The organism is Limnohabitans sp. (assembly GCF_017848645.1).
Classification (GTDB): domain Bacteria; phylum Pseudomonadota; class Gammaproteobacteria; order Burkholderiales; family Burkholderiaceae_C; genus Limnohabitans_A.
In genome coordinates, this window is record NZ_JAFEIF010000018.1 from 1 (window position 1) to 56,952 (window position 56,952).

The 56,952-nt window shown below is 59.4% G+C and carries 52 protein-coding genes and 2 pseudogenes (1 of these 54 only partly in view); 43 read left to right on the forward strand and 11 right to left on the reverse strand.

The features are described from left to right. The 9 genes and pseudogenes from QZ190_RS04475 to greA form a co-directional block, all read left to right on the forward strand. Positions 1-208, forward strand: a pseudogene (locus QZ190_RS04475) (UDP-3-O-(3-hydroxymyristoyl)glucosamine N-acyltransferase); the annotation flags it as partial. 2 nt (positions 209-210) lie between these two features. Next, positions 211-657: a 3-hydroxyacyl-ACP dehydratase FabZ gene (fabZ, locus tag QZ190_RS04480; protein ID WP_062407802.1), complete on the forward strand. Its 447-nt coding sequence runs from the start codon at positions 211-213 to the stop codon at positions 655-657. 5 nt (positions 658-662) lie between these two features. Further along, the gene (gene lpxA, locus QZ190_RS04485; protein WP_291913970.1) at positions 663-1,457 is read left to right on the forward strand and encodes an acyl-ACP--UDP-N-acetylglucosamine O-acyltransferase; all 795 of its coding nucleotides are present in this window, start codon (positions 663-665) and stop codon (positions 1,455-1,457) included. A gap of 56 nt (positions 1,458-1,513) precedes the next feature. Continuing rightward, entirely contained in the window at positions 1,514-2,632 is a 1,119-nt protein-coding gene (gene lpxB / locus QZ190_RS04490) for a lipid-A-disaccharide synthase (protein WP_291914139.1), read from the forward strand. Next, positions 2,604-3,221: a ribonuclease HII gene (gene rnhB, locus QZ190_RS04495; RefSeq protein ID WP_291913972.1), complete on the forward strand. Its 618-nt coding sequence runs from the start codon at positions 2,604-2,606 to the stop codon at positions 3,219-3,221. Before lpxB ends, rnhB begins: the two co-directional genes overlap by 29 nt. Further along, positions 3,218-3,991, forward strand: a complete 774-nt coding sequence (locus QZ190_RS04500; protein ID WP_291913974.1) for an RNA methyltransferase — start codon at positions 3,218-3,220, stop codon at positions 3,989-3,991. The genes rnhB and QZ190_RS04500 overlap by 4 nt, the downstream gene beginning before the upstream one ends. Positions 3,992-4,189: 198 nt before the next feature. Further along, positions 4,190-5,353 carry a glutamine-hydrolyzing carbamoyl-phosphate synthase small subunit gene (carA, locus tag QZ190_RS04505; RefSeq protein WP_291913976.1) on the forward strand — a complete coding sequence of 388 codons (1,164 nt, stop codon included), beginning with the start codon at positions 4,190-4,192 and terminating at the stop codon, positions 5,351-5,353. A 1-nt stretch (position 5,354) separates the two neighbouring features. After that, positions 5,355-8,615: a carbamoyl-phosphate synthase large subunit gene (carB, locus tag QZ190_RS04510; RefSeq protein ID WP_291913978.1), complete on the forward strand. Its 3,261-nt coding sequence runs from the start codon at positions 5,355-5,357 to the stop codon at positions 8,613-8,615. A gap of 102 nt (positions 8,616-8,717) precedes the next feature. Next, entirely contained in the window at positions 8,718-9,194 is a 477-nt protein-coding gene (greA, locus tag QZ190_RS04515; protein ID WP_053176598.1) for a transcription elongation factor GreA, read from the forward strand. A gap of 82 nt (positions 9,195-9,276) precedes the next feature. Here the strand turns inward: greA and QZ190_RS04520 are convergent, their stop codons facing one another. After that, positions 9,277-9,750, reverse strand: a complete 474-nt coding sequence (locus QZ190_RS04520; protein ID WP_291913984.1) for a YhbY family RNA-binding protein — start codon at positions 9,748-9,750, stop codon at positions 9,277-9,279. A 31-nt stretch (positions 9,751-9,781) separates the two neighbouring features. Here QZ190_RS04520 and QZ190_RS04525 point away from each other — a divergent pair, with 31 nt between their 5' ends. From QZ190_RS04525 to glmM, 4 genes are all read left to right on the forward strand, one after another. Further along, complete coding sequence (locus QZ190_RS04525) at positions 9,782-10,444, forward strand: RlmE family RNA methyltransferase (protein WP_291913987.1); 663 nt, start codon at positions 9,782-9,784, stop codon at positions 10,442-10,444. A gap of 106 nt (positions 10,445-10,550) precedes the next feature. Continuing rightward, positions 10,551-12,467 (forward strand): ATP-dependent zinc metalloprotease FtsH, encoded by a 1,917-nt coding sequence (gene ftsH, locus QZ190_RS04530; protein ID WP_291913990.1) that lies wholly within the window; start codon positions 10,551-10,553, stop codon positions 12,465-12,467. 92 nt (positions 12,468-12,559) lie between these two features. Next, positions 12,560-13,414: a dihydropteroate synthase gene (gene folP, locus QZ190_RS04535; protein WP_291913993.1), complete on the forward strand. Its 855-nt coding sequence runs from the start codon at positions 12,560-12,562 to the stop codon at positions 13,412-13,414. An 84-nt stretch (positions 13,415-13,498) separates the two neighbouring features. Beyond that, positions 13,499-14,827, forward strand: coding sequence for a phosphoglucosamine mutase (glmM, locus tag QZ190_RS04540; protein WP_291913995.1), 1,329 nt, complete (start codon positions 13,499-13,501; stop codon positions 14,825-14,827). Between the two features lie 78 nt (positions 14,828-14,905). Here glmM and QZ190_RS04545 read toward each other — a convergent pair whose 3' ends face one another. Further along, positions 14,906-15,727: a pyruvate, water dikinase regulatory protein gene (locus QZ190_RS04545; RefSeq protein ID WP_291913998.1), complete on the reverse strand. Its 822-nt coding sequence runs from the start codon at positions 15,725-15,727 to the stop codon at positions 14,906-14,908. A 145-nt stretch (positions 15,728-15,872) separates the two neighbouring features. Between QZ190_RS04545 and ppsA the strand changes: the two genes are divergently transcribed. From ppsA to dnaB, 7 genes are all read left to right on the forward strand, one after another. Next, positions 15,873-18,263, forward strand: coding sequence for a phosphoenolpyruvate synthase (ppsA, locus tag QZ190_RS04550; protein ID WP_291914001.1), 2,391 nt, complete (start codon positions 15,873-15,875; stop codon positions 18,261-18,263). A 32-nt stretch (positions 18,264-18,295) separates the two neighbouring features. Beyond that, positions 18,296-20,422, forward strand: a complete 2,127-nt coding sequence (locus QZ190_RS04555; RefSeq protein ID WP_291914004.1) for a VC_2705 family sodium/solute symporter — start codon at positions 18,296-18,298, stop codon at positions 20,420-20,422. Between the two features lie 95 nt (positions 20,423-20,517). Next, a complete protein-coding gene (rpsF, locus tag QZ190_RS04560) occupies positions 20,518-20,883 on the forward strand; it encodes a 30S ribosomal protein S6 (protein ID WP_108362834.1) in 366 nt (121 codons plus the stop codon). A gap of 17 nt (positions 20,884-20,900) precedes the next feature. After that, on the forward strand, positions 20,901-21,188 hold the full coding sequence (gene priB, locus QZ190_RS04565; RefSeq protein ID WP_291914009.1) for a primosomal replication protein N: 288 nt from the start codon (positions 20,901-20,903) through the stop codon (positions 21,186-21,188). Positions 21,189-21,202: 14 nt separating this feature from the next. Further along, positions 21,203-21,484, forward strand: a complete 282-nt coding sequence (rpsR, locus tag QZ190_RS04570) for a 30S ribosomal protein S18 (protein WP_019427495.1) — start codon at positions 21,203-21,205, stop codon at positions 21,482-21,484. 11 nt (positions 21,485-21,495) lie between these two features. Continuing rightward, positions 21,496-21,948, forward strand: a complete 453-nt coding sequence (gene rplI, locus QZ190_RS04575) for a 50S ribosomal protein L9 (protein ID WP_291914024.1) — start codon at positions 21,496-21,498, stop codon at positions 21,946-21,948. 175 nt (positions 21,949-22,123) lie between these two features. Continuing rightward, complete coding sequence (dnaB, locus tag QZ190_RS04580; RefSeq protein ID WP_108362837.1) at positions 22,124-23,542, forward strand: replicative DNA helicase; 1,419 nt, start codon at positions 22,124-22,126, stop codon at positions 23,540-23,542. Positions 23,543-23,559: 17 nt separating this feature from the next. Here dnaB and QZ190_RS04585 read toward each other — a convergent pair whose 3' ends face one another. Continuing rightward, positions 23,560-25,086 carry a PhoH family protein gene (locus tag QZ190_RS04585; RefSeq protein ID WP_291914028.1) on the reverse strand — a complete coding sequence of 509 codons (1,527 nt, stop codon included), beginning with the start codon at positions 25,084-25,086 and terminating at the stop codon, positions 23,560-23,562. Between QZ190_RS04585 and QZ190_RS04590 the strand changes: the two genes are divergently transcribed. Continuing rightward, entirely contained in the window at positions 25,085-25,360 is a 276-nt protein-coding gene (locus QZ190_RS04590; protein ID WP_291914030.1) for a hypothetical protein, read from the forward strand. The two genes, QZ190_RS04585 and QZ190_RS04590, sit on opposite strands and share 2 nt — an antisense overlap. An 80-nt stretch (positions 25,361-25,440) precedes the next feature. Here the strand turns inward: QZ190_RS04590 and QZ190_RS04595 are convergent, their stop codons facing one another. Together QZ190_RS04595 and QZ190_RS04600 are read right to left on the reverse strand one after the other, a co-directional pair. Then, complete coding sequence (locus tag QZ190_RS04595; protein WP_291914032.1) at positions 25,441-25,926, reverse strand: peroxiredoxin; 486 nt, start codon at positions 25,924-25,926, stop codon at positions 25,441-25,443. A gap of 159 nt (positions 25,927-26,085) precedes the next feature. Beyond that, positions 26,086-26,463: an Mth938-like domain-containing protein gene (locus QZ190_RS04600; RefSeq protein ID WP_291914033.1), complete on the reverse strand. Its 378-nt coding sequence runs from the start codon at positions 26,461-26,463 to the stop codon at positions 26,086-26,088. A gap of 123 nt (positions 26,464-26,586) precedes the next feature. Here QZ190_RS04600 and QZ190_RS04605 point away from each other — a divergent pair, with 123 nt between their 5' ends. From QZ190_RS04605 to QZ190_RS04630, 6 genes are read left to right on the forward strand one after another with little or no spacing between them, the layout of a single operon-like run. After that, positions 26,587-27,828, forward strand: a complete 1,242-nt coding sequence (locus tag QZ190_RS04605) for a pyridoxal phosphate-dependent aminotransferase (RefSeq protein WP_291914036.1) — start codon at positions 26,587-26,589, stop codon at positions 27,826-27,828. Positions 27,829-27,880: 52 nt separating this feature from the next. Continuing rightward, positions 27,881-29,203: a homoserine dehydrogenase gene (locus tag QZ190_RS04610; protein WP_291914039.1), complete on the forward strand. Its 1,323-nt coding sequence runs from the start codon at positions 27,881-27,883 to the stop codon at positions 29,201-29,203. Beyond that, positions 29,203-30,648, forward strand: coding sequence for a threonine synthase (gene thrC / locus QZ190_RS04615; protein ID WP_291914041.1), 1,446 nt, complete (start codon positions 29,203-29,205; stop codon positions 30,646-30,648). The genes QZ190_RS04610 and thrC overlap by 1 nt, the downstream gene beginning before the upstream one ends. Positions 30,649-30,654: 6 nt before the next feature. Next, the gene (glp, locus tag QZ190_RS04620; RefSeq protein WP_291914044.1) at positions 30,655-31,911 is read left to right on the forward strand and encodes a gephyrin-like molybdotransferase Glp; all 1,257 of its coding nucleotides are present in this window, start codon (positions 30,655-30,657) and stop codon (positions 31,909-31,911) included. Continuing rightward, positions 31,908-32,159: a molybdopterin converting factor subunit 1 gene (moaD, locus tag QZ190_RS04625; RefSeq protein WP_291914046.1), complete on the forward strand. Its 252-nt coding sequence runs from the start codon at positions 31,908-31,910 to the stop codon at positions 32,157-32,159. Before glp ends, moaD begins: the two co-directional genes overlap by 4 nt. A 4-nt stretch (positions 32,160-32,163) precedes the next feature. Further along, positions 32,164-32,652: a molybdenum cofactor biosynthesis protein MoaE gene (locus QZ190_RS04630; protein WP_291914048.1), complete on the forward strand. Its 489-nt coding sequence runs from the start codon at positions 32,164-32,166 to the stop codon at positions 32,650-32,652. 29 nt (positions 32,653-32,681) lie between these two features. On the opposite strand, the gene QZ190_RS04635 is transcribed toward QZ190_RS04630, so the two are convergent. Beyond that, a complete protein-coding gene (locus tag QZ190_RS04635; RefSeq protein ID WP_291914050.1) occupies positions 32,682-33,233 on the reverse strand; it encodes a hypothetical protein in 552 nt (183 codons plus the stop codon). Between the two features lie 87 nt (positions 33,234-33,320). On the opposite strand from QZ190_RS04635, the gene clpB reads away from it, so the two are divergent. Both clpB and QZ190_RS04645 read left to right on the forward strand, forming a co-directional pair. Further along, the gene (clpB, locus tag QZ190_RS04640) at positions 33,321-35,927 is read left to right on the forward strand and encodes an ATP-dependent chaperone ClpB (protein WP_291914052.1); all 2,607 of its coding nucleotides are present in this window, start codon (positions 33,321-33,323) and stop codon (positions 35,925-35,927) included. A gap of 71 nt (positions 35,928-35,998) precedes the next feature. Then, on the forward strand, positions 35,999-37,699 hold the full coding sequence (locus tag QZ190_RS04645) for a thiamine pyrophosphate-binding protein (protein ID WP_291914054.1): 1,701 nt from the start codon (positions 35,999-36,001) through the stop codon (positions 37,697-37,699). Positions 37,700-37,822: 123 nt separating this feature from the next. Here QZ190_RS04645 and QZ190_RS04650 read toward each other — a convergent pair whose 3' ends face one another. Then, a complete protein-coding gene (locus tag QZ190_RS04650) occupies positions 37,823-38,227 on the reverse strand; it encodes an SWIB/MDM2 domain-containing protein (RefSeq protein WP_291914056.1) in 405 nt (134 codons plus the stop codon). Between QZ190_RS04650 and QZ190_RS04655 the strand changes: the two genes are divergently transcribed. Together QZ190_RS04655 and aceA are read left to right on the forward strand one after the other, a co-directional pair. Further along, entirely contained in the window at positions 38,226-38,462 is a 237-nt protein-coding gene (locus QZ190_RS04655; RefSeq protein ID WP_291914058.1) for a hypothetical protein, read from the forward strand. The genes QZ190_RS04650 and QZ190_RS04655 overlap by 2 nt on opposite strands. A gap of 277 nt (positions 38,463-38,739) precedes the next feature. Continuing rightward, positions 38,740-40,071 (forward strand): isocitrate lyase, encoded by a 1,332-nt coding sequence (aceA, locus tag QZ190_RS04660; protein ID WP_291914060.1) that lies wholly within the window; start codon positions 38,740-38,742, stop codon positions 40,069-40,071. Between the two features lie 274 nt (positions 40,072-40,345). On the opposite strand, the gene QZ190_RS04665 is transcribed toward aceA, so the two are convergent. Beyond that, positions 40,346-42,580: an NADP-dependent isocitrate dehydrogenase gene (locus QZ190_RS04665; RefSeq protein WP_291914141.1), complete on the reverse strand. Its 2,235-nt coding sequence runs from the start codon at positions 42,578-42,580 to the stop codon at positions 40,346-40,348. A 259-nt stretch (positions 42,581-42,839) separates the two neighbouring features. Here QZ190_RS04665 and thrS point away from each other — a divergent pair, with 259 nt between their 5' ends. The 8 genes from thrS to QZ190_RS04705 all read left to right on the forward strand — a co-directional run bounded on the left by thrS (position 42,840) and on the right by QZ190_RS04705 (position 50,518). Continuing rightward, positions 42,840-44,759 carry a threonine--tRNA ligase gene (thrS, locus tag QZ190_RS04670; RefSeq protein ID WP_291914144.1) on the forward strand — a complete coding sequence of 640 codons (1,920 nt, stop codon included), beginning with the start codon at positions 42,840-42,842 and terminating at the stop codon, positions 44,757-44,759. A gap of 86 nt (positions 44,760-44,845) precedes the next feature. Next, the gene (gene infC / locus QZ190_RS04675) at positions 44,846-45,445 is read left to right on the forward strand and encodes a translation initiation factor IF-3 (protein ID WP_291914147.1); all 600 of its coding nucleotides are present in this window, start codon (positions 44,846-44,848) and stop codon (positions 45,443-45,445) included. Positions 45,446-45,581: 136 nt separating this feature from the next. Beyond that, positions 45,582-45,785 carry a 50S ribosomal protein L35 gene (gene rpmI / locus QZ190_RS04680; protein ID WP_026039701.1) on the forward strand — a complete coding sequence of 68 codons (204 nt, stop codon included), beginning with the start codon at positions 45,582-45,584 and terminating at the stop codon, positions 45,783-45,785. A 25-nt stretch (positions 45,786-45,810) separates the two neighbouring features. Then, complete coding sequence (gene rplT, locus QZ190_RS04685; RefSeq protein WP_108411932.1) at positions 45,811-46,173, forward strand: 50S ribosomal protein L20; 363 nt, start codon at positions 45,811-45,813, stop codon at positions 46,171-46,173. Positions 46,174-46,293: 120 nt separating this feature from the next. Beyond that, positions 46,294-47,331 carry a phenylalanine--tRNA ligase subunit alpha gene (gene pheS / locus QZ190_RS04690; RefSeq protein WP_090138921.1) on the forward strand — a complete coding sequence of 346 codons (1,038 nt, stop codon included), beginning with the start codon at positions 46,294-46,296 and terminating at the stop codon, positions 47,329-47,331. Between the two features lie 27 nt (positions 47,332-47,358). Continuing rightward, on the forward strand, positions 47,359-49,788 hold the full coding sequence (gene pheT / locus QZ190_RS04695) for a phenylalanine--tRNA ligase subunit beta (protein WP_291914072.1): 2,430 nt from the start codon (positions 47,359-47,361) through the stop codon (positions 49,786-49,788). Positions 49,789-49,797: 9 nt separating this feature from the next. Continuing rightward, positions 49,798-50,148, forward strand: coding sequence for an integration host factor subunit alpha (locus QZ190_RS04700; protein ID WP_090046653.1), 351 nt, complete (start codon positions 49,798-49,800; stop codon positions 50,146-50,148). A 22-nt stretch (positions 50,149-50,170) separates the two neighbouring features. After that, positions 50,171-50,518, forward strand: a complete 348-nt coding sequence (locus QZ190_RS04705; RefSeq protein WP_291914077.1) for a DUF1840 domain-containing protein — start codon at positions 50,171-50,173, stop codon at positions 50,516-50,518. A gap of 3 nt (positions 50,519-50,521) precedes the next feature. Here QZ190_RS04705 and QZ190_RS04710 read toward each other — a convergent pair whose 3' ends face one another. Next, positions 50,522-51,046: a DUF192 domain-containing protein gene (locus QZ190_RS04710; protein WP_291914080.1), complete on the reverse strand. Its 525-nt coding sequence runs from the start codon at positions 51,044-51,046 to the stop codon at positions 50,522-50,524. A gap of 324 nt (positions 51,047-51,370) precedes the next feature. Next, positions 51,371-51,571 (reverse strand): annotated as a pseudogene (locus QZ190_RS04715) (cold-shock protein); the annotation flags it as partial. Positions 51,572-51,730: 159 nt separating this feature from the next. Here QZ190_RS04715 and clpS point away from each other — a divergent pair. Together clpS and clpA are read left to right on the forward strand one after the other, a co-directional pair. Then, positions 51,731-52,090, forward strand: coding sequence for an ATP-dependent Clp protease adapter ClpS (gene clpS, locus QZ190_RS04720; protein WP_062404940.1), 360 nt, complete (start codon positions 51,731-51,733; stop codon positions 52,088-52,090). Between the two features lie 60 nt (positions 52,091-52,150). Next, complete coding sequence (gene clpA, locus QZ190_RS04725) at positions 52,151-54,484, forward strand: ATP-dependent Clp protease ATP-binding subunit ClpA (protein WP_291914083.1); 2,334 nt, start codon at positions 52,151-52,153, stop codon at positions 54,482-54,484. 94 nt (positions 54,485-54,578) lie between these two features. Here the strand turns inward: clpA and QZ190_RS04730 are convergent, their stop codons facing one another. Next, positions 54,579-56,108: a helicase HerA-like C-terminal domain-containing protein gene (locus QZ190_RS04730; protein WP_291914084.1), complete on the reverse strand. Its 1,530-nt coding sequence runs from the start codon at positions 56,106-56,108 to the stop codon at positions 54,579-54,581. Between the two features lie 71 nt (positions 56,109-56,179). On the opposite strand from QZ190_RS04730, the gene QZ190_RS04735 reads away from it, so the two are divergent. Together QZ190_RS04735 and purD are read left to right on the forward strand one after the other, a co-directional pair. Then, positions 56,180-56,905 carry a YebC/PmpR family DNA-binding transcriptional regulator gene (locus QZ190_RS04735; protein ID WP_291914086.1) on the forward strand — a complete coding sequence of 242 codons (726 nt, stop codon included), beginning with the start codon at positions 56,180-56,182 and terminating at the stop codon, positions 56,903-56,905. 9 nt (positions 56,906-56,914) lie between these two features. Continuing rightward, positions 56,915-56,952, forward strand: the beginning of a protein-coding gene (gene purD / locus QZ190_RS04740) for a phosphoribosylamine--glycine ligase (RefSeq protein WP_291914088.1). 1,243 nt of this gene lie beyond the right edge of the window; the window shows 38 of its 1,281 coding nt (coding positions 1-38); it begins with the start codon at positions 56,915-56,917; its stop codon lies beyond the right edge, outside the window.

The following is a 56,952-nucleotide window of genomic DNA, read 5'->3' on the forward strand; positions in this document are numbered from 1 at the left end:
GCACTTGACGCTGGCCGACCATGTGCACATTTCAGCGGCCTCTGTGGTGACCCGGTCCATATTGCAGCCGGGGCAATACACCGGCATGTTCCCTTTGGACAGCAATGCCAACTGGGAAAAGAACGCCGCCAGCCTCAAACAACTTTCCCGCTTGCGTGAACGCATCAAGGCGCTGGAGAGCGAGATTCAAAATAACAAGGAAACATGACCATGATGGACATCCACAAAATTCTCAAACAGCTGCCGCACCGCTACCCCATCTTGCTGGTGGACCGCGTGCTTGAACTCGAAAAAGGCGTCCGCATCAAGGCGCTGAAAAACGTGTCCATCAACGAGCCGCACTTTCAGGGGCACTTTCCGCACCGCCCGGTGATGCCGGGGGTGCTGATGCTCGAAGCCCTGGCCCAGGCGGCTGCTTTGCTGGCTTTCGACACCTTGGGTGAGACACCCGATGATCAGACCGTGTATTACTTTGCGGGCATCGATGGTGCACGCTTCAAGCGCCCGGTGGAGCCTGGCGATCAGCTGATCCTGGAGGTGGAGCTCGACCGCATGAAGGCCGGCATCTTCAAGTTCAAGGCACGCGCCAAGGTGGGCGACGAGATTGCCACCGAAGCCGAGTTGATGTGCACCATGCGGAAAATTCCACAGGCTTGAGCACCATGAGCCAAATCCATCCTACGGCCATCATCAGCCCTGGGGCTGAGCTTGACACGTCGGTGAGCGTGGGGCCTTACACCGTGATCGGGCCGCATGTGCGCATCGGTGCAGGAACCACTGTGGCCAGCCACTGCGTGATCGAGGGCCACACCACGATTGGCCGCGACAACCGGATTTTCCAGTTCAGCTCCTTGGGTGCAGTGCCCCAGGACAAGAAGTACAACAACGAGCCTTGTGAGTTGGTGATCGGAGACCGCAACACCATCCGCGAGTTTTGCACCTTCAACATCGGCTCGCCTGGCGACCGGGCTGTGACGTCGGTGGGCCACGACAACTGGATCATGGCCTATGTGCATTTGGCGCACGATTGCCAAGTGGGCAACCACACGATTTTTGCCAATAACACGCAACTCGCAGGCCATGTGGTGGTCGACGATTGGGTGATCCTGGGCGGCTTCACCGTGGTGCACCAGTTCTGCCGCATTGGGGCGCACAGTTTCACGGCCATGAACTCTTTGCTGTTTGCCGATCTGCCGCCTTTTGTGATGGCGCAAGGCCAGCCTGCACAAGCGCGTTCGATGAACTTTGAAGGCTTGCGCCGCCGTGGCTTTTCGGCCGAACGCATCAGTGCCGTCAAAGCCATGCACAAAGCGCTTTACCGTGATGGCTTGTCGCTCGGTGATGCCATGGCCCGCATTGCCGCTTTGGCCGTCGACAAGCCCGAGGCCCAGCCTGATGTGGACATGATGCTGGGCTTTTTGCAAGCCGCCTCACCTCAGCGCGGGATCGTGCGTTGACACAGCCCGCAGATTCGCCCCTGACCAAAGCCCCTGCGGGGGCTTTGTCCTTTGCCATGGTGGCCGGAGAGGCTTCGGGCGATCTGCTGGCGGGCTTGCTGATTCAGGGCCTGCACTCGCGCTGGCCACAGGCGCGTGGCGTGGGTATTGGTGGGCCACGGATGCTGGCCCAAGGTTTTGAGGCATGGTGGCCACACGAAAAGTTAGCCGTGCGGGGTTATGTCGAGGTGCTGCGCCATTACCGGGGCATCGTCGCCATTCGAGACCAGTTGCGTCAGCGTTTGCTGGCCCAGCCGCCCGACGTGTTCATCGGGGTGGATGCGCCCGATTTCAACCTCGATCTGGAAGCTCGGCTCAAAGCCGCAGGCATCCCCACGGTGCATTTTGTGTGCCCCTCGATCTGGGCCTGGCGCCCTGAGCGGATTGAGAAGATCCGGCGCAGCGTGGACCACATGCTGTGCATTTTTCCCTTCGAGCCCGCCTTGTTGGCCCAAGCGGGCATAGCGGCCACTTATGTCGGTCACCCACTGGCACAAACGATTCCCATGCACCCGGACCGATTGGCAGCCCGCCAAGCTCTGGGTCTGGATGCAGACAGGCCTGTGGTGGCGGTTTTGCCCGGCAGCAGGCAGTCCGAAATTGAACACCTGACGCCCCGCTTTGTCCAGGCTGCCCAAATCATGCAGCGACAAAACCCGGCCTTGCAATTTGTCTTGCCTGCCATCCCCAGCTTGCAGCCCCGCATTCAGGCGCTCATCGATGCGCAAGGTGGTGTGCCGGGGTTGCAGCTGCTTGCGGGGCAGTCGCACACCGCCTTGGCCGCGTGTGACCTGACCTTGATCGCCAGCGGCACGGCCACGCTGGAGGCGGCATTGTTCAAGCGGCCCATGGTGATTGGCTACCACATGAACTGGCTCAGCTGGCAAATCATGAAGCGCCAACAGCTTCAGCCTTGGGTGGGTTTGCCCAACATCCTGAGCGAGGACTTTGTGGTGCCCGAGTTTTTGCAGGACCGTTGCACGCCCGAAGCCCTGGCTCGGGCTTCTATGGATTGGTTGTCTGCACCTGAGCGCGTGGATGCTTTGCAATCCCGTTTTGAACAATTGCACCTGAACTTGCAGTGCGACACTGCAAAACTTGCGACCCATGCCCTCGAAAAAGTCCTCTCTCGCTAAGCAATCCGCTTTGCATTTCCATGTTTCTGGCTTGACAGCGGGCGTGGATGAGGCCGGTCGCGGACCTCTGGCGGGTCCCGTGGTGGCCGCTGCTGTGATCCTGGACGATTTGAATCCCATTCAAGGCCTGAACGACTCCAAAAAACTCACAGCCAAACGCCGTGAAACCCTGTTTGACGAGATCCGGGCGCGGGCCCTGTGTTTTGCGATTGCCGAGGCCAGCGTGCAGGAAATTGACCAAATCAACATCTTGCAAGCCACTTTGCTGGCCATGAAGCGGGCCGTTGAGGCTTTGCGTTTGCCCCCGAAGTTGGTGCTGGTCGATGGCAACCGCTTGCCCACCTTGTCGATTCGTGCCGAAGCCATCGTCCAAGGCGATGCGCTGGTGCCCGCCATCTCGGCCGCTTCGATTTTGGCCAAGGTGCACCGCGACCGTTTGTGCGAAGTGATGCACCAACAGTACCCCCTGTATGGTTTTGACCAGCACAAAGGCTACGGCACAGCCCAGCATTTGGCCGCTTTGCAAGCCCATGGCCCAGCGGCCTGCCACCGCATGACATTTGCCCCGGTGGCCAGGAGTGTGCGATGAAACCGATCAGCTCGCGGGACAACCCACAGCTCAAAGCCTGGCGGCGCTTGGCCCAGGACAGCACGGCTTACCGCAAGGCGGGGCAGTTCTGGCTGGAAGGCGATCACCTGTGCCGCGCCGCCTTGCAGCGCGGTGTGCGTCCGCTGCAGGTGGTGCTGACCGAGTCGTTTCAAGCCGAGCAGGGCGATGAGTGGCAGGGACTGACCGATCAGACCTTTGTGGTGCCCGATGCCTTGTTTGCCAGCTTGAGTGGCCTGGAGTCACCGGCCCGCGTGGGTTTTGTGGTGGCCTGGCAGGCGGCCCAAGAAGTGTTGCCAGATGCCGCCACAGTGGTGCTGGACCGATTGCAGGACGCGGGCAATGTGGGGGCCATCTTGCGTTGTGCCTCGGCCTTCGGTTACCGCCAAGTGTTGGCCATCAAGGGCACGGCGGCCTTGTGGTCGCCCAAGGTGCTGCGTGCGGGCATGGGAGCGCATTTTGGTCTGCACTTGGTGGAAGCGCTCAGCGAGGCCGATGTGGCAGATTTGCAGGTGCCTTTGCTCACCACCAGCTCTCACGAAGGGCCTTTTTTGCACGCCTTGCTGCAAGCGGGAAATTTGCCCCGAAAGTGTGCGTGGGTCTTTGGGCACGAAGGGCAGGGCGTCAGCGCCAGCCTGATGGCCACGGCCCATCATCAGGTGCGCATTGCCCAGCCGGGTGGCGAAGAATCGCTCAATGTGGCCACGGCAGCGGCCATTTGCTTGCACGCCAGCGCCACGTCAGGTCCTTGATCCATTTGCGGTTTGGCCGAAGGGGCTGAGGGCTTGATTTGTCAGGGTTTACTAGCAGTCCTCAGCTATAATGAGAGGCTTTCCCGCATCAACCTGTACGCCACAGTCCATCCCAGGCCCATTCCTCGAACAAGCAGCCAAAAAGAGATCTCTCTCTGGTGAGTGCTGAGGCGTACCCGAACTATTCCGGAGAACCCAGTGCTTTTGTCTCTTCAGGGAACCTTCCCGCCCGCCATCCTGGCGCTTGCAGACGGCACGGTCTTTATCGGCAACTCGATTGGAGCCACCGGCTCCACCGTCGGCGAAGTGGTGTTCAACACCTCGCTCACCGGCTACCAGGAAATCCTCACTGACCCCAGCTATTGCCAGCAGATCGTCACCCTGACGTACCCGCACATCGGCAACTACGGTGTCAACGTGGAAGACATCGAATCCGAGAAAGTCCATGCCGCAGGCCTCATCATCAAAGACCTGCCTTTGGTGGCGAGCAACTTCCGCTCCAGCCAAACCTTGTCGTCCTACCTGGTGGATGCCGGCACGGTCGCCATTGCGAACATCGACACCCGCCAACTGACCCGCATCTTGCGCACAAAGGGTGCCCAAAACGGTGCCATTGTGGGGCTGGCCAAAGGTCAAGAGGTCACCCAAGCGGTCATTGACCAGGCGATTGCCGCAGCCCAGGCGGCCCCCAACATGGCGGGTCTCGATTTGGCGCAACAAGTCACCGTGGCCCAGCCTTACGACTGGACCCAAACCGAATGGCAACTGGGTGCCGGGTATGGCAAGCAGACCGCCCCCAAGTTCCATGTGGTGGCGTACGACTTCGGTGTGAAGAAAAACATCTTGCGCATGCTGGCTGAGCGCGGCTGCAAAGTGACTGTGGTCCCTGCCAAGACGCCTGCGGCGGAAGTGCTCAAGCACAAACCAGACGGCATCTTCTTGTCCAACGGCCCTGGCGATCCACAGCCTTGTGACTACGCGATTGCGGCGGCGGCCGAGTTGATTGAAACCGGTATCCCCACATTTGGCATTTGCCTGGGCCACCAGATCATGGCTTTGGCCAGCGGCGCGAAAACTTTCAAGATGAAGTTTGGCCACCACGGCGCCAACCACCCCGTCAAAGACCTCGACTCAGGTCGCGTGTCCATCACCAGCCAAAACCACGGCTTTGCGGTGGACGAAAAGTCCTTGCCCGCCAACTTGCGTGCCACACACGTGTCCTTGTTTGACGGCACCTTGCAGGGCCTGGCCCGCACCGACAAGCCTGCGTTCTGCTTCCAGGGTCACCCCGAAGCGTCGCCTGGCCCGCACGACATTGCTTACCTCTTTGACCGCTTCATCAAACTGATGGAGGCGAAATAACATGCCAAAGCGCACCGACCTCAAAAGCATCCTCATCATTGGCGCGGGCCCGATCATCATTGGTCAGGCCTGCGAGTTCGATTACTCCGGCGTGCAGGCTTGCAAAGCTTTGCGCGAAGAGGGCTACAAAGTCATCTTGATCAACAGCAACCCTGCCACGATCATGACCGACCCGGCCACGGCCGATGTGACCTACATCGAGCCCATCACTTGGCAAACCGTCGAGAAGATCATCGCCAAAGAGCGCCCCGATGCGATCTTGCCTACCATGGGAGGCCAAACTGCGCTGAACTGCGCTTTGGACTTGTGGCACCACGGCGTGCTCGAAAAGTACAAGGTCGAGCTGATTGGCGCGACACCCGAGGCCATCGACAAAGCCGAAGACCGCTTGAAGTTCAAGGACGCCATGACCAAGATTGGTCTGGGTTCGGCCCGCTCCGGCATTGCCCACAGCATGGAAGAAGCGTGGGACGTGCAAAAGACCTTGGGTTTCCCAACAGTCATCCGCCCCAGCTTCACCTTGGGCGGTACGGGCGGCGGCATTGCTTACAACCCTGAAGAGTTCGAGATCATTTGCAAGCGCGGTTTGGAGGCTTCGCCTACCACCGAGCTGCTGATTGAAGAATCCTTGCTCGGCTGGAAAGAGTACGAGATGGAAGTGGTGCGCGACAAAGCGGACAACTGCATCATCGTGTGCTCGATCGAAAACCTGGACCCCATGGGCGTGCACACGGGCGACTCGATCACCGTGGCCCCAGCCCAGACGCTGACCGACAAGGAATACCAGATTTTGCGCAATGCCTCTTTGGCCGTTTTGCGTGAAATCGGTGTGGACACGGGCGGCTCGAACGTGCAGTTCTCGATCAACCCCAAAGACGGCCGCATGGTCGTCATCGAGATGAACCCCCGCGTGTCGCGCTCCTCGGCTTTGGCTTCCAAAGCCACGGGTTTCCCGATTGCCAAAGTGGCAGCCAAGTTGGCTGTGGGCTACACGCTCGACGAGTTGCGCAACGACATCACGGGCGGTGCCACGCCAGCCTCGTTTGAGCCATCGATCGACTACGTGGTCACCAAGATTCCCCGTTTTGCATTCGAGAAGTTCCCAACGGCCGACAGCCGTTTGACCACCCAAATGAAATCGGTGGGCGAGGTGATGGCCATGGGCCGCACCTTCCAAGAGTCGTTCCAGAAAGCCCTGCGCGGTCTGGAAGTTGGCGTGGACGGCATGAACGAGAAAACCCAAGACCGCGAAGTGCTCGAGAAAGAACTGGGCGAGCCCGGTCCTGAGCGCATTTGGTACGTGGGCGATGCCTTTGCCATGGGCCTGAGTGTTGACGAGGTGTTTGCCTTGACCAAGATCGACCCTTGGTTCCTGGTGCAGATCGAAGAGATCGTCAAGATCGAATTGGAACTGGAAACCACCACACTCGAAGCCATCACGGCCGACGAGTTGCGTGCGCTCAAGAAGAAGGGCTTCTCGGACCGCCGCTTGGCCAAGTTGCTCAAAACCACCGAGCACGTGGTGCGTGCCCGTCGTCATGCCCTGAACATCCGCCCCGTCTATAAGCGCGTGGACACCTGCGCGGCCGAGTTCTCGACCGACACCGCCTACATGTACTCGTGCTACGAGGGCAATGGCGACGGTGAGTGCGAAGCCGAACCCACCACCAACAAGAAAATCATGGTCTTAGGTGGCGGTCCGAACCGCATCGGTCAAGGCATCGAGTTTGACTACTGCTGCGTGCACGCCGCCTTGGCCATGCGCGAAGACGGTTACGAAACCATCATGGTCAACTGCAACCCCGAAACCGTGTCGACCGATTACGACACCTCGGATCGCTTGTACTTTGAGCCCGTCACTTTGGAAGACGTGCTTGAAATCGTCGACAAGGAAAAGCCCACAGGCGTCATCGTGCAATACGGTGGCCAAACGCCTTTGAAGCTCGCTTTGGATCTGGAAGCTGCGGGCGTGCCCATCATCGGCACCAGCCCTGACATGATCGACGCGGCCGAAGACCGTGAGCGTTTCCAGAAATTGCTGCAAGACTTGGGACTGCGTCAGCCCCCTAACGCCACAGCGCGCACCGAGCCAGAAGCTTTGGAAAAAGCGGCTGCTTTGGGATATCCCTTGGTCGTTCGCCCCAGCTACGTGCTCGGTGGCCGCGCCATGGAAATCGTGCACGAGCAGCGTGACCTCGAGCGTTACATGCGCGAAGCGGTCAAGGTGTCGCACGATTCCCCTGTGCTGCTCGACCGTTTCCTGAACGACGCCATCGAGTGCGATGTGGACTGCCTGCGCGACCCCGAAGGCAAGACCTTCATCGGTGGCGTGATGGAGCACATCGAACAAGCCGGTGTGCACAGCGGCGACTCGGCATGCTCCTTGCCGCCTTACTCGCTGTCGGCTGCCACGGTGGACGAGCTCAAGCGCCAATCGGCCGCCATGGCCGGTGCCTTGAACGTGGTGGGTTTGATGAACGTGCAGTTTGCCATCCAGCATGTGAACGGCCAAGACGTGATCTACGTGCTGGAAGTCAACCCCCGCGCGTCACGCACCGTGCCTTATGTCTCCAAAGCCACCGGCATCCAGTTGGCCAAGGTGGCGGCGCGTTGCATGGCAGGCCAGACTCTGGCTTCGCAAGGCATCACGAAAGAAGTCACACCCCCGTATTTCAGCGTGAAAGAAGCCGTCTTCCCCTTCGTGAAGTTCCCTGGCGTCGATACGATTCTCGGCCCCGAGATGAAGTCCACAGGCGAAGTCATGGGCGTGGGCAAAACCTTTGGCGAAGCCTTTGTGAAGAGCCAATTGGGCGCTGGCACCAAGTTGCCACGCCCCACCAAAGCCGACGGCACGCCTTCGGGCAAGGTCTTCATCTCGGTGAAAAACAACGACAAGGCGCGTGCCATCGAAGTGGCACGTCAGTTGGTTGCACAAGGTTTTGCGTTGGTCGCCACCAAAGGCACAGCCAACGCGATGGCCGAAGCTGGGGTGAGCTGTGCCACGGTGAACAAAGTGACCGAAGGTCGCCCGCACATCGTGGACATGATCAAAAACAACGAAGTGGTGCTGGTCATCAACACGGTCGAAGAGCGCCGCAATGCGATCGCCGACTCGCGCCATATCCGCACTTCGGCCTTGCTCAACCGCGTCACGACCTTCACAACCATCGCAGGCGCGGAAGCGGCTGTCGAGGGCATGAAGTACATGGACCAGCTGGACGTGATTTCCATCCAGGAAATGCACGCGCAACTGGCGGCCTGATCCCCAGCCTGTCGCTCTGCACCCCTGATGGGGTGCAAGGCATAATGGCGTCAATGACCGCCGAGTTCCAAAGCTCGGCGGTTTGCTTTTGGAGAACCGAACATGTCAACCATCCCGATCACCAAACGAGGTGCTGAAAAACTCAAGGACGAGTTGCACCGCCTCAAAACGGTGGACCGCCCCGGCGTGATCCAGGCCATTGCCGAAGCGCGTGCCCAGGGTGACCTGAGCGAGAACGCCGAATACGATGCGGCCAAAGACCGTCAGGGCTTCATCGAAGGCCGTATTCAGGAAATCGAAGGCAAACTCTCGGCCGCGCAGATCATTGATCCGGCGTCGGTAGATGCGGGGGGCCGCGTGGTGTTTGGCACCACCGTCGAGCTCGAAGATGAGAGCTCGGGTGAGGCCGTGACCTACCAGATCGTGGGCGAGGACGAGGCCGACTTGAAACTGGGCTTGATCAACATCAGCAGCCCGATTGCACGCGCCTTGATTGGCAAGGAAGAGGGCGATGTGGCCGAAGTGCAAGCGCCGGGTGGCGTGCGCCGCTACGAAATTGTGGGCGTATCCTACGTTTGAGCCAAAACAAAGGCCGCTGTTTGGCGGCCTTGGTGGGTGGTGTCACCCCCAAGTGGGGGCGCTGTCATTGAAACCGGAGCCTTCAGTCCTGGCGTCCTTTTTTGACCGATTTTTGCTTGGGCTTGGCCCGTTTGATCTGGCCGCCAGCGGCCAGGCGCTGGTTGCCCAGCACACGAACGGTTTTGACCTCGGGGCGCTGACCGCCGCGTGAGCTGTATTTGAGGATCTTGAAGTCTCTTGGGCCGGCTTTGCGGTCTTCATCGACAGCTTTGAGCTTGTCCGGCTGTGGGCGCCACAGGATCAGCAGTTTGCCAATGTGCTGGATGGGCGCGGCGCTGAGTTGATCGGCCAGTTGCGCGAACATGGCTTCGCGTGCAGCGCGGTCATCGCCCAGCACGCGTATCTTGATCAGGCCGTGGGCGTTCAGGGCCGCTTCGGTTTCCTTGACGACCGCAGGGGTCAGGCCATCGCCGCCGATCATGACGACCGGATCAAGGTGGTGGGCATCGGCGCGAAAAACTTTGCGCTCGGCAGGTGTGAGTTGTATTTGGGGCATCCCCGTATTATCCCCGCAAGGACGCAAAAGAATGAAAGTCAAAACCAAAAGTAAAAAGGTTAACAAAGCCTGGTTGAACGACCATGTGAATGACACCTACGTGAAACTGGCCCTGAAAGAGGGTTACCGGGCGCGGGCGGCTTACAAACTCAAGGAAATCGACGAGACCCTAGGCCTGATCCGTCCCGGCCATTTGGTGGTGGACTTGGGCTCTGCGCCGGGTGCCTGGAGTCAGTACCTGCGCCGCCGCTTGTCCCCTGATGGTGCGGCCGTGGGCGAGCTCAACGGCAGCATCATCGCGCTGGACATTCTGCCCATGGACCCGGTGGAGGGGGTGCAGTTCATTCAGGGGGATTTTCGTGAAAACGAAGTCGCCGCCTTGCTGGAGGCGGCCTTGCAAGGGAGGCAGGCCGATGTGGTGGTGTCCGACATGGCCCCCAACCTGTCCGGCATCGAATCGTCAGATGCGGCGCGGGTCCAGCATTTGATCGAGCTGGCCGTGGAATTTGCACAAAACCACATGAAGCCGCAGGGCGCCTTGGTGGTCAAGGTCTTTCACGGCAGCGGCTACAGCCAGATCGTCAAGATGTTCAAGGAGACCTTCAAGGTGGTCAAGCCGATCAAGCCCAAATCCTCCCGGGACAAGTCTTCGGAGACTTTTTTGGTGGGCATGGGCCTGATTCATGGGGCTTGATGCCTTAATTCCGAGCTTTTAGAGGGCCAAAACCCCTTGCTTGTGTCGCCAGGGCTTCTGGCAGGCCTAGAATGGTGACAGTCATTTTTTTCGATTGGAGTCTCTCTTGAATAACCCCTGGTTTTCCAAAATTGCCGTCTGGATGGTGATTGCCATGGTGCTGTTCACCTTGTTCAAGCAATTTGACAACCGTGGTGTCGCTGGTGCGAACGCCATTGGTTACTCTGATTTTTTGGAAGAGGTGCGCAGCAACCGGATCAAGAGCGCCACGATTTCCGAGAGCCCTGGCGGTACTGAAATCCTGGCTGTCACGGTCGATGACCGCCGCATCAAGACCACCGCCACTTACCTGGACCGCGGTCTGGTGGGTGATTTGATCAGCAGCGGCATCAAGTTCGATGTCAAGCCCCGCGAGGAGGGCTCTTTGCTCATGACCTTGCTGGTCAGCTGGGGCCCCATGCTCTTGCTCATTGGTGTGTGGGTCTACTTCATGCGCCAAATGCAAGGCGGTGGCAAAGGCGGTGCTTTCAGCTTTGGCAAGTCCAAGGCGCGCATGATGGACGAAAACAACAACAACACCACGTTTGCCGATGTGGCTGGTTGCGACGAAGCCAAGGAAGAAGTCAAAGAGGTGGTTGACTTCCTGAAGGACCCTCAGCGCTTCCAGAAACTGGGCGGTCGCATTCCCCGTGGTTTGCTGTTGGTGGGGCCTCCCGGAACAGGTAAGACCCTGCTGGCCAAAAGCATCGCTGGCGAAGCCAAAGTGCCGTTTTTCAGCATTTCTGGCTCTGATTTTGTCGAGATGTTTGTGGGTGTGGGTGCTTCCCGCGTTCGCGACATGTTCGAAAACGCCAAAAAGAACGCGCCTTGCATCATTTTCATTGACGAAATCGACGCGGTGGGTCGCCAGCGTGGCGCTGGCCTGGGTGGTGGCAATGACGAGCGCGAGCAAACCCTCAACCAGATGCTGGTCGAGATGGACGGTTTTGAGACCAACCTGGGTGTGATCGTTGTGGCGGCCACCAACCGCCCGGACATTCTGGACGCTGCTTTGTTGCGCCCCGGCCGTTTTGACCGTCAGGTCTATGTGACCTTGCCCGACATCCGTGGTCGTGAGCAAATCCTGAACGTGCACATGCGCAAAGTCCCGATTGGCCAGGACGTGAACGCGGCGGTGATCGCCCGTGGTACGCCCGGCATGAGCGGTGCCGATCTGGCCAACCTGTGCAACGAGGCGGCCTTGATGGCAGCGCGTCGCAATGCCCGCGTGGTGGAGATGGTCGACTTTGAAAAGGCCAAGGACAAGATCCTGATGGGCCCTGAGCGCAAGAGCATGGTCATGCCCGAGGAAGAGCGCCGCAACACGGCTTACCACGAAGCGGGGCACGCCCTCATCGGCAATTTGCTGCCCAAGTGCGATCCGGTGCACAAGGTCACCATCATTCCCCGTGGCCGCGCCCTGGGTGTGACCATGAGCTTGCCCGAGAAGGACCGCTACAGCTACGACAAGGAGTTCATGCTCAACCAAATCAGCATGCTGTTTGGTGGGCGTATTGCCGAAGAGGTCTTCATGAACCAGATGACCACGGGTGCCAGCAACGACTTCGAGCGGGCCACCTCCATTGCCCGCGACATGGTCATGCGTTACGGCATGACCGATGCCTTGGGCCCGATGGTGTATGCCGAAAACGAAGGCGAAGTGTTCTTGGGCCGCTCGGTCACCAAGACCACCAACATGAGCGAGGCCACCATGCAAAAGGTCGACTTGGAAGTGCGCCGCATCATCGACGAGCAGTACAGCCTGGCGCGTCGTTTGATTGAGGAACACAGCGCTCAGATGCACGCTATGGCCAAGGCCTTGCTGGAATGGGAAACCATCGACAAAGACCAGATCGCCGACATCATGGCGGGCCGCGATCCCTTGCCGCCCAAGGACTTTACCCCCCGCACGCCCCCCTCTGGCGGCAACAGCGGTGGTGGCTCTCCAGTCGTCCAGCCTGAACCCGCCACGACAGCGGCCTGATCGGGCGTTGACTTGCCAATGAGACAACGGGGCCTGCGGGCCCCGTTTTCAATCGTTTTTTCTTTTTGTTTTGTTTGAAAGTCGCTTGCTGCATGCATTGGCAAACCACTCGTTTTCAACTGGACCTTTCGCGCCCTTGCGTCATGGGCATCGTGAACCTGACACCTGACTCTTTCTCGGATGGCGGGCAGCACGCACAGGGCTCGCAGGCCTTGCGGCATGCTGAGCTGCTGCTGCGTGAAGGGGCTGGCATTCTGGATGTGGGGGCGGAGTCTACCCGGCCCGGTGCCCAAGCGGTGCCGCTGGACGAGGAGTTGGCGCGTTTGATGCCTTTTTTGCGCGAGGCCGTGCGCTGGCAGGTGCCGATCTCGGTGGATACCTACAAGCCCGAGGTGATGCAGGTGGTGCTGGACTTGGGTGTGGACATCGTCAACGATATTTGGGCTTTGCGGCAGCCCGGTGCCGAGCGTGTGGTGGCGGCCCATCCATCGTGTGGGGTGTGCTTGATGCACATGCACCGGGACCCGCAGACCATGCAGCTGCAGACCATGAGCGGTGATGTGGTCAGCGCCGTTCATCAGTTTTTGCAAGCGCGCCAGCAAAGCCTGGTGGCGCAAGGCGTTGATGCGGCCCGATTGGTGCTGGATCCGGGCATTGGCTTTGGCAAAACCGTGGTTCAGAACTTTGAATTGCTGGCCCGTCAATCGGTCTTGATGGCGCTGGATCGTCCTGTGATGGCTGCCTGGTCCCGAAAGTCGTCCTTGGGGGCGGTGTTGGCGCAGGATGGGCCTATTCCCCCACCTTTGGAGCGCTTGTCGGCCAGTGTAGCTGCGGCTTTGATGGCGGTGGAGCGGGGGGCACGTTTGGTCCGTGTGCACGATGTCAAGGCCACCGTGGACGCCCTTCGGGTCTGGCAGGCGGTGCATTCGGTCACTGCGCAGAATTGAGTGCAGGCGCACCTTGTTTGTCAGTCTAGGGTCCGACATGGGCCGTTAAAATTTGGCGATTGATTACAAAAAAAGGACTCAGGCATGGCGCGGCAATATTTCGGGACAGACGGCATTCGCGGCACAGTGGGACAAAGCCCAATCACGCCGGATTTCATCTTGCGTTTGGCCCATGCCGTGGGACGTGTGTTGAAGGCCCATGAAGCGCATCCGGTGGTTCTGATTGGCAAAGACACCCGCATTTCCGGTTACATGCTCGAAAGTGCTTTGGAGTCGGGCTTCAATTCAGCAGGCGTCGACGTGGTCTTGCTCGGGCCTGTGCCCACGCCAGCCGTGGCTTACCTGACGCGGGCGCAACGCGCTTCCTTGGGGGTGGTGATCAGCGCCAGCCACAACCCATTTGCCGACAATGGCATCAAGTTCTTCAGCGCGCAAGGCCAAAAATTGTCGGATGCCTGGGAAGAAACTGTCGAAGCCAGGCTGCAGGAGGCGCCGGTCTGGGTCGACTCGGCCGCCCTTGGCAAGACACGGCGCCTGGACGATGCAGCGGGCCGTTACATCGAGTTTTGCAAGAGCACCTTCTCCAACGACCTGACCCTCAAGGGCTTGAAGATCGTGGTGGACGCTGCCCACGGCGCGGCCTACCAGATCGCGCCCAAGGTCTTCCACGAACTAGGGGCCGAGGTGGTCGCCATCGGTTGTGCGCCCGATGGCCTGAACATCAACAAAGGCGTGGGCGCGACCCACCCCGAGGCCTTGGTGCAGGCGGTCAAGGACCACAGTGCCAACTACGGTGTGGCCCTCGATGGCGATGCCGACCGCTTGCAGTTGGTCGATGCCTCGGGGCGCTTGTTCAATGGCGATGAATTGTTGTACCTGATGGTCGCCGATCGCTTGGCCCGCGACGAAGCGGTGCCCGGTGCGGTGGGCACCTTGATGACCAACTTGGCGGTGGAAATCGCCCTCAAAAAGCGGGGCGTGCAATTTGAGCGGGCCAAAGTGGGCGACCGTTATGTGCTGGAGGTCCTGCACGACAAAGGCTGGTTGCTGGGCGGCGAAGGCTCGGGCCATTTGCTGGCCTTGGACAAGCACACCACGGGCGATGGGCTGGTCAGTGCTTTGCAGGTGTTGCAAGCCTGTGTCGGCAGCGGCCAGACCATGGCGCAGTTGCTCGAAGGCGTCAGCCTCTTTCCCCAAACCCTGATCAATGTGCGTTTGTCCCCCGGTTTTGATTGGCAAGGACACGCCCCATTGTGGGCGGCCAAACAAGCGGTCGAGACCGAGTTGGGTGACACCGGCCGGGTTTTGATTCGTGCCAGCGGCACCGAACCCTTGGTGCGCGTCATGGTCGAGGCGCGTGATGCAGTGCAAGCGCGTCAATGCGCCGAACGCCTGGCCGATACGCTTCGTTGAGCCTGGGTAAGGCTTCGCCGAGGTCTTACCGTTGCCATTTTGATGCTATCAAGGGCCTCTGACCTGCCGGGTCAGCGCTCAGTAAATCAGGCGCTCGGGCTTGATTTCCTGCAAGATGGTGGTCGCGATCTCTTCGATTGATTTGGTGGTGGTGGACAGCCAGCGTATGCCCGAGCGGCGCATCATGGCTTCGGCTTCCGAGACTTCCATGCGGCAGTTTTCGATGCTGGCGTAACGCGAGTTGGGGCGGCGTTCGGCGCGGATCTCGGCCAAGCGGTCCGGGTGGATGCTCAGGCCGAAGATTTTTTGCCGGTGCGGCACCAAGGCGGGGGGCAATTGCCTGCGGTCAAAATCTTCCGGGATCAGCGGGTAGTTGGCCGCTTTGAGGCCGTGCTGCATGGCCAGGTACAAACTGGTCGGGGTTTTACCGCTGCGGCTCACGCCCACCAAAATCACATCGGCCGATTCCAGATCCCGGTTCGACTGGCCATCGTCATGGGCCAATGAGAAGTTGATGGCCTCGATCCGGTCGTGGTATTCCTTGCTTTTGCTCACATCCGAAAAGCGGCCCACGCGGTGGTGCGACTTGATGCCCAGTTCCGCTTCCAGCGGGTTCACAAAGGTGCCGAACATGTCCAGCAGCATGCCTTGGCAGTGCTCCTGCAGCACCTTGAGCACATCCATGTTGACCAAGGTGGTGAACACAATGGGTTTGTTGCCTTCGGTCTCGGCCGTGTGGTTGATTTGCCGCACCGCTTGATGTGCTTTGTCGATGGTGTCGGTGAAGGGCAGCCGCACATGCCGCGTTTTCATGTCGAACTGGGCCAGGATGGCATTGCCAAAAGTTTCGGCGGTGATGCCCGTGCCGTCAGAGACGAAAAATACAGTGCGTTTTGACATGCGAGTAATTTATTTCAAATGCCGAGGTCAACAAGACCCCTAAAATCAGTCAATTATCCACAGCTGATCGATCGGGGTTCCATCAAAAGAACAACACAACCCTGACCTGCGCTCTGGAGCCCGGTTTTAACTTTGGAGCTTTAGCATGTCTGTTCTTTTCAGCGAGACCGCCCTGGTCGTTCCCTTTGAGTTGTTGCGCATGACCGATGTCGAGTCGGTCGGCGGCAAAAACGCCAGCTTGGGGGAGATGATTTCCCAGTTGCCTTCGGGTGTGCGCGTGCCCACAGGCTTTGCCACCACCGCCCACGCGTTCCGACAGTTTTTGGCCTTTGGCGGCCTGACCGAACGCATCAATGCGCGTTTGGATGCGCTGGACACCGAGGACGTGCGTGCCTTGGCCGTTGCCGGGGCCGAAATCCGCGCCATGGTCGAGGCCCAGCCTTTCCCGGCCGATCTGGAAAAAGCCATTCGTGAAGAATTTGTTCGCCTGCAAGGCAGCAACCCGGAGGCCTCGTTTGCGGTGCGCTCCTCGGCCACAGCCGAAGACTTGCCAGACGCTTCTTTCGCAGGCCAACAAGAAACCTTCCTGAACGTGGTCGGCATCGACGACGTGCTGCACAAGATGAAAGAGGTGTTCGCCTCGCTCTACAACGACCGCGCCATCAGCTACCGCGTGCACAAGGGTTTTGCCCATGCCGACGTGGCCTTGTCCGCGGGCGTGCAGCGCATGGTTCGCTCCGATCTGGGGGCGGCCGGCGTCATGTTCACCATCGACACCGAGTCCGGTTTTGAAGACGTGGTGTTCATCACCTCCAGCTACGGCCTGGGTGAAACGGTGGTGCAGGGCGCAGTCAACCCCGACGAGTTTTACGTGCACAAACCGATGCTGGCCGCAGGCAAGCGCAGCGTGATCCGTCGCAACTTGGGCTCCAAGCTGATCGAGATGGTGTTCGCCACCCCCGAAGAAAAAGCCGCCTCGGGCAAGCTGGTCAAAACCACCGATGTGCCCACCGAACTGCGCAACCGCTACAGCCTGACCGACGACGAGGTCGAGCAATTGGCCCGCTACGCGGTGGTGATCGAGCAGCATTACGGCCGCCCCATGGACATCGAGTGGGGCAAAGACGGCTCCGACGGTTTGCTCTACATCTTGCAAGCACGTCCCGAGACTGTGAAAAGTCAGGCCAAAGGTACGCCTGAGTTGCGTTACAAGCTCAAAGGAGTCAGCGCCATCCTGGCCGAGGGCCGCGCGATTGGCCAAAAGATCGGTACTGGCCCCGTCCGTTTGGTTCACAACATCAGCGAGATGGACAAGGTCCAGCCCGGCGATGTGCTGGTGACCGACATGACCGACCCGAACTGGGAGCCCGTGATGAAACGCGCCAGCGCCATCGTCACCAACCGGGGCGGGCGTACCTGCCACGCCGCCATCATTGCCCGTGAGCTGGGCATTCCGGCGGTGGTCGGTTGCGGCAACGCGACCGAGCAACTGGCCGAAGGCACGCTGGTCACCGTCAGCTGCGCCGAGGGCGATACCGGCCACATTTACGACGGTTTGCTGGAGACCGAGATCAGCGAGATCCAGCGCGGTGTGCTGCCCGAGATCAAGACCAAGATCATGATGAACGTGGGCAACCCCCAGCTGGCCTTTGACTTTGCCCAGCTGCCCAATGCCGGTGTGGGCCTGGCGCGTCTGGAGTTCATCATCAACAACAACATTGGCGTGCACCCCAAGGCCATCCTGGATTACCCCGCCATCGACACTGACCTGAAAAAAGCCGTGGAATCCGTGGCCCGTGGCCATGCTTCGCCCCGTGCTTTTTATGTCGACAAAGTTGCCGAAGGCGTGGCCAGCATCGCCGCCGCCTTCTGGCCCAAGCCGGTCATCGTGCGTTTGTCGGACTTCAAGAGCAACGAATACCGCAAACTCATTGGCGGCAGCCGTTACGAGCCGGAAGAAGAAAACCCGATGCTGGGTTTCCGCGGTGCGGCACGTTACATCAGCCGCGATTTTGGCGAAGCCTTTGCCATGGAGTGCGAAGCCCTCAAGCGGGTGCGCGGTGAGATGGGCCTGACCAACGTGCAGATCATGGTGCCCTTTGTGCGCACATTGGGTCAGGCCGAAAAGGTCACCCAGCTGCTGGCCAACCAAGGTTTGCGCCGTGGTGAAGAGGGTCTCAAAGTCATCATGATGTGCGAGGTGCCCAGCAACGCCATCCTGGCGGAGCAGTTCCTCGAGTTCTTCGATGGCTTCTCGATTGGCTCGAACGACCTGACGCAGCTGACCTTGGGCCTGGACCGCGACTCGGGCATGGAGCTGCTCGCCGCTGATTTTGACGAACGCGATCCGGCAGTCACGGCATTGATCTCACAAGCCATCCAGGCCTGCTTGGCGCAGGGCAAATACATCGGCATTTGTGGCCAGGGCCCCTCGGACCATCCGGACTTTGCGCATTGGTTGATGGACCAGGGCATCAGCTCGATCTCGCTGAACCCGGACACCGTCATCGAGACCTGGACGAATTTGGGGCGCTGAGCGCACGCCCTCCCCATGATCAGGACCCGGCGATGAGCAAAACCATGGACGTTGCGATGTCTTCGGCTTACCGCTGGCGACTGCACCGCAACGTCCTGATTTATGTGGTTTTTCTGCTGGGCTTGATCGGGGCCATGGCTTGGGCCGAGCGCTCGGGCCTGTCCCGCAACCTGATCGGTCCGATTTTTTTGTTCAGCACGGTCATGATCTACGCCTTGATTGGCATTGCGGCGAGGACAACGAACGAGGACGAGTATTACGTGGCTGGTCGGCGCATTCCGGCCATGTACAACGGCATGGCCACGGCGGCAGACTGGATGAGCGCGGCCTCGTTCATCAGTCTGGCGGGAGCCTTGTATTTACAAGGCTTTTCCGGCAGCGGCAACCAGCCCGGTGGCTTGGCCTATGTGATGGGCTGGACCGGCGGGTTTTGTCTGGTGGCCTTGTTGATTGCGCCGCAATTGCGTGCCATGCGCTTGTACACCTTGCCCGACTACTTTGACCAGCGCTATGGCGGTCGCTGGCCACGGGTGATTGCGGCACTGGCTTCGGTGCTGTGTTCATTCACCTACGTGGTCGCCCAAATTTATGGCATTGGCTTGATCGCTTCGCGTTTGACAGGCGTGCAGTTTGAAATCGGCATCTTGTTGGGCTTGGGTGGTGTTTTGTTGTGCTCGTTTCTGGGCGGGATGCGGGCGATCACCTGGACGCAAGTGGCGCAGTACATCATGCTGCTGCTGGCCTTTCTCATCCCGGTGTCCTGGCTGGCCTACAAACAATTGGGCAACCCAGTAGCGCCACTGGCCTACGGCGCTCAGCTGTCGGCCATTGCCAGCATCGAAAAGCGCTTGATGGACGATCCGGCCGAGCTGGAAGTGCGCCGCGAATACGCCCAAAGGGCCAAAATTTACGCTTCACGCTTGCAGGATGTGGACGCGGCCATGGTCGATCTGCGCCAGGAGCTGGAAGAAAAAATCCGCTTGCTCAAAGCGCAAGGGGCCGACTTCGCCACCATTGCCCGGGTGCGCCGTGAGTTGCTGGCCGTGCCGCACGAAGCCTCTGCAGCCCGCGAGCTTTGGACCCGAGCCATGCACGACAACCTGGAGCGGGCGCGGCCTTTGGGCGGCATGCCGCCGCACACGCAGGCTTTCACCGACGAGCCCGATGGAGGGCTGGCCCAGGAAAAACTGTTCAACGAGTCGCGCCTGAATTTCATGGCCTTGGTGTTTTGCCTGATGATTGGCACGGCAGGTTTGCCGCATTTGTTGACCCGTTTTTACACCTCGCCCTCGGTGGCCGAAACGCGCAGCTCCGTGGCCTGGTCCTTGTTTTTCATTGGCCTGATTTACCTGAGCGTGCCTGCTTTGGCGGTGCTGGTGAAGTTCGAGGTGCTCAACACCTTGGTGGGCAGCAGTTTTGCCGACTTGCCCAGCTGGATGGCGCAATGGGCCAGGCTGGACTCGGCCTTGCTGGAGTTTTCAGACGTCAACGGCGACGGTATTTTGCAATTGGGCGAGCTCAAACTCGGGGCGGACATGATCATGTTGGCCACACCCGAGTTGGGCGGGATGCCCTTTGTGGTGTCGGGTCTGGTGGCTGCCGGCGGGCTGGCCGCCGCTTTGTCGACCGCCGATGGTTTGCTGTTGACCATCAGCAACGCTTTGGTGCGCGACATGCGACCCAATGGCGTCAATGGTCCCAAGTCTGCCGAAGGGCGGGTGATCTTGTCCAAGTTCGCCTTGCTGGCCGTGGCCATGCTGGCGGCGGTGGTGGCTGCTTTCAAACCCGCAGAAATACTGGCCCTGGTGTCGGCCTCTTTTTCTCTGGCCGCCTCGGCATTCTTTCCGGGCATGGTGTTGGGCATGACTTGGCAGCGGGTGCATCGCCCGGCGGTGGTGCTGGGCATGCTGTCGGGTTTGGGTGTGACCATTTTTTACATGGTGGTCAATGCACCCGGGTTCCGCCATTTTTGGGATTTGGACCCCTATGGCGGCTTGTGGTGGGGTATACAGCCCTTGTCTGCAGGCGTGTTTGGCGTCCCTGCGGGGTTTGCGGTCATGGTGCTGGCCACCTGGCTGATCCCGCAGCGCCTGATCGGCCAAAACCCGCCATCCCGAGCGCCCCAGTCCGACCCATCTACCAGCTATCCTGGGCTGTGATATTCAGGCTATAATTTGAGACTTCGCCTTGCTGCACCCCGTCAGACGCTGGGGGCAGCTATTCCAACCATTTGGGTTAACCTCAAGGAGTCTCAATGCGTCATTACGAAATCATTTTGCTGATCCATCCCGATCAGTCCGAACAAGTGCCGGCCATGCTGGAGCGCTACAAAGGCATGATCACTGCCGGCGGTGGCAGCATCCACCGTGTAGAAGACTGGGGCCGCCGTCAACTGGCGTACCAGATCAACAAGCTGGGCAAAGCCCACTACTTGTGCGTGAACATCGAAGCCGACCAAGCGGTCATGGCCGAACTGGAGCACGCCTTCAAGTTCAACGACGCCGTGCTGCGTCACCTGACGGTGCTGAAGAAAAAAGCCGACACTGGTCCTTCATCCATGATGAAGCAAGTCGAGCGCGAAGAAGCCCGCAAGTCCCAACAAGCCGAATTCGCCGCTTGATACATGCCTGTTGAGGAGTGAACCGTACCGAACTGACCGCCTGTATTGCCGAGCAAGCCGCTTTGCGATACACCCCCGCCGGTTTGCCCGCTCTGGATTTGATTCTGGAGCATGCCTCTGAAGTACAAGAGGCCGGGCAAATGCGCAAAGTCCAGTTGAAACTTCGTGCCTTGGCCATTGGGTCATTGGCCGAAAGACTGGCCAAGCAAGCGGTAGGCAGTGTTTGGACGTTTCAGGGCTTTTTGGCCACCCCTCGACAAGGCAAAAGTGTCGTGTTGCACATTCAAGAGTTTCAGCAAGATTAATTTCAGGAGGCCCCATGGCCACGTTCAAAAAATTCAACAAAGACAAGCGCCCCAAGCGCAACACCCAGTCACTGCTTTTCAAGCGCAAGCGTTTTTGCCGCTTCACAGTGACCGGCGTCGAAGAAATCGACTACAAAGATGTGGACACACTGCGTGACTTCATCGCCGAAAACGGCAAGATCATCCCCGCACGCTTGACTGGCACCCGTGCCATCTTCCAGCGCCAGCTCAACACCGCCATCAAGCGCGCACGCTTTTTGGCCATGTTGCCCTACACCGACCAGCACAAAGTCTAAGGAGTCCAACCATGCAAATCATCCTGCTCGAAAAGGTTGTGAACCTGGGTAATCTGGGCGATATCGTCAAAGTCAAAGACGGCTACGCTCGCAACTTCCTGATCCCTCAAGGCCGTGCACGTCGTGCGACCGAAGCCAACAAGGCCGAGTTCGAAGCGCGCCGCGTTGAACTCGAAAAAGCCGCTGCCGCCAAGTTGGCCGAAGCCCAAGCCCAAGGTGAAAAGCTGTCGGGTACTGTGGTCAAGTTGTCGCAAAAAGCGGGTGTTGATGGCCGTTTGTTTGGTTCCGTGACCAACCACGACATCGCCGATGAGCTGAACAAGCAAGGCTACAAGTTGGTCAAGTCCCAGATCCGCATGCCTCACGGCCCCATCAAAGTGGTGAGCGACTCCACCGTGTCGGTGGCATTGCACACCGATGTGGTGGTGGACGTGACTGTGACGGTTTACGGCGAAACAGCCTGATTTCCGCTGCGTTCTGAAAAGCCGCCTGGCCTTGTGCTTGGCGGCTTTTTTCGTTGGGCCTCACGCGATCTGACTTGTACAGGGCAGAACACCGGATGCTCAGAGCTTATCCACAGCTTTATCCCGGGCCTGCCGCGTTTTTGCGACTACCATGGTCTTTTGAGGCCTTACACCCATGTCCGCCGTTTTTGCTCCTTCCTTGAACACCTTTCCCTCCGACCTTTCTGGCGACAGCCAAGTGGCTAAGCTGCGCGTGCCACCGCATTCGATTGAAGCCGAGTCCAGTGTTCTGGGCGGACTGTTGCTGGACAACGGTGCTTGGGATCGCGTGGGGGACTTGCTGGTTGACAACGACTTTTACCGACACGAACACAAACTGATTTATGCGGCCATCGGAGCGCTGATCAACGCTTCCAAACCGGCCGACGTGATCACCGTGAACGAGCAGTTGCAAAATCAGGGCAAGGCCGAGGAAATGGGCGGCTTGGGCTACCTGAACTCCCTGGCCCAGTACGTGCCCAGCGCCAGCAACATCCGCCGCTATGCCGAGATCGTGCGTGAGCGCTCGATCCTGCGCAAACTGGTGTCTGCCAGCGACGAGATCGCAACCAACGCCTTCAACCCCCAAGGCAAGGCGATTGACCGCATCCTGGACGAGGCCGAACAAAAAATCTTCAACATCGGTGAAGAAGGCTCGCGCATGAAGCAGGGCTTTCAGTCGATGGACACTCTGGTGGTGGAGCTGCTCGATCGTGTGCAGGAGATGGCCGACAACCCCAATGACATCACAGGTGTGCCCACCGGCTTTTATGACCTGGACCGCATGACGTCTGGCCTGCAGCCGGGTGACATGGTCGTGCTGGCGGCGCGTCCTTCCATGGGCAAAACGGCTTTTGCCATCAACATCGCCGAGCATGTGGCCTTGAACGAGGGTTTGCCGGTGGCGGTGTTCTCGATGGAAATGGGTGCATCGCAGTTGGCGGTGCGTGTGGTCGGCTCGATCGGCCGCATCGACCAGGGCCATTTGCGCACGGGCAAGCTCAGCGACGACGAGTGGCCACGCTTGACCGAGGCCATCGAAAAACTGCGCACCGTGTCCTTGCACATCGATGAAACGCCGGGCCTCACACCTTCTGAATTGCGCGCCAATGCCCGCCGCTTGGCCCGCCAGTGCGGCAAGTTGGGTTTGATTGTGGTGGACTATTTGCAGCTGATGAGTGGCTCGGGCGGCTCGGGTGGCGACAACCGCGCCACCGAGTTAGGCGAAATTTCGCGGGGCTTGAAAATGTTGGCCAAGGAGCTGCAGTGCCCGGTCATTGCTTTGTCTCAGCTCAACCGAAGCGTCGAGCAGCGCACCGACAAACGCCCCATGATGAGCGACTTGCGAGAGTCCGGCGCCATCGAGCAGGATGCCGACATCATCATGTTCATTTACCGCGATGATTACTACAACAAGGATTCCAAAGATCCTGGCGTGGCCGAAATCATCATCGGCAAGCAGCGTAACGGCCCCACAGGCACGGTACGCCTGACCTTCCTGAAGAACCTGACCCGTTTTGAAAGCCTGGCTTCAGGCCTCAGCGACGATTACTGAGGCCCGAGGACGGGGTTTTAAAGCGCTTCGCTGGCAAAGTCTGCCAGGCGTGAGCGTTCACCGCGGGCCAGCGTGATGTGCCCCCCGTGGGCCCAGCCCTTGAAGCGGTCGACCGCGTAGGTCAAACCCGACGAGCCTTCGGTCAAGTAGGGCGTGTCGATCTGGGCCAGGTTGCCCATGCAGATGATCTTGGTGCCCGGGCCTGCGCGGGTGATCAGCGTTTTCATCTGCTTGGGCGTCAGGTTTTGCGCTTCGTCGATGATCACGTATTTGTTCATGAAAGTGCGACCGCGCATGAAGTTCATGCTCTTGATCTTGATGCGGCTCTTGATCAGCTCGTTGGTTGCAGCGCGGCCCCATTCACCGGCATTGCCCCCGTCGCCCTTGGCCAAGAACTCCAGGTTGTCGTCCAGCGCGCCCATCCAGGGGCCCATTTTTTCTTCTTCTGTGCCGGGCAAAAAGCCGATGTCTTCGCCCACGCTCACAGTAGCACGGGTCATGATGATCTCGGTGTAGCGGCGGTCGTCCAGCACCTGTGTCAGGCCTGCAGCCAAGGCCATCAGGGTTTTGCCCGTGCCTGCGGTACCCGCGAGCGTCACAAAGTCGACGTCCGGATCGGTCAGCAAGTTCATCGCAAAGTTTTGTTCGCGGTTGCGTGTGGTGACGCCCCAAACGGCATTTTTTTGGTGGTTGAAGTCCTTGAGTGTGCGCAGCACCGCTGTCTTACCCCGGATTTCGGTCACGCGGGCATACAGGCTGGGCTCACCAGGGGCCTCGAAATACACAAACTGGTTCATGAACAGGCTGGGCACGATGGGCCCGCTGATGCGGTAGAAGGTGTGGGTGCCTTGCTGCCAGCTTTCGACTGTTTTGCCATTCTTGAGCCAGAAGTCAGGGGGCAAAGCCATGGAGCCTGGGTACAGCAGGTCGCCGTCTTCCAGCGTCTTGTCGTTTTGGTAGTCCTCGGCTTGCAGCCCCAGTGCACGGGCCTTGACGCGCATGTTGATGTCTTTGGAGACCAGCACCACGTCACGCGGCGCATGCAATTGGCCCAGCGCCTTGACCACGCCCAGGATCTGGTTGTCGGCCTTGCCCTGCGGCAGTGCCAAGGGCAAGCTCAGGTCGAGCGCCTGGGTCTGGAAAAACAATTGCCCCATCGCATCGGTGTGGCCCGTGGCGTTCAGGGGTGAGCCCTTGCCCAAATCGGCACCTTGTGCAGATGCCAGGGTGTCCAGCGAGCGGCTGGCCTGGCGTGCATTGCGGGCGACCTCGGTCATGCCTTTTTTGTGGCCATCGAGCTCTTCCAGCACGATCATCGGCAAAAAGACATCGTGCTCCTCAAAACGGAACAGACTCATCGGGTCGTGCATCAGCACATTGGTGTCGAGCACAAAGAGTTTGCTGGGGCCGCTGCGCCGCTTGCTTCGGATGGGAGATGGTTTGCTCGCACGCTGGGCGGTCGCAGCGTCGGCAGGGCTGTACTCAGCTGGCGGTGTGGCTTGGGCAGTGATCTCTGGCGTGGCCTGCGCAACCCTTGGTGTCATGGGGGTCAAAGGCCTGGCGTCGTTCTTGCGTGACCGGGCTGGGCGTTTGGCCGTGCTGGGCTCGGGTGCCTCGCTCGTCAAGCGCCGCTTTGTTTCGATTTGCACCATCACGGGTTCATCGGTCTGTGTCTCGCCGCTTTCAAAAGCTTTGTGGGTCAAGCGGCTGGCGCGATGGGTGGGAGCGGGTGGCAATGGCATGTGCGAAGGCCTTTGGGTGTTTGAAAAAGTTGGACGCCAGAAAACAAAAAACCGCCAGGAGACCCGGGCGGCTTGAAGGATGGGGTGTAGCGGAGCTGCGTTTACGCGTCATGAAATCATTATGCACGAGCCCTGTGACAACACCGGCTTGGCACATCAAGCCACAGCAGTGGCTTTTTTCAAGTCCTTGACAGCCTGCAGTACTTCTTCGACGTGGCCCGGCACTTTCAGGCCGCGCCACTCTTGTTTGAGGGTGCCGTCTGGCCCGATCAGGAAAGTGCTGCGCTCAATGCCTTTGACTTTTTTGCCGTACATGATTTTGTTTTTCACCACACCAAACATGTGGCACATTTTTTCTTCGGTGTCGGCGATCAGCTCAAAGGGCAGCTCCAGCTTGGCTTTGAAGTCGTCGTGCGATTTCATGTTGTCGCGGGACACACCCAGAACCAAGGCGCCCGCTTTCACGAAATCCTTGTATTTGTCGCGAAACTGCATGGCTTCGGTGGTGCAGCCGGGTGTGTTGTCTTTGGGGTAGAAAAACAAAACAACGGTTTGACCAACGTGGGAGACGTTCGAAACTTTCAGACCGCTGGTGGCGTTGGCTTCAAATTCGGGGAGGGGTTTGTTCAGAACGATCGCCATGGAACTTTATCTCGCTTGACTGGTTGAGCGGGTGCCACCAATTAATGGTGTCAGTTTCGCTTTAGGCCATAGACCTTACAACCCGCTATTTTACTCTGAACAGCGTTTGGTATTTGCACAGCCGTGGTGTTGAAAAAACACCGCACAAGAATGCATGCTTTAGGACTCGATCAAAAGCAGGGCGACCACTTTGCGTCCTTCACTGGCCAGAATGTTGTAGGTGCGGCATGCCGCAGCGGTGTCCATGGTCTCTACCCCAACGCCACGGGCGATCAGGTCCTGCAGCCATTGAGGTTTGGCAAACCGCAGCTTTTGTCCGCTGCCAAACAAGATGAGCTCGGCACCGCTTTGGGCCCATGGGCTGAAGTCACTGGCACTCAGGGCCTCGAATTGGCCTGTGGCCCAAGCTGCAGTCGGCACATCGGGCAGGCTGCTCACGGACAAGGACTGTGAATGCCGCACGCCATTGACCTCGATCCAGACACGATCGTACGCGTTGATGGTCGGGGCATTGGATTTGTCGGGCTGGAGTTTCATGGGGCGGCAACAGTGGGGGGTAAGCGCAATTAGAGACCAAGCTCTGAAAACTGCTTCAGAGGGGCGCACAAAATGTGGTCAAATTATAGGTTTTCCCTCACCCACACTGCCTTTGGAGGCACTTTGAAGACCATTCAGAAATCTGCCAAGCTCGCCAACGTTTGTTATGACATTCGCGGCCCCATCATGGACCGAGCGCGTCAGATGGAAGAAGACGGCCACAAGATCATCAAACTGAACATCGGCAACCTGGCGGTTTTTGGCTTTGATGCGCCCGAAGAGATCCAGCAGGACATGATCCGCAACTTGCCCAATTCGGCGGGATATTCAGACAGCAAAGGCATTTTTGCCGCACGCAAAGCCGTGATGCACGAAACCCAAAAGCAGGGCATTTTGGGCGTCACGCTGGACGACATTTACTTGGGCAATGGGGCCAGCGAATTAATCGTGATGGCCACCAATGGCTTGCTCGACGATGGTGACGAGTTGCTTTTGCCGTCACCCGATTACCCGCTGTGGACAGCGGCGGCCAGTTTGTCGGGTGGGACGCCCGTGCATTACGGCTGTGACGAGACCAATGGCTGGATGCCCGATTTGGACGACATCCGTGCCAAAGTCACACCCCGCACCAAGGGCATTGTGGTCATCAACCCCAACAACCCGACGGGCGCTTTGTATGCCGACGACTTGCTCAAGGGCATTGTGGCGATTGCACGCGAACATGGTTTGGTGATCTTTGCCGACGAGGTGTACGACAAGGTCTTGTACGACGGTGTCAAGCACACGCCGCTGGCCAGTTTGTCGCAAGACGTGCTGACACTGACCTTCAACTCCTTGTCTAAAAGCTACCGCTCTTGCGGCTACCGTGCGGGCTGGATGGTGATCTCGGGTGACAAGAAAATGGCCCGCGATTACATCGAAGGCCTGAACATGCTCTCCAACATGCGCTTGTGCGCCAACGTTCCGGGCCAATGGGCCATTCAGACCGCTTTAGGCGGGCACCAAAGCATCAATGAACTGGTGGGCGAGGGCGGCCGCTTGCGCAAGCAGCGTGACTTGGCGCACCAACTGATCACGGCGATTCCGGGTGTCAGCTGCGTCAAGCCCCGTGCGGCTTTGTACATGTTCCCCAAACTCGATCCGAAGATTTACCCGGTGCAGGACGACCAGGACTTTTTCTTGCAACTGCTGGAAGAAACCAAGGTCATGCTGGTTCAGGGCACGGGCTTCAACTGGCCCGATGCCGACCATTTCCGGATCGTGTTTTTGCCGCATGAAGACGACCTGCGCGAAGCCATTGGCCGCGTGGCGCGGTTCCTGGAAAGCGCCCGCAAGCGCTTTGGCACCGACAAACTGGTGGCCTGATTTTTTTCTAGAAATGCCCGGTATGGCCGGGCGCAACGTTAAAGAGTAGTGAATGAAACCGATCAAAGTGGGCCTGTTGGGCATTGGGACTGTGGGCAGTGGCACCTTCAACGTGCTCCAGCGCAACCAGGAAGAAATCCAGCGCCGTGCCGGCCGTGGCATTGAAATCGCCATGGTGGCCGATCTCGACGTGGCGCGTGCCAAGGCCGTGGTGGGCGAGGGCGTTCAGGTGGTGGCCGATGCCCGTGCGGTGATTGCCAACCCTGAGATCGACATCGTGATCGAGTTGATTGGCGGCTATGGCATTGCCAAAGCCTTGGTCATGGAAGCCATTGCCGCAGGCAAGCATGTGGTCACGGCCAACAAGGCCTTGCTGGCCGTGCATGGCACTGAGATTTTTGCAGCGGCCCAGGCCAAAGGCGTGATGGTGGCGTTTGAAGCCGCCGTGGCAGGCGGCATCCCGATCATCAAGGCCTTGCGTGAAGGTCTGACCGCCAACAGCATCCAGTGGGTGGCGGGCATCATCAACGGCACGACCAACTTCATCCTCTCTGAGATGCGCGACAAGGGCTTGGACTTTGGCGATGTGCTCAAGGAAGCCCAGCGACTGGGTTATGCCGAAGCCGATCCCACATTTGACATTGAAGGCGTGGACGCTGCGCACAAAGTGACCCTGATGAGCGCGATCGCGTTTGGCATTCCGGTGCAGTTTGACAAAGCTTATGTCGAAGGCATCACCAAGCTGGGTGCGGCCGACATCAAATACGCCGAGCAATTGGGCTACCGCATCAAGCTGCTCGGGATCACCAAACGCACGGCGCAAGGCATCGAGTTGCGCGTGCATCCCAGCCTGGTCCCGACCCAGCGTTTGATCGCCAACGTCGAAGGCGCGATGAACGCCGTGATGGTGCAGGGTGACGCCGTGGGCACCACCTTGTATTACGGCAAAGGCGCAGGCTCCGAGCCCACCGCCAGCGCGGTGATCGCTGATCTGGTGGACATCACCCGTTTGCACACGGCTGACCCCCTCAACCGCGTGCCGCACCTGGCTTTCCAGCCGGGGGCTATGAGCGATTTGCGCGTCTTGCCCATGTCCGAAGTCGTGACCAGCTATTACCTGCGTTTGCGCGTGGCCGACCAAGCGGGAGTGCTCGCCAAACTCACCGGCTTGCTGGCCCAGGCTGACATCAGCATCGACGCGGTTTTACAGCGCGAGGCCGATCAGGTCAGCCAGGCGGGCGAAAACCAGACCGACGTGATCATCCTGACCCACGACACCCGCGAAGGCACTTTGAACGATGTGCTGGCCCAAATGCAGGCCTTGCCCACCGTGATGGCGCCCATCGTGCGCATTCGCAAGGAAGAGTTGAACTGATGCGCTACCTGTCGACCCGCGGCCACGCTGACCGCAAACAGTTTTGTGAAATTTTGCTCGAAGGCCTGGCGCCCGACGGTGGCTTGTACCTGCCCGAAAGCTACCCTCAGATTGATGCTGCGGCTCTGACCCGCTTGCGCCAAGTCTGGCAAAGCCAGGGCTATGCGGCTTTGGCTTTTGAGGTGCTGTCGCTGTACATCGACGACATTCCAAGCGATGACTTGCTGGCCTTGTGCCGCAAGACCTACATTCCTGAAGTGTTCGGCTCGAAAGAAATCGTGCCACTCAAGCCCTTGCAGGCTACGGGCCAAGCACAGCCCGAGATGTTCCTCGAGGCCTTGTCCAACGGCCCTACTTTGGCCTTCAAAGACATGGCCATGCAATTGCTGGGCAACTTGTTTGAGTACGAGTTGGCGCGGCGCGGCGAAGCGCTGAACATTTTTGGCGCCACCTCGGGCGACACGGGCAGTGCGGCCGAATACGCCATGCGCGGCAAAAAAGGTGTGCGCGTCTTCATGACCAGCCCGAACGGGCGCATGAGTCCGTTCCAGCAAGCGCAGATGTTCAGCCTGCTCGACGAGAACATCCACAACATCGCCATCGAAGGCGTGTTCGACGACTGCCAGGACATCGTCAAGGCGGTCTCCAACGATCTGGAGTTCAAGCGCCAATACAAAATTGGCACCGTGAACTCCATCAACTGGGCGCGTTTGCTGGCCCAGGTGGTGTATTACTTTGCGGGTTACTTCCAGGCCACAAAAAGCAACGACCAAAAGGTCAGCTTCACGGTGCCGAGCGGCAACTTTGGCAATGTGTGCGCAGGCCATGTGGCCCGCATGATGGGCTTGCCGATTGACCGCCTGGTCGTGGCCACCAACGAAAACGATGTGCTCGACGAATTCTTCCGCACCGGCATTTACCGTGTGCGCGGCACGGCAGACACGCACGAAACCTCCAGCCCGTCGATGGACATCTCCAAGGCCAGCAACTTCGAGCGTTTTGTGTTCGACCTGCTGGGGCGCGATGCGGTCCAAACCAAAGCCATTTTTGGCGAAGGTCTGAGCCGCCAAGGCTTCTTCGATTTGTCGGGCGACCCACGCTTTGCCCATGCTGCCACTACCTACGGTTTTGACAGCGGCCGCAGCACCCACGCCGACCGCCTGAAGACCATTCAAGATGTGTTTGCCAGCTACGGCATGATGATCGACACCCACACCGCCGACGGCGTGAAGGTGGCCAAAGCGCATCTGAACCCGCAGGTGCCGATGATCGTGCTCGAAACCGCTTTGCCCATCAAGTTCGCAGCCACCATCGTGGAAGCTTTGGGCCGCCAGCCTGAGCGCCCACCGCAGTTTGAAGGCATCGAAGCCTTGCCCAAGCGCGTGCAGGTCATGAAAGCCGATGTGGCTTTGGTCAAGGCCTACATCCAGCAGCACTGCGACTGACAGACCATGAGCACCGCCCCACGCGCCCCTTTGATGTCTTTAGACGACGCGCTGCAGGCGCTGCTCGCGCGCATCACCCCTTTGACCGACGCCGAGTCGGTGGCCACCTTCGATGCCGATGGGCGTGTGCTGGCCGAAGGCCTGGTTTCGGCCTTGCAGGTGCCGGCTTTTGACAATTCCTCGATGGACGGCTACGCGGTGCGCCGTGCCGATTTGTTGCAGCCCGGCGTCACACTGCGTGTGAGCCAGCGCATTGCAGCCGGTCACACCGGGCAGCCTTTGCAGCCCGGGCAAGTCGCCCGCATCTTCACCGGGGCCCCTGTGCCTGAGGGCGCTGATGCCATCGTCATGCAGGAGCAAGCCGAGCCCGTGCCCGAAGAGCCCGACGCCGTGCGGTTTAACGTGGTGCCCGAGCCGGGGCAGTGGATTCGCCGCAGCGGCGAAGACATCCGCCAAGGCCAGACGGCTTTGCAACGTGGCCAAAAATTGGGGCCTGCCGAGCTGGGCCTGGCTGCGAGCCTGGGTCTGGCGCATCTGTTGGTTTTGCGCCGCCCCCGAGTCGCCTTATTTTCAACGGGCGACGAGCTGGTCATGCCGGGCGATGTGGCCCCGCAGGACATGCCCCCGGGCAGCATTTACAACTCCAACCGCTTTTTCCTGCGCACCCTGTTGCACCGCATGGGTTGTGAGGTGAGCGATCTCGGCATCGTGCCCGACCGGCGCGAGGCCACCGTGGCCGCGCTCAAAACCGCGGCCGATCACCACGACCTGATCCTGACCAGCGGCGGTGTGTCGGTGGGCGAAGAAGACCACGTCAAACCGGCGGTGCAGTCCTTGGGCGAGTTGAACCTGTGGCAAATCGCCATGAAGCCGGGCAAACCCTTTGCATATGGCCAGGTGCGGCGTCAGACCGCTGAGGGCGTGGCCCACTTTGTGGGCTTGCCGGGCAACCCGGTGTCCAGTTTCATGACCTTTTTGCTTCTGGTCCGGCCCTTGCTGAGCAAGATGCAGGGCATGAGCACCTTTGCACCCCACACCCAACGCTTGCCTGCACATTTTGCGTGGCCCAAGGCCGACAAGCGCCGCGAATTCTTGCGCGTGCGCCGCAATGCCCAAGGAGGGCTGGACCTCTTTCCCAGCCAAAGCTCTGGGGTGTTGACCTCGGTGGTGTGGGCCGATGGGGTGGTGGACAACCCCGGTGGACAGACGATTGAGCCCGGCCAGCTGGTCGATTTTTGGCCTTTTTCGGAGTGCTTGGCATGAAAGTGCAGGTTCGCTATTTCGCCTCTTTGCGTGAAAGCATTGGTTTGTCGCACGAGACCGTGGAGACCCAGACGGCCGATGTGGCCGCTTTGCGCACCGAGTTGATGGCCCGTGGCGAGCATTACCGCGCTTGTCTGGCACCAGAGCGTCCGGTGCGCACGGCCCTGAATCAGCTCATGGTGCAAGGCAACGCTGCCCTGACCGAGGGCTGCGAGGTCGGCTTTTTCCCACCTGTGACTGGGGGCTGACACCATGGCACCCCGAGTCAGCATTCAGACGAATGACTTTGATGTGTCCACCGAGTTGGCCGCCCTGCAGGGCGAGGACTTGCGGGTTGGGGCGGTCTGCAGCTTTGTGGGCACGGTGCGCGACACCCGGGCACTGACCGGTCAGGCCAGTGACGAAGTTCAGGCCATGGAGCTGGAGCACTATCCGGGCATGACCGAAAAATCGATCGAAGCGATGATCGACGAAGCGCATCGGCGATTTGACTTTTATGCGGCGCGTGTGGTGCACCGCGTGGGACGTTTGCTGCCCGCAGACCAGATCGTGCTGGTGGCCGTGACCTCGGCGCACCGGGGTGAAAGCTTCAAAGCCTGTGAATTTTTGATGGACTACCTCAAGACGCAGGCGCCATTCTGGAAAAAAGAGCAAACCCCAGAGGGGGCACATTGGGTAGATGCCCGTGTGTCCGACGATGCGGCCTTGGCGCGCTGGGGCATTCAGGCTCACAACGCCTGAGTCTCAGCCCGCCTTGGGCGTGGATCGCCTCAGTGGGCGTAGCGAGGCGGCTCGGAGGGGGCCACGGGGCTCGTCTCGGTCACTTTTGCGGCGCTGCTCATGGGGCCCCATTCTGCTTTTTCGCAGGCTTGCTGGATCAGGTGCAGCATGCCGTGCACCAGACTGACTTGCAGGTGCAGCTGGCAAGCGCGGGCTTGGGCCGGGTCGGACTTGTCCTCAAAAGAGATTTGCAGGGCCCCGTTGGGCTGGATGGTCAAATGGGCATCGGTGATGAGCAGGGGCTCTGGCCCCAGCGGCCATTGGGTGGCGCGGGTTTCAAAAGGGGTGGCAAAGTCGGCCTTTTTCAAAAATGCATCGCGCTTGAGTTCGGTCAGCAGATGTTGCGAGGGCGCATCGGTGACCGCCACGCCAGGTTGCACCGCTTCCAGACGCACGGCCGATTGTTCAATAGCAGGCATCAAGCGCAGCGTCATGCGCCGCGTCAGCCAGAAACGGAACTCCTGCTGGTCCTGGGTGTTCAGGCGCAGCAACAAGCGGTCTTGGCGCTCATCGTGGTTCACAGACAGTTGGTGAATGTTCATGCTTTGATTTTAGGCAAAACTGCCTGCCTCAACGGCCCTTGAAAATGCCACTTTCAGCACAAGTTGCCAAGCATTGGAGAAACACACATGCGAATTGACAAACTCACCACCAAGTTCCAGGAAGCCTTGTCGGACGCCCAGTCGCTGGCCCTTGGCAAAGACCATGCTTACATCGAACCCCAACATGTGCTGGTCACCATGCTCAAGCAAGACGATGGCCCCAAAGCCATTTTGTTGCGCGCGGGCGTTCAGGTGCCCGCTTTGCTGCAAGCGGCCGAATCGGCCGTCTCGCGTTTGCCCCAGGTCAGCGGACAAGATCAAGTCACCGTGGGACCGGATCTGGTCAAGCTTTTGCAGGCAGCAGAGAAAGAAGCCATCAAACGCGGCGACGCCTTCATTGCTGGCGAATTGTTTTTGCTGGCACTGACCGAGAGCAAGTCCGAGGCCGGGCGCATCGCCAAAGAGCATGGCCTGAACCGCAAAAGCCTGGAGTCCGCCATCGAGGCGGTACGTGGCGGCCAAAGTGTGGGCAACGCCGATGCCGAAGGCCAGCGCGAAGCGCTCAAGAAGTATTGCATCGACCTGACCGAGCGTGCCCGCATCGGCAAGCTGGACCCGGTCATTGGCCGGGACGACGAGATTCGTCGCGCCATCCAGGTTTTGCAGCGCCGCACCAAAAACAACCCGGTGCTGATCGGCGAGCCAGGCGTGGGCAAGACCGCGATTGTCGAGGGCCTGGCCCAGCGCATTGTGGCTGGTGAGGTGCCCGACTCGCTCAAAGGCAAACGCGTGCTGTCGCTCGACATGGCTGCTTTGCTCGCCGGGGCCAAGTTCCGTGGCGAGTTTGAAGAGCGCCTGAAAACCGTGCTCAGCGAACTGGCCAAGGACGAAGGCCAGACCATCGTGTTCATAGACGAGCTGCACACCATGGTGGGCGCGGGCAAAGCCGAAGGCGCGATGGACGCGGGCAACATGCTCAAGCCCGCACTGGCCCGGGGTGAGCTCCACTGCGTGGGTGCGACCACACTGGACGAATACCGCAAATACATCGAAAAAGACGCGGCCCTGGAGCGCCGTTTCCAGAAAATTTTGGTCAACGAACCCACGGTGGAGGCCACCATTGCCATCTTGCGCGGCTTGCAAGAAAAGTACGAAATCCACCACGGCGTGGACATCACCGATCCTGCCATTGTGGCGGCCGCAGAGCTGAGCCATCGCTACATCACCGACCGTTTTCTCCCAGATAAAGCCATTGACTTGATCGACGAGGCGGCGGCCAAGATCAAGATCGAGATCGACTCCAAGCCTGAGGTGATGGACAAGCTCGACCGCCGTTTGATCCAGCTGCAGATCGAGCGCGAGGCGGTGCGCCGGGAGAGCGACGAAGCCTCGCAAAAACGTTTCGCCTTGATCGAAGAAGAGATCGACAAACTGAAAAAAGAAGCGGCGGATCTGGAGGAAATTTGGCGCGCCGAGAAGTCGCAAGCCCAGGGCGGCCAGCAGGTGCGCGAACAAATCGACCAGCTCAAGCAACAAATCGAGGAACTGACGCGCAAGGGCGATTTCAACAAGGTGGCCGAGTTGCAATATGGCAAGCTGCCTGCGCTCGAAAAAACCCTCAAAGAGGTGCAAGCCAAAGAATCCGCGCCTGGTGAAAAACCGGTGCACCGCTTGCTGCGCACCCAGGTGGGCGCCGAAGAAATTGCCGAAGTCGTGTCCCGCGCGACGGGCATTCCGGTGTCCAAGATGATGCAGGGCGAGCGCGAAAAACTGCTGCAGATGGAGGACAAGCTGCACCAGCGCGTGGTGGGCCAGGACGAAGCCATTGCGGCGGTGGCCAATGCCATTCGCCGTTCGCGCTCGGGCCTGTCCGATCCGAACCGCCCGACGGGTTCGTTCCTCTTTTTGGGCCCCACAGGCGTGGGCAAGACCGAGCTGTGCAAGGCGCTGGCGGGCTTTTTGTTTGACAGCGAAGACCACCTGATCCGCATGGACATGAGCGAGTTCATGGAAAAGCACTCGGTGGCCCGCCTGATAGGCGCGCCCCCGGGCTATGTGGGTTACGAGGAGGGTGGTTACCTGACCGAGGCTGTGCGCCGCAAGCCCTACAGCGTGTTGCTGCTTGACGAGGTGGAAAAAGCCCACCCCGATGTCTTCAACATCTTGCTGCAGGTGCTGGACGACGGCCGCCTGACCGACGGGCAGGGGCGCACAGTGGACTTCAAGAACACCGTGATCGTGATGACTTCCAACTTGGGCTCGCACCTGATCCAGTCCATGGTGGGGCAACCCGCCGAAGACATCAAGGACGCGGTGTGGGACGAACTCAAGACCCACTTCCGCCCCGAGTTCTTGAACCGCATCGACGAGACCGTGGTCTTCCATGGCCTGGATGCCCAGCACATCGCGTCCATTGCGCAAATCCAGTTGCAGGTGTTGCAAGCCCGCTTGGCCCGCATGGACCTGACTTTGAAGGTCAGTCCAGCGGCTTTGTCCGAGTTGGCCAAGGTCGGTTTTGACCCGGTGTTTGGCGCAAGGCCTTTGAAAAGGGCGATTCAGCAACGGCTGGAAAACCCCTTGTCCAAACTGCTGCTGGAAGGGCGTTTCCCACCCAAGTGCAGCATCGAGGTCTCGGTCGACCCGGTGCGTGCCCCGGGGCAGTTCGATTTCCAAGTGGTCGAGCACGCGGCCTGATCCCACAGCCGTGCAAGCCCTGCTTGCACGGCTGTGACAGATGGCTTTTGTGGCCTTGGGCACAATAGGGCATGACTTCAAAAATTGCTGGCCACCTGCTCGTTGAATGCCTCTTGGCCCAAGGCGTTACCCATGCTTTCGGGGTGCCCGGTGAAAGTTATCTGGCGGTGCTGGACGGCTTTCACCTGTACCGCGATCAACTCATTTTCGTCACCTGCCGCCAAGAGGGCGGTGCGGCCTTCATGGCCGAGGCCCAAGGCAAGCTCACTGGCCGCCCCGGCATCTGTTTTGTGACGCGTGGCCCGGGGGCCACCAACGCGTCGATTGGTGTGCACACCGCGTTCCAGGACTCCACGCCCATGATTTTGTTTGTGGGCGATGTGGCCAGTGACACCCGTGACCGCGAGGCCTTCCAGGAAATGGACTACACCCATTTCTTTGGCCCCTCGACCAAGGGTATGGCCAAACGGGTCGAGCGCGTGGACGACCCCGAGCGCCTTCCCGAGTATGTGGCCCGAGCTTTTGCCACGGCCATGAATGGCCGGCCTGGCCCTGTGGTGTTGGTGTTGCCCGAGGACATGCTCACTCGCCCCGTCAAGGCTGAGGCCCTTGGGCGTGTGGAGCCGGTTCAGGCCTGGAGCGACCCGGGTGCCTTGCGCACGCTGCTTGACATGCTGTTGTCCGCTCAAAAGCCTTTGGTGATTGCAGGCGGGGGAGGCTGGACGCCCCAAGCGGCCCAAGCTTTGCAGCGCTTTGCCGAAAATTGGCAGCTGCCTGTGACCAATGCCTTCCGTTTTCAGGACACGTTTGACAACCACCACCCCTTGTACGCGGGGGATGTGGGCATCGGGATTGGTCCGGCACTGGCCCAGCGCGTGCGCGATGCCGACTTGATTGTGGCCATCGGCCCGCGCCTGGGTGAAATGACCACCGGGGGCTACACCTTGCTGCAAGCGCCCAAAACCCACCAGAAGCTGGTGCACATCCATGCCAGTGCCGAAGAGCTCAACCGTGTTTACCAAGCCGATTTGGCCATCAACGCCACCATGAACGCGGCCGCCCGCAGCCTGGAGGTCTTGAGCGCACCCACCGAGCTGCCCTGGGCCGATTGGACGCAAGCCGCGCACACCGATTACCTGAACAACCTCAAGCCCCAGGCCTTGCCCGGCGACATCGACATGCCGGCCATCGTGGCCACGCTGCAAAAGCATTTGCCTGCAGACGCCGTGCTGACCAATGGCGCGGGCAATTTCGCCAGCTGGATGCACCGTTTTTACAAACACCACGGCTTGGTCAAAGGCCACAAAACCCAGTTGGCACCCACTGTGGGTGCCATGGGTTATGGCGTGCCTGCCGGCATTGCGGCCAATTTGTTGACGGGGCGTGTGACCTTCACCATTGCAGGTGATGGCGACTTTTTGATGAACGGCCAGGAACTGGCCACGGCGGTGCAGCACGGCGGCAAAAGCATCATTGTGTTGCTTAACAACGGCATGTACGGCACCATCCGCATGCACCAAGAGCGCGAATACCCCGACCATGTGACGGGCTCGAAGCTGCAAAACCCCGACTTTGCCGCTCTGGCTTCGGCTTATGGTTATGTGGGCGTGCGCATTGAGCACACGCAAGCCTTTGAGTCGACCTTGCTGGAGGCGCTGGCACGTCCCCAAGGCACGTTGATCGAGGTCATGCTGGACCCTGAAGTGATCACCACACGCGGCACGCTGAGCGCGATCACTCAGGCCAGTTTGGCACGGCAAGAAAAGGCTTGAGCGCAGGCGTTTTGTAGTTGGTGCTGCGAATGTGATTTCAAGTCTATATCTTGCGCTGGCTTTGCCCACAAAAAAACCCGCCGAGGCGGGTTTTTTTGATTGCGCGAGGCAAGTGCAACTGAATTATTTCAGGTGCTTGCCGATCAGACCAGCCATTTCGAACATGGTGACCTGAGGCTTGCCAAACACAGCCTTGAGCTTGTCGTCGGCATTGATGGCGCGGCGGTTGACGCTGTCTTGCAGCTTGTGCTTCTTGATGTAAACCCACATCTTGCTGACCACTTCGGTGCGTGGCAGAGGTGTGGCGCCCACCACGGCAGCCAAGGCAGCACTGGGGGTCAGTGCCTTCATGAAGGCGGGGTTGGGAGTGCGCTTGGTCGCAGGAGCGGCCTTTTTGGCGGGTGCTTTGGCAGCCACCTTTTTAGCCGGTGCAGCCGCTTTTTTGGCGGGTGCAGCCTTGGTTGCCGGTGCTGCTTTTTTAGCGGGAGCTGCAGCTTTTTTAGCCGGGGTTTTTTTCGCAGTTGCCATGATGAAATTCCTTTGCTCGGAAGTGGGTTCGCCGCTGAGAAACGATGTGTTTACAGCTAGTGGGATGCTAATGGAGAAAGTGGCACTTTCCAAGCAGAAAAATCATTTTTCTCTCGATGTTGTTGCTGATTTGCCCTCGATGTTGGGCTTTTCTTGTTCTTGCCAACTTTCATCATGCCCATTTGGAGCCATTGGGTTGATTCAGAGGCATGTCATCTATGCCAGCGTTGTTTGAAGCTCAAGCTTGCAGGTGCATTTCATGGATTGTTTTGTTTTTTCATATAGCGAAAAACAGATGGATTTGATGTGTGGTTTGACTTTCAAATCATGAATAATAATTTTGCATTGAAAAATAACTTGTTTAACCCATTGATTTTAAACAAATAAAAATATGTCTTGTATAAGACATAAGATAGATAGCAAGTCTTCTATAAGAGTTAAGATGAGGACACCGACAGGGCAGAAACCGCTGCTTCCATCGCTTGATTTCAACTTGACCACAGGAGTTTTCCATGCCAGCCGACATCACTCAACAACTCAGCCGTGAACAACAAATCGCCGCCCTCGAAAAAGATTGGGCGACCAATCCCCGTTGGAAAGGCGTCAAGCGCGGCTACTCCGCCGCCGACGTTGTGCGTTTGCGCGGCAGCATGCCCATTGAGCACACCTTGGCCAAGCGCGGCGCAGAGAAGCTCTGGGAAAAAGTCAACGGCGGCGCCAAGAAGGGCTACGTCAACGCCTTCGGCGCGATCTCTGCCGGTCAAGCCATGCAGCAAGCCAAAGCTGGCTTGGAAGCCGTGTACCTGTCGGGCTGGCAAGTCGCCGCTGACGGCAACACATCCGAGACCATGTACCCCGACCAGTCGCTCTACGCCTACGACTCGGTGCCCACCATGGTTCGCCGCATCAACAACACCTTCAAACGCGCCGACGAAATCCAGTGGGGCCGTGGCATCAACCCCGGCGACAAAGAATTTATCGACTACTTCTTGCCCATCGTGGCCGACGCTGAAGCCGGTTTCGGCGGCGTGTTGAACGCTTTCGAGTTGATGAAGAACATGATTGCCTCCGGCGCTGCTGGCGTGCACTTCGAAGACCAATTGGCTGCGGTGAAGAAGTGCGGTCACATGGGTGGCAAAGTCTTGGTGCCTACCCAAGAAGCTTGCGAGAAGTTGATTTCTGCACGTTTCGCCGCTGACGTCATGGGCGTGTCCACCATTGTGTTGGCTCGTACCGACGCAGAAGCTGCCAACTTGATCACCTCCGACCACGACGCCAACGACAAGCCTTTCCTGACCGGCGAGCGCACTCAAGAAGGTTTCTACCGCGTCAAAAACGGTCTGGAGCAAGCCATCAGCCGAGGCGTGGCTTACGCGCCTTACGCCGACTTGGTGTGGTGCGAGACTGGCGTTCCTGACATCGGCTTTGCCCGCGAATTCGCCCAAGCCGTGCACGCCGCTTGCCCAGGCAAGCTGCTGTCGTACAACTGCTCGCCATCGTTCAACTGGAAGAAAAACCTCAACGACAGCCAGATCGCTTCTTTCCAAGAAGACCTGTCCGCCTTGGGTTACAAGTACCAGTTCATCACCTTGGCCGGTATCCACATCAACTGGTACAACACCTTCCAGTTCGCCAACGCCTACGCCAACGGCGAAGGCATGAAGCACTACGTCAACATGGTGCAAGAGCCTGAGTTCGCAGCTCGCGACAAGGGTTACACCTTCGTGTCGCACCAGCAAGAAGTGGGCGCAGGTTACTTCGACGACGTGACCACCGTGATCCAAGGCGGCTCGTCTTCCGTGAAAGCCTTGACCGGCTCGACCGAAGAAGAGCAGTTCCACTGATCTTTTTGAGAGTTGCCTGAAAGGGCACTGTCACTCAAAAGCCATCCGAAGCTTCGGCCTCAGGTGGCTTTTGTTTTTGATGAGAAGGTTGTTCGGATGTCTTGGCTGGACCCTGCGTCTCGTGTCAGTGGCGCTCCATGTTGTGCAGTTGGTTCGTCAAGGTAAGACCAGTGTGTGTCCAGGTCACGCGTAGAGATCTGCTTCCGGTCCAATGTCGCATAAAAAAGCCATCCCGAAGGATGGCTTTTTGCAGATGGCGAAATCAGCAGTCTGTTCAGGCAGCAGATGTCAGCGCTGCGTTGAAGGTCGCGCTGGGGCACATGATGGCCTTGAGTTTTTCTGGTGACGGGTAGTAATAACCACCAATGTCCACAGGCTGACCTTGCACCGCATTGAGTTCGGCCACGATGGTCTTTTCCTGTTCGGTCAAGGTTTGAGCCAATGAGGTGAACTTGGCTTGCAACGCCAGATCCTCGGTTTGCGACGCCAGTTCCTGCGCCCAGTACATGGCCAAATAAAACTGGCTGCCACGGTTGTCCAGCTGGCCCGTTTTGGGTGAGGGGTTCTTGTTGTTGTCCAGCAATTTACCGGTGGCGGCATCCAGGGTTTTGGCCAGGATTTTGGACGCGTTGTTGCTGGTTTTGATGCCCAGGTCTTCCAGGGACACGGCCAGGGCCAGGAATTCACCCAGTGAGTCCCAGCGCAGGTGGTTTTCTTCCACCAGTTGCTGCACATGCTTGGGAGCCGAGCCGCCTGCACCGGTTTCGTACATGCCGCCGCCGGCCATCAAAGGCACGATGGACAGCATCTTGGCCGAGGTGCCCAGTTCCATGATGGGGAACAGGTCGGTCAAGTAGTCGCGCAGGATGTTGCCGGTCGCGCTGATGGTGTCAAAGCCACGGACCACGCGCTCCAGGGTGTAGCGCATGGCACGCACTTGGCTCATGATCTGGATTTCCAGGCCGGCCGTGTTGTGCTCGTGCAGGTACATCTTCACTTTGGTGATCAGCTGTGCTTCGTGCGGGCGGTACTGGTCCAGCCAGAACACCACCGGCATGCCGGAGTTGCGGGCACGGGTCACGGCCAGCTTGACCCAGTCGCGGATCGCGGCGTCCTTGACCTGGCACATGCGCCAGATGTCGCCTTCTTCCACGTCTTGGCTCAGCAGCACTTCACCGGTGTTGATGTCGGTGATGTTGGCCACGCCGTCTTCTTGGATTTCAAAGGTTTTGTCGTGCGAGCCGTACTCTTCGGCTTGCTGGGCCATCAGGCCGACGTTGGGCACCGTGCCCATGGTCTTGGGGTCGAACGCCCCGTGCCACTTGCAGAAGTTGATCATCTCCATGTAGATGCGCGCAAAGGTTGACTCGGGCATCACGGCCTTGACGTCTTTCAATCGGCCGTCGGCGCCCCACATCTTGCCGCCGTTGCGGATCATGGCGGGCATGGAGGCGTCCACGATCACGTCGTTGGGTGAGTGGAAGTTGGTGATCCCCTTGGCCGAATCCACCATGGCCAGCTCGGGGCGGCCTTCGTGGCAAGCGTGCAGGTCGCGCTTGATCTCGTCTTGCTTGGATTGGGGCAGGGTGGCGACCTTGGCATAAAGGTCGGCCATGCCGTTGTTCACGTTGACGCCCAATTCCTTGAACAAAGCACCGTGTTTTTCGAAAGCTTCTTTGTAGAAAATTTTCACGCAGTGGCCGAACACGATGGGGTGCGAGACCTTCATCATGGTGGCTTTGACGTGCAGTGAGAACATCACGCCGGTTTTGTGGGCGTCTTCGATCTCTTTTTCGTAGAACTCGAGCAAGGCTTTTTTGCTCATGAACATGCTGTCAATCACTTCGCGGTCAAGCAAAGAGACTTTGGGCTTGAGGATGATGGTTTTGCCGCTCTTGGTGATCAGCTCCATCTTGACGTCACGGGGGCGGTCCAAGGTCATGGACTTTTCGCCGTGGTAGAAGTCGCCCGCGTGCATGTGCGAGACGTGCGAGCGCGAGGCCTGGCTCCACTCGGCCATGCTGTGCGGGTTCTTGCGCGCAAACTCTTTGACGGCGCGAGGCGCGCGGCGGTCCGAGTTGCCTTCGCGCAGCACAGGGTTCACGGCCGAGCCGATGCACTTGGCATAACGCGCCTTGATGGCTTTTTCTTCTTCTGTTTTGGGGGCATCTGGATAGTCGGGCAGGGCGTAGCCCTTGCCTTGCAATTCCTTGATGGCAGCGGTCAACTGGCCCACAGAGGCGCTGATGTTGGGTAGCTTGATGATGTTGGTTTGCGGCTTGAGTGTCAGCTTACCCAGCATCGTCAGGTTGTCTGGCACCCTTTGCTCGGGTGTCAGGAAATCGGGGAACTCCCCCAAGATGCGGCCGGCCAGGGAAATGTCGCTGGTTTCGACTTCGATGCCAGCGGCTTGTGTGAAGGTGCGAATGACAGGCAAAAAAGCCGCCGTGGCCAACAGGGGGGCTTCATCCGTGAGGGTGTAAATGATTTTGGAGCGGGCGTCTGGCATGGTCATCGTGGTACAGGTTTTTACAGGATGAAAAGGAACGTCTATCTTAAACCAAGCACACCCACATGAGCCTGACGACCATTTCGAAAACAGGGAAAAATACGCATCGGTTTTCGCAATCGGTTCATCCTGTTTGGCCAGTGCTGCGTGAGGCCAGCCTGTCGTGCGTCAAACCGAATGTCAATTGTGGGAAAATGACGTGAGTTATTCACTTCCATCATCCAGCGCGGTCGATGACCGCGCTTTTGCATTCAATTCCATGGTTCAGATCACGCTTCCCGACGGTTCATTGCGCGAATTTCCCGGCCCTGTCACGGTGGCCGAAGTGGCTTCATCCATTGGTACTGGCTTGGCCAAGGCCGCCTTGGGCGGCAAGGTCAATGGCCAACTGGTCGACACCAGTTTCAGCATGTCCGCCAATGCCCAACTGGCCATCGTGACGGCCAAAGACCCTGAAGGTCTGGAATTGATCCGCCACTCCACGGCGCACTTGCTGGCCTATGCGGTCAAGGGCATTTTCCCTGAGGCGCAAGTCACGATCGGCCCCGTGATTGACAACGGGTTTTATTACGACTTTTCGTACTCACGCCCCTTCACACCGGAAGACCTGGTCACGATCGAAAAACGCATGACCGAGTTGGCGGCCAAGGACGAGCCCGTGCTGCGCCGGGTACTGCCACGTGACGAAGCCGTGGCCCATTTCAAAGCCATGGGCGAGCATTACAAGGCCGAAATCATCGGCTCGATTCCGGCCGGCGAGCAGGTCAGTTTGTACCGTGAAGGCGATTTTGAAGACCTGTGCCGTGGCCCGCATGTGCCCAGTACGGGCAAACTCAAGCACTTCAAACTCATGAAGGTTGCGGGTGCTTATTGGCGCGGTGACAGCAAAAACGAGATGCTGCAGCGTGTCTATGGCACCGCTTGGGCCAGCAAGGAAGACTTGCAGTTGTATCTGACCCGCCTGGAAGAGGCCGAAAAGCGCGACCACCGCAAACTCGGCCGCGAACTCGACTTGTTCCACATTGACGAACATGCGCCCGGTTTGGTGTTTTGGCACCCCAAAGGCTGGACCGTGTGGCAAACCGTCGAGCAGTACATGCGCCAGGTCTACCGCGACAGTGGCTACCAGGAGGTCAAGGGCCCGCAGTTGCTGGACAAGACCCTCTGGGAAAAAACCGGGCACTGGGACAAGTACCGTGACAACATGTTCACCACCGAGTCCGAAAAACGTGACTACGCTTTGAAGCCGATGAACTGCCCGGGTCACATCCTGATCTTCAAGCAGGGCTTGAAAAGCTACCGCGACCTGCCTTTGCGCTACGGCGAGTTTGGCCAGTGCCATCGCAACGAGCCTTCGGGTGGCCTGCACGGCATCATGCGCGTGCGCGGCTTCACGCAAGACGATGGCCACATTTTCTGCACCGAAGATCAGATCCTGCCCGAGTGCGATACCTTCACGCAGGTGCTCAAGAAGGTTTACGCCGACTTCGGCTTCACCGACATCCTCTACAAGGTCTCCACCCGTCCAGCCGCGCGCATCGGCTCTGACGAGCTGTGGGACAAGGCCGAAAAAGCCTTGATGGACAGCCTGCGCCACTCGGGTTGCGACTTTGTGATTTCCGAGGGAGACGGTGCTTTTTACGGACCCAAAATCGAGTACACACTCAAGGACGCCATTGGCCGCGAATGGCAGTGCGGCACGATTCAGGTCGATTTCAACCTGTCCGAGCGTCTGGATGCGGAGTACGTGGCCGAAGACGGCTCGCGCCAGCGTCCCGTCATCCTGCACCGCGCCATCGTGGGCAGCATGGAACGCTTCATTGGTATTTTGGTCGAGCAGCATGCCGGTGCCTTGCCCACTTGGCTGGCACCCCTTCAGGTGTCGGTGCTCAACATCACCGATGCACAGTCCGATTACTGTCGCGAAATTGCTGCAAAACTGCGAAAATCGGTGACAAATCAAGGCCTTAGGGTCGATTTGGACCTGCGCAACGAGAAAATCACGTATAAAATACGAGAGCATTCGTTGCAAAAGCTGCCTTACATCCTTGTCGCTGGCGACAAAGAAAAGGCAGCAGGTACCGTCGCAGTGCGCGCCCGAGGCAACAAAGACCTCGGTGTGATGTCGATCGATGCGTTCATTGAACTCATTGCTGCCGACATCGCTTCTAAAGCCTGAAGGTGTTTTTCGCCACAAGCTTTGGCCCGTGGGCACAAAGATGGATGGGCTGCTTTTCGCAGTTTTGTTCCGTAAAGGATTGAGTCATCGCTACCGAATTTCGTGATCGTCGCCAACGCGAAGAACGTAAACACCGTTTGAACCGTGAAATCATGGCCCCAGAGGTCCGTGTTTCAGGGCCTGAAAATGAGCCCATGGGCATTTTGTCACTGGCTGAAGCCTTGCGCTTGGCCGGCGAGATGGATGTGGACCTGGTTGAAATTGCCGCCACGGCCAACCCACCGGTTTGTCGTTTGATGGACTACGGCAAGTTCAAATACCAGGAGCAAAAGCGTGCGGCGGAAGCCAAAGCCAAGCAAACGGTCATTGACATCAAGGAAGTCAAGTTCCGCCCCGGCACGGACGACGGTGACTACAACATCAAAATGCGCAACATCCGTCGGTTTTTGACCGATGGCGACAAGTGCAAGATCACTTTGCGTTTCCGTGGTCGTGAAATCACGCACCAGGAATTGGGTCTGGCTTTGCTCAACCGCATCCGCGATGAGCTGGCCGACTCGATCATCGTGGAGCAGTTTCCCAAGTTGGAAGGCCGCCAGATGATCATGATGATCGCGCCAGGCCGTAAAAAGCCGGCTGCGGGTGGCAAGGCTGCAGACACGTCTGCGCCGGCTGAATCTGCTTGACAAAGAATTTGACCGGCTTTCGGGCAGGTTGAGTCAAAAGCTGCCTTTGGGCGGCTTTTGTTAAAAGTGGCTCGGGGCCAACAAGGCTGCAAATTTTTTGCAGACGCCTCACGAGCACAATTAAAGGAGCATTCACATGCCCAAGATGAAGACCAAAAGCAGCGCTAAAAAGCGCTTCCGTGTTCGTCCAGGTGGAACCGTTAAACGCGGCCAAGCCTTCAAACGTCACATCCTGACCAAGAAGACCACCAAAAACAAGCGTCACCTTCGCGGTTCCGTGTCTGTGCATGAGACCAATATGGGTCACATCGCGCAAATGCTGCCCATGGCTGGCCTGTAATCACTGACGAACAAGGAGAATAAATATGCCTCGCGTTAAACGTGGTGTAACGGCACGCGCCCGTCACAAGAAAGTTTTGGCCCTTGCAAAAGGTTTCCGCGGTCGCCGCGGCAATGTCTTCCGCATCGCCAAACAGGCGGTGATGAAGGCCGGCCAATACGCCTACCGTGACCGCCGCACCAAAAAGCGTGTGTTCCGTCAGTTGTGGATTGCCCGTATCAACGCCGCTGCGCGTGAATGCGGTCTGACCTACAGCCAGTTCGCCAACGGCCTGAAAAAGGCTGCCATCGAAATCGACCGTAAGATGCTGGCGGACATCGCCGTGCACGACAAGGCCGCTTTTGCTGGCATCGTGAACCAAGTCAAAGCCAAACTGGCCTCAGCTTGAGTCCATGAGTGACGCGGGCCCTCGGGCCTGTGCCACGCACTCGATCAAAGGGATTGAGGCTCGCAAAAGCTTCAATCCCTTTTTTGTTCTTTCTCACACAGATCACCGATCTCCCACACCATGAACGAGCTGGACACCCTGGTCGAATCCGCCCGCCAGAGTTTTGTGCAGGCACTGACACCTGCAGACCTCGAAAACGCCAAAGCCCAGTTTTTGGGCAAAGCCGGTCGCATCACCGAGTTGATGAAGGGCATGGCCGCTCTGAGCGTGGAAGATAAGAAAACCCGAGGCGCCGCCATCAACCTCGCCAAGCAGGCGATCGAGGCGGCCTTGAATGACCGCCGCCAAGCCCTGGCTGATGCTGAGTTGCAAGCGCAACTCAAGGCCGAAGCCCTGGATGTGTCGCTGCCTGGCCGCAGCGCCAATGTCGGTGGTTTGCACCCTGTCTCGCTGACGCTGGAGCGGGTCGAGAATATTTTTGGCTCCATGGGTTTTGAAGTGGCCCAAGGCCCCGAGATCGAGACCGATTGGTTCAACTTCACCGCGCTCAACACGCCCGAAGACCACCCGGCCCGGTCCATGCATGACACCTTCTACGTCGAAGGCGGCCACCTGCTGCGCACGCACACCAGCCCCATGCAAATCCGCCATGCGGTGCAGCACGTCAAGCGTTACCGCAACCAGCTCGATGCTGGCCAAGGGATGCCCGAGATCCGCGTGATTGCTCCCGGGCGTACCTACCGCGTTGACTCCGACGCCACCCATTCGCCCATGTTCCACCAGTGCGAAGGCTTGTGGATTGGCGAGAACGTGAGCTTCAAGGACCTCAAGGTCGTGGTCACCGATTTTTGCCGCACCTTTTTTGAGAGCGACGACTTGGTGCTGCGCTTTCGCCCGAGTTTCTTCCCGTTCACCGAGCCCAGCGCTGAGATTGACATCCAGTTCCAAAGCGGCCCGCTGGCCGGTCGCTGGCTTGAAGTGGGCGGCTCCGGTCAAGTGCACCCGAACGTGGTGCGCAACATGGGCCTGGACCCCGAGCAGTTCATTGGTTTTGCCTTTGGCATGGGCATGGACCGTTTCACCATGCTGCGCTACGGCGTGAACGACCTGCGCCTGTTCTTTGACGGCGATGTGCGCTTTCTGAGCCAGTTCCAGTAATTCCCTTCCAAGTCCGAGACACGCGACATGCAATTTCCTGAATCCTGGTTGCGCGAGTTCTGCAACCCGCCCCTGACGACCCAGCAACTGGCCGATACCTTGACCATGGCCGGCCTTGAAGTGGAAGAGCTCGAGCCCGTGGCCCCGCCGTTCACGAAGATCGTGGTCGGCGAAATCAAGGAAGCCGTGCAGCACCCCAACGCCGACCGCTTGCGCGTGTGTCAGGTGGATGTGGGGCAGGGCGGTCTGCTGAACATCGTCTGTGGTGCGCCCAATGCCCGCGTGGGTATCCGCGTGCCTTGCGCCATGGTCGGCGCCGAGTTGCCGCCTGGCGAAGACGGCAAGCCTTTCCAGATCAAAGTGGGCAAGCTGCGTGGTGTGGAGAGCCAGGGCATGCTGTGTTCAGCCAAAGAACTGAAAATCGCCGACGACCATGGCGGTTTGTTGGAGCTGCCCGCTGACGCGCCTCTGGGCCAGGACATCCGCCAGTATCTGAATCTGGACGACACCCTGATGACGCTCAAGCTGACGCCCAATTTGGCGCATTGCTTGAGCGTGTACGGCATCGCCCGCGAAGTGTCGGCCCTGACCGGCGCACCTTTGAAGGCTCCGACCTTTCCGGCAGTGGCCACGCAGATCGGCGACAAGCTGGCCGTGAATGTCCAGTCCCCCGACCTGTGCGGCCGCTTCAGCGGTCGCGTTGTGAGGGGCGTGAACACGAAGGCGCAAACTCCGCAGTGGATGGTCGACCGCCTGGCCCGTTGCGGTCAGCGCAGCGTGAGCCCGTTGGTGGACATCTCCAACTACGTGATGTTCGAGTTCGGTCGTCCCTCGCATATTTTTGACCTCGACAAGATCCACGGCGGCTTGCAGGTGCGCTGGGGCCAGCCCGGTGAGTCGCTCAAGCTGCTCAATGGCAACACCGTGACCGTGGACGACAAGGTGGGTGTGATCGCCGATGACAGCCAAGTCGAATCGCTGGCCGGCATCATGGGCGGCGACGCCACCGCCGTGTCCGACGACACCCAAAACATCTACATCGAAGCGGCCTTCTGGTGGCCCACCTCGATTGCTGGCCGCTCGCGCCGCTACAACTTCTCGACCGATGCAGGCCACCGTTTCGAGCGCGGTGTGGACCCGCAGCTGACGGTGGAGCACATCGAGCGCATCACCCAGCTGGTGCTGGACATTTGCGGCACCCCCGAGACAAAGGTCGGCCCCATCGATGACCAAACTTTGAACTTGCCCGCCATCACGCCAGTGACCCTGCGCGTGGCCCGTGCGGTCAAGGTGATTGGCATGCCTTTGACCCAACAGCAGTGCGCCGACGCTTTGCGCGGCTTGGGCTTGCAAGTGGCCGAAGGGCAGGGCACTGTCACCGTCACACCGCCCAGCTTCCGGTTCGATTTGCAGATCGAAGAAGACCTGATCGAGGAAGTGGCCCGCATGGTGGGTTACAACAACCTGCCCACGAACCCGCCTCTGGCCCCCATCACCGCCAAAGTGCGCCCAGAGACCGAGCGCAGCCCATCGACTGTACGCCGCGCCATTGCCGCTTTGGGTTATCAGGAAACCATCAACTACAGCTTTGTCGAAGAAGCTTGGGAAAAAGACTTGGCGGGCAATGCCCACCCGATCCGCCTGCTCAACCCGATCGCCAGCCAGATGAGCGTGATGCGCTCGAGCCTGATCGGCTCGCTCTTGCAAGTGGTCAAGTTCAACGCCGACCGCAAGGCCGACCGCGTGCGCGTGTTCGAGCTGGGTCGCGTGTTCCTGCGCAATGCGAGCGTGGCAGACAGCGACGCCACCGTGCAAGGTTTTGACCAGCCCATGAAGGTCTCAGGCATGGCCTGGGGCCCCTTGGAGCCTTTGGGTTGGACAGGCAAGTCGCGCCTGGTGGATTTCTTCGATGTCAAAGCCGATGTCGAGCGCTTGCTGGCCCCGGCCCAAGCCGAATTCGTGGCCTCCGAGCACCCCGCGATGCACCCCGGCCGCTCGGCTCAGGTCCTGCTGCAAGGCCGGGTGATCGGTCATGTGGGTGAGTTGCACCCGCGTTGGCGTCAGGCCTGGGACTTGCCGCATGCGCCTGTCGTGTTCGAGCTGGACCTGGACGCGGTCACTCAGCGCAGCGTGCCTGTGGCCCAGCCCGTGGCCAAGATGCAAGCGGTGGAGCGCGACATCGCCGTGATCGTGCGTGAGCAGGTCACGCACGCCGAGTTGATGCAAGCCATCCACAGCGCACCGACTCTGGGTTTGCTGCGCCATGCGGTGCTGTTCGATGTCTATCGCCCCAAGGCTGAAGCCGCTGGTGGCCTGGCGGTGGGCGAGAAAAGTTTGGCGGTTCGTTTGAGTTTGCACAGCGACGAGGCCACCTTGACCGACGCCCAGATCGAAGCCGCCATGGGGGCCATCATGGCCAGCCTGTCCGAGCGGGTTTCTGCACGTTTGCGTACCTGAGTGCATGCCATGCAAATCAGTTTTGAATCCCTGGAAACCCCGGCACTGACCAAGGCGCACCTGGCCGATTTGCTGTTCGAGCAGATTGGCTTGAACAAGCGCGAGTCCAAGGACATGGTCGATGCGTTTTTTGACCTGGTGGTGGACAGCCTGATTGCGGGTGACGATGTGAAAATTTCCGGCTTCGGCAATTTCCAGATCCGCACCAAGGCTGCGCGTCCCGGGCGCAACCCGCGCACCGGAGAATTGATCCCGATTGATGCACGTCGTGTCGCGACTTTCCATGCCAGCCATAAACTCAAGGCCTTGATCCAGGGCGATGCCGTTGACGACGAAGGTGTGGAGACGGTGGGCCGCTGAATCATTCCTGATTGGAGTGCCCATGTTGTTCAAGTTCAAATCCCAAGTCACCAGCGACCTCATCATGCTGGAGGCCGATGCCCGCAGGCTGCTGCACATCATGTTGGGTCACGACCCTGACAAAGGCATCATTTTGGTGAAGGACCTGTCTGCAGCCATTGCCAAGCTGGAGTCGGCTGTGGCCCAGGATGAAGCGGCCCGTTTGCAGCGCAGCCAAGCGGCGCAAAAAGCCTCAGTGCCCACTGACAGCACGCAGGACGCCTCGGTGGAGGTGTTGGACGCCGTGCGACTTGCGCAGCGGGCCAGCCCCATGCTCAAGCTGCTCAAGCACTGCGTGGCCGACCCGTCTGACGTGGTCTGGGGCGTGTGAGGTTCAGCCAGGCCGTTTGCTGAACACGGCACCACCGAGTTTGAAGCCGGGCTTGATTTGCCGCTTGGCAAACCAGCCTTGGTTCATCTCCAGCACAAATCGCACGGGTTTGCTGGAGCAGTGCGAGTCATCGCTTTGCGGCTGCATGTCGGCCAGGTTAACGATGGTGCCATCGTCCTCGACGAAAGCGGCCGTGAGGGGAATCAGGGTGTTGCGCATCCAAAAGCATTGGGTCGACGCTTGCTCGAACACGAACAGCATGCCCTCGTGCACCGGCATATCCTTGCGCCACATCAGACCGATCTGTCGCTGCTCGGGGGTCTGGGCCAGTTGCACATCCAGGCGGTGCATACCGGCCGTCAATGTCGTGCGGGCCAAGCCCATTTGAGGCCCTGGGTTGGACTGGGCCGATGCCAGAGATCCGGCCAGCAGCAGGCTGCAGGCGATACCGAACGCTGCGCTGCGCCAGGTCTTATTGCGGGCAGGGCTGCAAAAAGCGCGACATGTCGAAAAGAAGAAGTGGGTCATGGTGAGGGCTGGAATGCAAAGCAGGCCCCAAGGATAACGCCTGCTGGGGTTGTTGCCGCACTGCGCAAGCCGACTGACTTCAGTCAAGCCAAAGAGCATGCCTGCAGGGGACCTTGACTGGTCGCGGCAGCGGCAGCCGCAGGGAAGGACATGCCCCGACACAAGACCCCAGGGCCCTAGCCCCCGGGCTTTAAGCCTTAGAGCGCTTCAAGGGGCTGCCGTGTCCGTTTGGCCGGGTGGGTCGCTGTCAGCCCCATTGGCCCGGCCAAGGCTCGTCAAGGCGCTGTCGGTGCCTTGGGTCGAGTCTGCCAATGGCGTTGGCGTGGCAGCCCAAATATTCGCAGCCATCAGGCCCTTGGCGCCTTGCGTCAGCTCGAAGTTGACGCGCTGGCCTTCCTTGAGGGTTTTGAAGCCCTCCATCTGGACAGCCGAAAAATGGGCAAAAGCATCCGCGCCGCCCCCGTCGGGTTGAATGAAACCAAAACCTTTGGCATCGTTGAACCATTTGACCGTACCACTGGGCATACGATGTCTCCGTGTTTTTATTGAATGGCTCAGTTTGAGTAATTCAAGGCGAATTTGTCAATGTGAGGTTTTCCCGGGGTGCAGCATTTGTGCCGCATGCAGCCAAGACTTTTCAGACCCCAAGCTCAAAGGGCTTGAAAGCATCGATAGAATGAAATCATGGCAACGAAAAAACCTTCCAATCCCACGCTGCCGACCGTGACCCCCCGTGCGCCTGATGGCGGCGATTCGGTGGTCCTCGAAAGACGTGCCCAAAAAATCGAACCGCCCCAGATGTACCAGGTGGCGATGCTCAACGACGACTTCACCCCCATGGAGTTCGTGGTGATGGTGATCCAGGAGTTTTTCAGCAAGGACCGCGAGGCGGCCACCCAGATCATGCTCAAGATCCACCTGGACGGCAAAGGCGTTTGCGGGGTCTATTCCCGCGATGTGGCCGCCACCAAGGTCGATCAGGTGCTGGATGCAGCCAAACAAGCCGGTCACCCGCTGCAATGTGTCAGTGAACCCATTGAATAAACCGGTATGCCCCCCACCTCTTATTCGTCTCTTTTACTCAGCAAGGCATAAGGAAATCACATGATTGCCCAAGAATTGGAAGTCAGCTTGCACATGGCCTTTGTTGAAGCCCGTCAGCAGCGCCATGAATTCATCACCGTTGAGCACTTGTTGCTGGCCCTGCTGGACAACCCCAGTGCGGCCGAAGTGCTGCGCGCTTGCGCCGCCAACATCGACGATCTGCGCAAGGCCTTGAGCAATTTCATCAAGGACAACACGCCCCAAGTGGCGGGTACCGAAGAGGTGGACACCCAGCCCACCTTGGGTTTCCAGCGCGTGATCCAGCGCGCCATCATGCATGTCCAGTCCACCGGCAACGGCAAAAAGGAAGTGACCGGCGCGAATGTGCTGGTGGCGATCTTTGGCGAAAAAGACTCGCACGCCGTGTATTACCTGCACCAGCAGGGCATCACCCGCCTGGACGTGGTCAACTTCATCGCCCACGGCATCCGCAAGAGTGACCCGCCAGAGGCCGCCAAATCCGACGCACCCGCCAACTCCGAGTCCGAAGAGGCCAGCGGTGGTGAGCGCAACGAGAAAGCCTCGCCTCTGGAGCAGTTCACCAACAACCTGAACCAGGCCGCCAAAGAAGGCAAGATCGACCCGCTGATTGGCCGTGAATACGAAGTCGAGCGCACGATCCAGATCCTGTGCCGCCGCCGCAAGAACAACCCGCTGCTGGTGGGCGAGGCCGGTGTGGGCAAGACGGCGATTGCCGAGGGCCTGGCTTGGCGCATCACGCAGGGCACCGTGCCAGACATCCTGGCCGAAGCCACGGTGTATTCGCTGGACATGGGCGCACTGCTGGCAGGCACCAAGTACCGGGGTGATTTTGAACAGCGCCTCAAAGGCGTGCTCAAGTCGCTCAAGGACAAGCCCAATGGCATTTTGTTCATTGACGAAATCCACACCTTGATCGGTGCGGGCGCAGCCTCAGGTGGCACGCTCGACGCATCCAACCTGCTCAAGCCTGCCCTGTCGAGCGGCCAGCTCAAGTGCATCGGCGCGACCACCTTCACCGAGTACCGCGGTATTTTCGAAAAAGACGCCGCCCTGTCTCGCCGTTTCCAGAAAGTGGACGTGGTCGAGCCCACGGTGTCCGAGACGGTGGACATCCTCAAAGGCCTCAAGAGCCGTTTTGAAGACCACCACAGCGTCAAATACACCATTGCCGCCTTGCAAGCTGCCGCCGAGTTGTCGGCCAAGTTCATCAACGACCGCCAGCTGCCCGACAAGGCGATTGACGTGATCGACGAAGCCGGTGCCGCCCAGCGCATCCAGGTCCCCTCCAAGCGCAAAAAGACGATTGGCAAGTCCGAGATCGAAGACATCGTCGCCAAGATCGCCCGCATTCCCCCGGCCAACGTGTCCAACGACGACCGCAGCAAGCTGCAGACCATCGAGCGTGACCTCAAATCGGTGGTGTTTGGGCAGGACAAAGCGCTCGAAGTGCTGGCGTCTGCCGTCAAGATGGCCCGCTCAGGCTTGGGCAAGACCGACAAGCCGATTGGCTCCTTCTTGTTCTCGGGCCCCACGGGCGTGGGCAAGACCGAGGCGGCCAAACAGCTGGCCTACATCATGGGCATCGAGCTCATCCGCTTTGACATGTCCGAGTACATGGAGCGCCATGCGGTGAGCCGCCTGATCGGCGCGCCTCCGGGCTACGTGGGCTTTGACCAGGGCGGCCTGTTGACCGAAGCCGTGACCAAGAAGCCGCACTGCGTGCTCTTGCTCGACGAAATCGAAAAAGCCCACCCGGACATCTTCAACGTGCTGCTGCAGGTCATGGACCACGGCACCTTGACCGACAACAACGGGCGCAAGGCCGACTTCCGCAACGTGATCATCATCATGACCACCAACGCGGGGGCCGAGACCATGAACAAGGCCACCATTGGCTTCACCAACCCGCGCGCGGCCGGGGACGAAATGGGCGACATCAAGCGCCTGTTCACGCCCGAGTTCCGCAACCGTCTGGACGCCATCGTGAGCTTCAAACCGCTGGATGAGCAAATCATCTTGCGCGTGGTCGACAAGTTCTTGTTGCAGCTGGAAACGCAATTGGGCGAGAAAAAGGTGGAAGTCACCTTCACCGACGCCTTGCGCAAGTTCCTGGGCAAGAAGGGTTTCGATCCGCTCATGGGCGCTCGCCCGATGCAGCGCCTGATCCAGGACACCATCCGCAAGGCCCTGGCCGACGAGTTGCTGTTCGGTCGCCTGACCGACGGTGGGCGCCTCACGGTGGACATCGATGCCAAGGACGAGGTGCTGTTGGACATCACACCCAACCCGAAAAAGGACAGCCGAGCATCACGCGCGGAGCCCGCCGAGCCGGAAGAAGCCACAGCGGGTTAAGACCTGCGAGCCCCAAGCCTGGCCCCGGTTTCGAGGGCCAGGTGCAAAAAAGGCCCGTGAGGGCCTTTTTTTGTGGTGCACCGAAGCGGCGCCCTTATCTGCGCCGCCCCCCACCCAGCAAGCTGCCCAGCACGCCACGCACGATTTCCCGGCCAATGGCCGAACCCGCAGTGCGTACAGCACTTTTGACCACCATTTGCGCCACACCGTCGCGCTGTCCACCCCGGGGGCCGGTGCTGCCAAACAGCATGTCGCTCAAGCCGCCCATCAGGCCGCCGCTGGCAGGTTCGGTTGCAGCCGGTGCCTGGCCCGGCAAGGGGTTGGTGGCGCTGGCTTGGCCGGTCGCCGTGGCCTGGCCCTTGATGCGCTCATAAGCGGACTCACGGTCCTGGGCTTGTTCGTACACCCCGGCCACCAACGAGCCCTGAACCAGCGCCTGCCGTTGGGCGGCGGTGATGGGGCCCAGCTGGCTGCCCGGGGGCAGCACAAACACGCGCTCGGTCTGGCAGGGGCGGCCTTTGGCGTCCAGAAAACTCACCAGGGCCTCGCCCACGGCCAGCTCGGTGATGGCCGCTTCGATGTCCAGGCCCGCTTTGGGGCGCATGGTTTGCGCGGTGGACTTCACGGCTTTTTGATCGCGCGGGGTGTAGGCGCGCAGGGCGTGTTGCACCCGGTTGCCCAGCTGCCCCAGCACACTGTCGGGGATGTCCAGTGGGTTTTGCGTGACAAAGTACACCCCCACGCCCTTGGAGCGCACCAGGCGCACGACCAGCTCGATGCGCTCGACCAGGACTGCCGGCGCGTCCTTGAACAGCAGGTGCGCCTCGTCGAAAAAGAAGACCAGCTTGGGTTTGACCGGGTCGCCGATTTCGGGCAATACCTCGAACAACTCGGACAGCATCCACAGCAAAAAAGTGGCGTAAAGGCGCGGCGAGTTCATGAGCTTGTCGGCCGCCAGGATGTTCACCACCCCCAGACCTTGGGCGTCGGTCTGCATGAAGTCTTCGATGTTGAGCATGGGCTCACCAAAGAACTGGTCGCCGCCTTGTGTCTCGATTTGCACCAGGCCGCGCTGGATGGCCCCGATGCTGGCGGCGCTGATGTTGCCGTACTCGGTGGTGAACTGTTTGGCGTTGTCGCCCACGTACTGCAGCATGGCCCGCAGGTCTTTCATGTCCAGCAGCAGCAAGCCGTTGTCGTCGGCGATCTTGAACACCAGGTTCAACACCCCGGCTTGCGTGTCGTTCAGGCCCAGCATGCGCGTGAGCAACAAGGGACCCATGTCCGAGATGGTGGCGCGCACCGGGTGGCCTTGCTCGCCAAACACGTCCCACAAGGTGGTGGGGCAGGCCAGAGGCTCGGGCAGTGACAGTCCACGGTCTTGCAGCACGGCGGCCAGCTTGTCGCCGATCTTGCCCGCCTGGCTGACCCCGGTCAGATCGCCCTTGACGTCGGCCATGAAGACCGGCACACCGATGCGCGAAAAGCTCTCGGCCAGAGTTTGCAACGTGACGGTTTTGCCCGTCCCGGTGGCCCCCGTGATCAGGCCGTGGCGGTTGGCGAGACCCGGCAGCAGGTGACACTGCGCTCGGGCGTTTTGAGCAATCAACATGGGATCAGCCATCGAAAATCTCCTCCTCGGAGTGAAAAGTAAAATCCAGCCTCTAGGTTAAATCAACATTCAAGGAATTCCCGATGGCTGGCCACAGTAAATGGGCAAATATTCAGCACCGCAAAGGCAGGCAAGACGAAAAAAGGCAACGCATTTGGACCCGGGTGGTGCGTGAAATTATGGTCGCGGCCCGCACGGGCGGTGGCGATGCCAGCGCCAACCCTCGCCTGCGTCTGGCCATCGAAAAGGCCAAGGCGGCCAACATGCCAGCCGACACCATCAAGCGCAACGTGGACAAGGCCACGGGCAACCTGGAAGGCGTGAGCTACGAGGAAATCCGTTACGAAGGCTACGGCATTGGCGGCGCGGCCATCATTGTGGACACCATGACCGACAACCGCGTGCGCACCGTGGCCGAAATGCGCCATGCCTTGAGCAAGCACGGCGGCAACCTGGGCACCGAGGGCTCGGTGGCGTTTCAATTCAAGCACTGCGGTCAACTGATTTTTGCCCCCGGCACTTCGGAGGACCGTGTCATGGAGGTGGCGTTGGAAGCCGGTGCAGAGGACGTGCTCACCGACGCAGAAGGCGCGATCGAGGTTTTGACCACACCCGCTGACTTTGAAGCCGTGAAAAACGCGCTGGAGGCCGCCGGTCTGGTGGCCGAGATGGCCGAAGTCACCTGGCGTGCCGAAAATTCTGTGTCTTTGTCCGGCGATGAAGCGGCCAAAATGCAAAAATTATTGGATATATTGGAAGACTTGGACGATGTGCAAAACGTTTTCCACAACGCCGAATTTGAAGATTAAGGAAGTTGGATGAAAGTATTGGTCGTTGGCAGTGGTGGTCGTGAGCA

Bases quoted from the DNA above. Each gene is read 5' to 3' on its own strand.
- fabZ (WP_062407802.1), top strand. From the start codon at position 211: ATGATGGACATCCACAAAATTCTCAAACAGCTGCCGCACCGCTACCCC.
- lpxA (WP_291913970.1), top strand. From the start codon at position 663: ATGAGCCAAATCCATCCTACGGCCATCATCAGCCCTGGGGCTGAGCTT.
- lpxB (WP_291914139.1), top strand. From the start codon at position 1,514: ATGGTGGCCGGAGAGGCTTCGGGCGATCTGCTGGCGGGCTTGCTGATT.
- rnhB (WP_291913972.1), top strand. From the start codon at position 2,604: ATGCCCTCGAAAAAGTCCTCTCTCGCTAAGCAATCCGCTTTGCATTTC.
- QZ190_RS04500 (WP_291913974.1), top strand. From the start codon at position 3,218: ATGAAACCGATCAGCTCGCGGGACAACCCACAGCTCAAAGCCTGGCGG.
- carB (WP_291913978.1), top strand. From the start codon at position 5,355: ATGCCAAAGCGCACCGACCTCAAAAGCATCCTCATCATTGGCGCGGGC.
- greA (WP_053176598.1), top strand. From the start codon at position 8,718: ATGTCAACCATCCCGATCACCAAACGAGGTGCTGAAAAACTCAAGGAC.
- QZ190_RS04520 (WP_291913984.1), bottom strand. From the start codon at position 9,750: ATGCCCCAAATACAACTCACACCTGCCGAGCGCAAAGTTTTTCGCGCC.
- QZ190_RS04525 (WP_291913987.1), top strand. From the start codon at position 9,782: ATGAAAGTCAAAACCAAAAGTAAAAAGGTTAACAAAGCCTGGTTGAAC.
- folP (WP_291913993.1), top strand. From the start codon at position 12,560: ATGCATTGGCAAACCACTCGTTTTCAACTGGACCTTTCGCGCCCTTGC.
- glmM (WP_291913995.1), top strand. From the start codon at position 13,499: ATGGCGCGGCAATATTTCGGGACAGACGGCATTCGCGGCACAGTGGGA.
- QZ190_RS04545 (WP_291913998.1), bottom strand. From the start codon at position 15,727: ATGTCAAAACGCACTGTATTTTTCGTCTCTGACGGCACGGGCATCACC.
- ppsA (WP_291914001.1), top strand. From the start codon at position 15,873: ATGTCTGTTCTTTTCAGCGAGACCGCCCTGGTCGTTCCCTTTGAGTTG.
- QZ190_RS04555 (WP_291914004.1), top strand. From the start codon at position 18,296: ATGAGCAAAACCATGGACGTTGCGATGTCTTCGGCTTACCGCTGGCGA.
- rpsF (WP_108362834.1), top strand. From the start codon at position 20,518: ATGCGTCATTACGAAATCATTTTGCTGATCCATCCCGATCAGTCCGAA.
- rpsR (WP_019427495.1), top strand. From the start codon at position 21,203: ATGGCCACGTTCAAAAAATTCAACAAAGACAAGCGCCCCAAGCGCAAC.
- rplI (WP_291914024.1), top strand. From the start codon at position 21,496: ATGCAAATCATCCTGCTCGAAAAGGTTGTGAACCTGGGTAATCTGGGC.
- dnaB (WP_108362837.1), top strand. From the start codon at position 22,124: ATGTCCGCCGTTTTTGCTCCTTCCTTGAACACCTTTCCCTCCGACCTT.
- QZ190_RS04590 (WP_291914030.1), top strand. From the start codon at position 25,085: ATGGGGGTCAAAGGCCTGGCGTCGTTCTTGCGTGACCGGGCTGGGCGT.
- QZ190_RS04585 (WP_291914028.1), bottom strand. From the start codon at position 25,086: ATGACACCAAGGGTTGCGCAGGCCACGCCAGAGATCACTGCCCAAGCC.
- QZ190_RS04595 (WP_291914032.1), bottom strand. From the start codon at position 25,926: ATGGCGATCGTTCTGAACAAACCCCTCCCCGAATTTGAAGCCAACGCC.
- QZ190_RS04600 (WP_291914033.1), bottom strand. From the start codon at position 26,463: ATGAAACTCCAGCCCGACAAATCCAATGCCCCGACCATCAACGCGTAC.
- QZ190_RS04610 (WP_291914039.1), top strand. From the start codon at position 27,881: ATGAAACCGATCAAAGTGGGCCTGTTGGGCATTGGGACTGTGGGCAGT.
- thrC (WP_291914041.1), top strand. From the start codon at position 29,203: ATGCGCTACCTGTCGACCCGCGGCCACGCTGACCGCAAACAGTTTTGT.
- glp (WP_291914044.1), top strand. From the start codon at position 30,655: ATGAGCACCGCCCCACGCGCCCCTTTGATGTCTTTAGACGACGCGCTG.
- moaD (WP_291914046.1), top strand. From the start codon at position 31,908: ATGAAAGTGCAGGTTCGCTATTTCGCCTCTTTGCGTGAAAGCATTGGT.
- QZ190_RS04630 (WP_291914048.1), top strand. From the start codon at position 32,164: ATGGCACCCCGAGTCAGCATTCAGACGAATGACTTTGATGTGTCCACC.
- QZ190_RS04635 (WP_291914050.1), bottom strand. From the start codon at position 33,233: ATGAACATTCACCAACTGTCTGTGAACCACGATGAGCGCCAAGACCGC.
- clpB (WP_291914052.1), top strand. From the start codon at position 33,321: ATGCGAATTGACAAACTCACCACCAAGTTCCAGGAAGCCTTGTCGGAC.
- QZ190_RS04645 (WP_291914054.1), top strand. From the start codon at position 35,999: ATGACTTCAAAAATTGCTGGCCACCTGCTCGTTGAATGCCTCTTGGCC.
- QZ190_RS04655 (WP_291914058.1), top strand. From the start codon at position 38,226: ATGATGAAATTCCTTTGCTCGGAAGTGGGTTCGCCGCTGAGAAACGAT.
- QZ190_RS04650 (WP_291914056.1), bottom strand. From the start codon at position 38,227: ATGGCAACTGCGAAAAAAACCCCGGCTAAAAAAGCTGCAGCTCCCGCT.
- aceA (WP_291914060.1), top strand. From the start codon at position 38,740: ATGCCAGCCGACATCACTCAACAACTCAGCCGTGAACAACAAATCGCC.
- QZ190_RS04665 (WP_291914141.1), bottom strand. From the start codon at position 42,580: ATGCCAGACGCCCGCTCCAAAATCATTTACACCCTCACGGATGAAGCC.
- thrS (WP_291914144.1), top strand. From the start codon at position 42,840: ATGGTTCAGATCACGCTTCCCGACGGTTCATTGCGCGAATTTCCCGGC.
- rpmI (WP_026039701.1), top strand. From the start codon at position 45,582: ATGCCCAAGATGAAGACCAAAAGCAGCGCTAAAAAGCGCTTCCGTGTT.
- rplT (WP_108411932.1), top strand. From the start codon at position 45,811: ATGCCTCGCGTTAAACGTGGTGTAACGGCACGCGCCCGTCACAAGAAA.
- pheS (WP_090138921.1), top strand. From the start codon at position 46,294: ATGAACGAGCTGGACACCCTGGTCGAATCCGCCCGCCAGAGTTTTGTG.
- pheT (WP_291914072.1), top strand. From the start codon at position 47,359: ATGCAATTTCCTGAATCCTGGTTGCGCGAGTTCTGCAACCCGCCCCTG.
- QZ190_RS04700 (WP_090046653.1), top strand. From the start codon at position 49,798: ATGCAAATCAGTTTTGAATCCCTGGAAACCCCGGCACTGACCAAGGCG.
- QZ190_RS04705 (WP_291914077.1), top strand. From the start codon at position 50,171: ATGTTGTTCAAGTTCAAATCCCAAGTCACCAGCGACCTCATCATGCTG.
- QZ190_RS04710 (WP_291914080.1), bottom strand. From the start codon at position 51,046: ATGACCCACTTCTTCTTTTCGACATGTCGCGCTTTTTGCAGCCCTGCC.
- clpS (WP_062404940.1), top strand. From the start codon at position 51,731: ATGGCAACGAAAAAACCTTCCAATCCCACGCTGCCGACCGTGACCCCC.
- clpA (WP_291914083.1), top strand. From the start codon at position 52,151: ATGATTGCCCAAGAATTGGAAGTCAGCTTGCACATGGCCTTTGTTGAA.
- QZ190_RS04730 (WP_291914084.1), bottom strand. From the start codon at position 56,108: ATGGCTGATCCCATGTTGATTGCTCAAAACGCCCGAGCGCAGTGTCAC.
- QZ190_RS04735 (WP_291914086.1), top strand. From the start codon at position 56,180: ATGGCTGGCCACAGTAAATGGGCAAATATTCAGCACCGCAAAGGCAGG.